General features: G+C 35.6%; 37 protein-coding genes and 1 tRNA gene (1 of these 38 running past the window's edge). 18 read left to right on the forward strand and 20 right to left on the reverse strand.

Translation table 11 applies throughout. The features are described from left to right. The 3 genes from KBJ98_RS10210 to KBJ98_RS10220 form a co-directional block, all read left to right on the forward strand. Nucleotides 1–1,355, forward strand: a 1,355-nt coding sequence (locus tag KBJ98_RS10210) for a gliding motility-associated C-terminal domain-containing protein (protein ID WP_210790353.1), incomplete at its 5' end; no start/stop codon positions are given. A gap of 35 nt (nucleotides 1,356–1,390) precedes the next feature. After that, the gene (locus tag KBJ98_RS10215) at nucleotides 1,391–2,308 is read left to right on the forward strand and encodes a PorP/SprF family type IX secretion system membrane protein (protein ID WP_210790356.1); all 918 of its coding nucleotides are present in this window, start codon (nucleotides 1,391–1,393) and stop codon (nucleotides 2,306–2,308) included. 12 nt (nucleotides 2,309–2,320) lie between these two features. Then, complete coding sequence (locus KBJ98_RS10220; RefSeq protein WP_225899108.1) at nucleotides 2,321–4,279, forward strand: OmpA family protein; 1,959 nt, start codon at nucleotides 2,321–2,323, stop codon at nucleotides 4,277–4,279. 94 nt (nucleotides 4,280–4,373) lie between these two features. Here KBJ98_RS10220 and KBJ98_RS10225 read toward each other — a convergent pair whose 3' ends face one another. Beyond that, the gene (locus KBJ98_RS10225; RefSeq protein ID WP_210790359.1) at nucleotides 4,374–5,021 is read right to left on the reverse strand and encodes a hypothetical protein; all 648 of its coding nucleotides are present in this window, start codon (nucleotides 5,019–5,021) and stop codon (nucleotides 4,374–4,376) included. 569 nt (nucleotides 5,022–5,590) lie between these two features. Between KBJ98_RS10225 and KBJ98_RS10230 the strand changes: the two genes are divergently transcribed. After that, nucleotides 5,591–6,409 (forward strand): GLPGLI family protein, encoded by an 819-nt coding sequence (locus tag KBJ98_RS10230; RefSeq protein WP_210790362.1) that lies wholly within the window; start codon nucleotides 5,591–5,593, stop codon nucleotides 6,407–6,409. Further along, a complete protein-coding gene (locus KBJ98_RS10235; RefSeq protein WP_210790365.1) occupies nucleotides 6,409–9,039 on the forward strand; it encodes a carboxypeptidase-like regulatory domain-containing protein in 2,631 nt (876 codons plus the stop codon). The genes KBJ98_RS10230 and KBJ98_RS10235 overlap by 1 nt, the downstream gene beginning before the upstream one ends. A gap of 122 nt (nucleotides 9,040–9,161) precedes the next feature. Here the strand turns inward: KBJ98_RS10235 and KBJ98_RS10240 are convergent, their stop codons facing one another. From KBJ98_RS10240 to KBJ98_RS10260, 5 genes are all read right to left on the reverse strand, one after another. Continuing rightward, nucleotides 9,162–12,314 (reverse strand): efflux RND transporter permease subunit, encoded by a 3,153-nt coding sequence (locus tag KBJ98_RS10240; RefSeq protein WP_210790368.1) that lies wholly within the window; start codon nucleotides 12,312–12,314, stop codon nucleotides 9,162–9,164. Nucleotides 12,315–12,391: 77 nt separating this feature from the next. Continuing rightward, nucleotides 12,392–13,459 (reverse strand): efflux RND transporter periplasmic adaptor subunit, encoded by a 1,068-nt coding sequence (locus tag KBJ98_RS10245; protein ID WP_210790371.1) that lies wholly within the window; start codon nucleotides 13,457–13,459, stop codon nucleotides 12,392–12,394. Between the two features lie 5 nt (nucleotides 13,460–13,464). Continuing rightward, nucleotides 13,465–14,805 carry a TolC family protein gene (locus tag KBJ98_RS10250; protein WP_210790372.1) on the reverse strand — a complete coding sequence of 447 codons (1,341 nt, stop codon included), beginning with the start codon at nucleotides 14,803–14,805 and terminating at the stop codon, nucleotides 13,465–13,467. Between the two features lie 3 nt (nucleotides 14,806–14,808). Next, a complete protein-coding gene (locus tag KBJ98_RS10255) occupies nucleotides 14,809–15,405 on the reverse strand; it encodes a TetR/AcrR family transcriptional regulator (protein WP_210790374.1) in 597 nt (198 codons plus the stop codon). 149 nt (nucleotides 15,406–15,554) lie between these two features. Further along, on the reverse strand, nucleotides 15,555–16,076 hold the full coding sequence (locus KBJ98_RS10260) for a YceI family protein (RefSeq protein ID WP_210790377.1): 522 nt from the start codon (nucleotides 16,074–16,076) through the stop codon (nucleotides 15,555–15,557). Nucleotides 16,077–16,336: 260 nt separating this feature from the next. Between KBJ98_RS10260 and KBJ98_RS10265 the strand changes: the two genes are divergently transcribed. Both KBJ98_RS10265 and KBJ98_RS10270 read left to right on the forward strand, forming a co-directional pair. After that, nucleotides 16,337–17,311, forward strand: coding sequence for a polyprenyl synthetase family protein (locus tag KBJ98_RS10265; protein ID WP_210790379.1), 975 nt, complete (start codon nucleotides 16,337–16,339; stop codon nucleotides 17,309–17,311). A 138-nt stretch (nucleotides 17,312–17,449) separates the two neighbouring features. Next, nucleotides 17,450–17,803 (forward strand): hypothetical protein, encoded by a 354-nt coding sequence (locus tag KBJ98_RS10270; RefSeq protein WP_210790380.1) that lies wholly within the window; start codon nucleotides 17,450–17,452, stop codon nucleotides 17,801–17,803. A 12-nt stretch (nucleotides 17,804–17,815) separates the two neighbouring features. Here the strand turns inward: KBJ98_RS10270 and KBJ98_RS10275 are convergent, their stop codons facing one another. Further along, entirely contained in the window at nucleotides 17,816–18,358 is a 543-nt protein-coding gene (locus tag KBJ98_RS10275; protein ID WP_210790382.1) for a hypothetical protein, read from the reverse strand. Between the two features lie 120 nt (nucleotides 18,359–18,478). Between KBJ98_RS10275 and KBJ98_RS10280 the strand changes: the two genes are divergently transcribed. From KBJ98_RS10280 to KBJ98_RS10290, 3 genes are all read left to right on the forward strand, one after another. Beyond that, nucleotides 18,479–21,250, forward strand: coding sequence for a 2-oxoglutarate dehydrogenase E1 component (locus KBJ98_RS10280; RefSeq protein ID WP_210790384.1), 2,772 nt, complete (start codon nucleotides 18,479–18,481; stop codon nucleotides 21,248–21,250). Between the two features lie 158 nt (nucleotides 21,251–21,408). Continuing rightward, nucleotides 21,409–22,662, forward strand: coding sequence for a 2-oxoglutarate dehydrogenase complex dihydrolipoyllysine-residue succinyltransferase (gene odhB, locus KBJ98_RS10285; protein ID WP_210790386.1), 1,254 nt, complete (start codon nucleotides 21,409–21,411; stop codon nucleotides 22,660–22,662). A 385-nt stretch (nucleotides 22,663–23,047) separates the two neighbouring features. Further along, nucleotides 23,048–26,458 carry a T9SS type A sorting domain-containing protein gene (locus KBJ98_RS10290; protein ID WP_210790388.1) on the forward strand — a complete coding sequence of 1,137 codons (3,411 nt, stop codon included), beginning with the start codon at nucleotides 23,048–23,050 and terminating at the stop codon, nucleotides 26,456–26,458. Nucleotides 26,459–26,516: 58 nt separating this feature from the next. Here the strand turns inward: KBJ98_RS10290 and KBJ98_RS10295 are convergent, their stop codons facing one another. From KBJ98_RS10295 to KBJ98_RS10320, 6 genes are all read right to left on the reverse strand, one after another. Then, complete coding sequence (locus KBJ98_RS10295) at nucleotides 26,517–26,957, reverse strand: retropepsin-like aspartic protease (protein WP_210790390.1); 441 nt, start codon at nucleotides 26,955–26,957, stop codon at nucleotides 26,517–26,519. A 286-nt stretch (nucleotides 26,958–27,243) separates the two neighbouring features. Next, the gene (locus KBJ98_RS10300; protein WP_210790393.1) at nucleotides 27,244–28,290 is read right to left on the reverse strand and encodes a WD40 repeat domain-containing protein; all 1,047 of its coding nucleotides are present in this window, start codon (nucleotides 28,288–28,290) and stop codon (nucleotides 27,244–27,246) included. Nucleotides 28,291–28,447: 157 nt separating this feature from the next. Beyond that, nucleotides 28,448–29,332 (reverse strand): hypothetical protein, encoded by an 885-nt coding sequence (locus tag KBJ98_RS10305; protein WP_210790396.1) that lies wholly within the window; start codon nucleotides 29,330–29,332, stop codon nucleotides 28,448–28,450. A gap of 1 nt (nucleotide 29,333) precedes the next feature. After that, the gene (locus KBJ98_RS10310) at nucleotides 29,334–31,082 is read right to left on the reverse strand and encodes a hypothetical protein (protein WP_210790399.1); all 1,749 of its coding nucleotides are present in this window, start codon (nucleotides 31,080–31,082) and stop codon (nucleotides 29,334–29,336) included. 114 nt (nucleotides 31,083–31,196) lie between these two features. Continuing rightward, a complete protein-coding gene (locus tag KBJ98_RS10315) occupies nucleotides 31,197–37,289 on the reverse strand; it encodes a serine hydrolase (protein ID WP_210790402.1) in 6,093 nt (2,030 codons plus the stop codon). Between the two features lie 6 nt (nucleotides 37,290–37,295). After that, the gene (locus KBJ98_RS10320; protein WP_210790405.1) at nucleotides 37,296–39,620 is read right to left on the reverse strand and encodes a hypothetical protein; all 2,325 of its coding nucleotides are present in this window, start codon (nucleotides 39,618–39,620) and stop codon (nucleotides 37,296–37,298) included. A 442-nt stretch (nucleotides 39,621–40,062) separates the two neighbouring features. Between KBJ98_RS10320 and KBJ98_RS10325 the strand changes: the two genes are divergently transcribed. The 6 genes from KBJ98_RS10325 (at nucleotide 40,063) to KBJ98_RS10350 (ending at nucleotide 45,498) form a co-directional block, all read left to right on the forward strand. Continuing rightward, the gene (locus KBJ98_RS10325; RefSeq protein ID WP_210790407.1) at nucleotides 40,063–41,391 is read left to right on the forward strand and encodes a sensor histidine kinase; all 1,329 of its coding nucleotides are present in this window, start codon (nucleotides 40,063–40,065) and stop codon (nucleotides 41,389–41,391) included. 1 nt (nucleotide 41,392) lies between these two features. Further along, nucleotides 41,393–42,031, forward strand: coding sequence for a response regulator transcription factor (locus tag KBJ98_RS10330; protein ID WP_210790410.1), 639 nt, complete (start codon nucleotides 41,393–41,395; stop codon nucleotides 42,029–42,031). 155 nt (nucleotides 42,032–42,186) lie between these two features. After that, nucleotides 42,187–42,954: a TatD family hydrolase gene (locus KBJ98_RS10335; protein WP_210790576.1), complete on the forward strand. Its 768-nt coding sequence runs from the start codon at nucleotides 42,187–42,189 to the stop codon at nucleotides 42,952–42,954. A gap of 243 nt (nucleotides 42,955–43,197) precedes the next feature. Further along, complete coding sequence (locus KBJ98_RS10340) at nucleotides 43,198–44,334, forward strand: 1-acyl-sn-glycerol-3-phosphate acyltransferase (protein WP_210790413.1); 1,137 nt, start codon at nucleotides 43,198–43,200, stop codon at nucleotides 44,332–44,334. Next, entirely contained in the window at nucleotides 44,324–45,355 is a 1,032-nt protein-coding gene (locus tag KBJ98_RS10345; protein WP_210790415.1) for an asparaginase, read from the forward strand. Before KBJ98_RS10340 ends, KBJ98_RS10345 begins: the two co-directional genes overlap by 11 nt. 56 nt (nucleotides 45,356–45,411) lie before the next feature. Beyond that, nucleotides 45,412–45,498 (forward strand) — tRNA-Ser (locus KBJ98_RS10350). A 327-nt stretch (nucleotides 45,499–45,825) separates the two neighbouring features. Here KBJ98_RS10350 and KBJ98_RS10355 read toward each other — a convergent pair. The 6 genes from KBJ98_RS10355 to KBJ98_RS10380 form a co-directional block, all read right to left on the reverse strand. Next, nucleotides 45,826–46,413: a hypothetical protein gene (locus tag KBJ98_RS10355; protein WP_210790419.1), complete on the reverse strand. Its 588-nt coding sequence runs from the start codon at nucleotides 46,411–46,413 to the stop codon at nucleotides 45,826–45,828. A gap of 7 nt (nucleotides 46,414–46,420) precedes the next feature. Then, entirely contained in the window at nucleotides 46,421–47,008 is a 588-nt protein-coding gene (locus KBJ98_RS10360) for a hypothetical protein (protein ID WP_210790422.1), read from the reverse strand. A gap of 2 nt (nucleotides 47,009–47,010) precedes the next feature. Further along, the gene (locus KBJ98_RS10365) at nucleotides 47,011–51,372 is read right to left on the reverse strand and encodes a hypothetical protein (RefSeq protein WP_210790425.1); all 4,362 of its coding nucleotides are present in this window, start codon (nucleotides 51,370–51,372) and stop codon (nucleotides 47,011–47,013) included. Nucleotides 51,373–51,410: 38 nt separating this feature from the next. Continuing rightward, complete coding sequence (locus tag KBJ98_RS10370) at nucleotides 51,411–52,193, reverse strand: hypothetical protein (protein WP_210790427.1); 783 nt, start codon at nucleotides 52,191–52,193, stop codon at nucleotides 51,411–51,413. Between the two features lie 314 nt (nucleotides 52,194–52,507). Further along, the gene (locus KBJ98_RS10375; RefSeq protein WP_210790430.1) at nucleotides 52,508–53,152 is read right to left on the reverse strand and encodes a hypothetical protein; all 645 of its coding nucleotides are present in this window, start codon (nucleotides 53,150–53,152) and stop codon (nucleotides 52,508–52,510) included. Between the two features lie 267 nt (nucleotides 53,153–53,419). Beyond that, nucleotides 53,420–54,064 carry a hypothetical protein gene (locus KBJ98_RS10380; RefSeq protein ID WP_210790432.1) on the reverse strand — a complete coding sequence of 215 codons (645 nt, stop codon included), beginning with the start codon at nucleotides 54,062–54,064 and terminating at the stop codon, nucleotides 53,420–53,422. Nucleotides 54,065–54,362: 298 nt separating this feature from the next. Between KBJ98_RS10380 and KBJ98_RS10385 the strand changes: the two genes are divergently transcribed. Then, nucleotides 54,363–55,064 (forward strand): porin family protein, encoded by a 702-nt coding sequence (locus tag KBJ98_RS10385; protein WP_210790435.1) that lies wholly within the window; start codon nucleotides 54,363–54,365, stop codon nucleotides 55,062–55,064. Here KBJ98_RS10385 and KBJ98_RS10390 read toward each other — a convergent pair. Further along, nucleotides 55,059–55,457 (reverse strand): hypothetical protein, encoded by a 399-nt coding sequence (locus KBJ98_RS10390; RefSeq protein ID WP_225899109.1) that lies wholly within the window; start codon nucleotides 55,455–55,457, stop codon nucleotides 55,059–55,061. The genes KBJ98_RS10385 and KBJ98_RS10390 overlap by 6 nt on opposite strands. A gap of 400 nt (nucleotides 55,458–55,857) precedes the next feature. Here KBJ98_RS10390 and KBJ98_RS10395 point away from each other — a divergent pair, with 400 nt between their 5' ends. After that, a protein-coding gene (locus KBJ98_RS10395; RefSeq protein ID WP_210790442.1) for a bifunctional UDP-N-acetylmuramoyl-tripeptide:D-alanyl-D-alanine ligase/alanine racemase crosses the window boundary here: on the forward strand, nucleotides 55,858–57,671 show its 5' portion. 631 nt of this gene lie beyond the right edge of the window; 1,814 of the gene's 2,445 nt are visible here — the first part of the coding sequence; the start codon lies at nucleotides 55,858–55,860; the stop codon falls past the right edge of the window.

The raw sequence follows: 57,671 nt of genomic DNA on the forward strand, positions 1-57,671 counted from the left end.
TGAGTATTGATGCAGACGGAAACGTAACAGTAGCTCCAAACACACCAAGCGGAACGTATACTTTAACGTATGAGATCTGTGAGGCAGGTGCTACCCCAGCGAATTGTACAACAGCTGTTGCAACAGTGGTGATTAATAATCCAACAATTGTTGCAAATAACGATACCTTGCCAAGAACAGGAGGAAACGTATTAGGTAACGATACATTAAATGGTCAGCCAGTTCCTCCGGGAATGATTGCAGTGACACCAGCTACAAATGGTCCATTAAGTATTGATTCAGCAGGTAATGTCACTGTTGCTCCAAATGCTCCTAGTGGTACTTATACAATTGTTTATCAATTATGTGAAGTTGGCGCTGTTCCAGCAAATTGTACTACAGCAATGGTGACCATTGTGATTTTTAATCCAATAGTTGCAGATAACAATGTATTCCCAGCTACTGGAGGTAATGTTACTGATAATGATACGTTAAACGGTCAACGTGTAACAGCAGCTACCACTGATGTGACTCCTGTAACAGATGGTCCGTTGAGTATTGATGCTGAAGGTAATTTAACAGTTGCTCCAAATACAGCTGCAGGTACATATACCATTAGATATCAAATTTGTGAGACTGGTGCTGTACCAGCAAACTGTACCACTGCAACTGCAACAGTTGTAGTTCCAGAATCTCCTAAAATCTCAATCATTAAAACAGCAGTGTTTAATGATGAAAATGGAGATGGTTTTGCTCAAGCAGGAGAAACTATTACTTACAGATTTGAAGTGACAAATTCAGGAAATGTTGTGTTGAATAACGTGGTTGTAACAGATAATCTACCAGGATTAATATTGACTGGTGCTCCAATTGCTGTTCTAAACATTAATGAAACCAATACTACTGCCTACCAAGGAGTATACGCTTTAAAACAAAGTGATATTAATCTTGGTAGTGTCTCTAATCAAGCGCAAGTACGTGGAACTACGCCATTGGGAGTTGTTGTAACGGATCTTTCTGATGATTCAAGTATGGTTGATGATCGTCCTACCGTATTAGGAGTTAATGGCTGTCAAATTGAAGTGTTCAATGCCGTGATTCCAAATGGTGCAGGTGACAACAAAATATTTAGAATCAGAGGATTAGAATGTTATCAAGACAATAGAGTAGAAATATACAACCGTTGGGGTGTACTAGTATTTGAAAGAAACAGTTACAATAATGATGATAGAGCCTTTAGAGGTATTTCAGAAGGAAGAGTAACTGTAAAACAATCTGAAGAACTGCCAGAAGGAACTTATTACTACATCTTGAAATACAAGGATAGTGCTGGTAATAATTTTGAAAAAGCAGGATACTTATACATCAATAGATAATCAACACTAATTTGCTAAGTCTAAAACGATAGAACATGAAAACAAAACTAATAGCTATTTTACTGTTGTTTACTGCCACAATAAGCGCGCAACAGGATGCTCAGTTTACACAATATATGTATAACACTATTAACGTGAATCCTGCTTATGCAGGATCACGTCAATCGATGAGTATTTTTGCATTGTATAGAACGCAATGGGTCGGTCTTGACGGTGCACCAGTAACGAACACGGCATCTATTAATTTTCCCATTAATGAGTCTAAAGTAGGACTTGGAGTATCGGTAATTAATGATAAAATCGGTCCTTCTGATGAGAGTAATTTGGCTGTTGATTTTTCATACTATATCAACACTTCTGAAGATTTTAAGTTGGCTTTTGGTATGAAAGCATCAGCGAACTTGTTATCGGTTAATTTCAGTAAACTCAAACAATATGAAAATGTTCTAGAGGGCAATATTGATAATCGATTTTCTCCTAATATTGGAGTTGGATTGTATTGGTACTCTGACAACACATACGTTGGTTTATCAGCGCCAAATTTGCTAGAAACAAAACATTTTGATCGTACGGCAAGCCAAGGATCTACTTCTTACATCGCTCGCGAAAGAGTTAATTATTATCTTACTGCCGGTCATGTTTTTGATTTGACTTACAATTTAAAGTTTAAGCCTGCTATGATGACTAAGTTGGTTCAAGGCGCCCCATTACAAGTTGATTTGTCAGCCAATTTTATGTTTAATGAAAAATTTACTGCGGGTCTAGCTTACAGATGGAGTGCTGCTTTAAGTGCATTAGTAGGTTTTCAAGTTTCTGATTCTTGGTTTATTGGCTATGGTTATGACCTAGAAACAACTCGTTTAGCTAATTACAACTCTGGTTCGCATGAGATCTTTCTTCGTTATGAGATCTTTAATAAATACAACAGGATTACCTCTCCAAGATTCTTTTAAAAAATGTGTAGTATGAAAACAAATATGCAAAGTTTCCGTTACGCCCTTCTATTTGTATTGGTTTCCATTACTTCTTGGAGTCAAAATAAAGGAGTAATAGTGGCCGATAAAAAATTCGAAAATTATTCGTACGTAGATGCAATTGCAACCTATGAAAAGGTCGCTGCAAAGGGATATAAGGATGAAAAGATGTTCCGTAAACTAGGGGATTCTTATTATTTCATCGCCAATCTAGTGGCTGCAGAAAAATGGTATACTGAGCTTTTTGCAATGAACCAACAGCAGCAACCAGAATACTATTACCGCTATGCGCAAACTTTAAAAGCGGTTGGTCAGTATGACAAAGCCAATGCAATACTCGAAAAATTTACTGCAATAGCAGCTAATGATCAAAGAGCTAAGCTTTTCTCTAATCAAAAGGATTACTTGGAGGATATTAAAGCAAATTCAGGACGTTTTGAAGTTGCAGATGCAGGAATTAATTCACCTTATTCTGATTATGGAAGTTCATTCGTAGATAATTCATTATTGTTCGCTTCAGCAAGAGATACTGGCGGAGTAGCAAAAAAAGTTTTCAAATGGAATAACGAGGCTTTTACCAATTTGTATACCGCAGCAGTTGATACTGATGGTAATGCTAGTAATCCAAAACTATTTAATACAACAATTAACACTAAGTTTCATGAGTCGACTCCTGTTTTTACGAAAGATGGGTCAACGATGTATTTTACCAGAAACAACTATTTAAACGGTAAAAAGCAGAAAGATAAAAGCAGAGTGACTTTGCTTAAGCTTTACAAAGCGATTAAGCAAGATGGTAAATGGGTCAATGTACAAGAGTTGCCATTTAACAGCAATGAATACAGTGTGGCACATCCTACATTGAGTTTGGATGAAAAACTATTATATTTTGCATCTGATATGCCGGGTACAAAAGGATTGTCAGATTTATGGTATGTTACTATTAATTCTGATAATAGTTATGGAACTCCTCAAAACTTAGGCACTTCTATTAACACTGAAGGGCGAGAGACTTTTCCGTTTATCGCTGCCGACAACACATTGTATTTTGCTAGTGATGGTCATCCTGGTTTAGGAGGTTTAGATGTATTTAGTTCTAAAATAAATGCGTCAAATACTGTAGATGGAGTCCAAAATATTGGAGCGCCAATAAACAGTTCCAAAGACGATTTTGCTTTGTTGATGAATGCTACTGCTACCAAAGGATTTTTTAGTTCAAATAGAGAAGGAGGTTTAGGTTCTGATGATATTTATACTTTCTCAGCTTTGCCAGTTCCGGTTTGTGAGCAATTGTTAACCGGTATAATATCTGATCAAGAAAGTGGACAAGTTCTGGCTAATGCCAAAGTGAGTTTGTTTGATAGCTCTTTTAAATTGATTAAAGAAATTACAGTAGGTTTTGATGGCGCTTATTCATTTGCAGTTGACTGTGGAAAGACGTACTATTTACGCGGAGAAAAAGCAGATTACGAAACTAAAGAACAAATGGTAGCTATTGCGAAAACGTCTGGCGAAACCAAACAGCCTTTAGCACTTGAACCGCGTAAAAAACGTGTTGATGTAGGTACTGATTTAGCTAAAACATTAGATATTCCGATTTTGTATTTTGATTTAGACAAATCGTTTATCAGAAAAGATGCAGCCTTTGAATTAGAGAAAGTATTAGCTGTGATGCAGCAATATCCAAAAATGAAAATCGATATTAGATCTCATACCGATTGTAGACAAACGATTGCTTATAACCAAGTACTTTCTGATAGAAGAGCGAAATCAACAAAAGCTTGGTTGATCAAAAACGGCATAGACGCAAATAGATTAACTGCAAAAGGATATGGTGAATCGCAACTTGTGAATGATTGTGGATGTGAACCAACGAATGAATCAAGTTGTACAGAGGAACAGCATCAAGCTAATCGTAGAAGTGAATTTGTTATTATTTCTATGGATTAAAAATATAAGAAACGCTAAGCGTGTTAAAAGCAAAACCCCGTTGATACAATTTCAACGGGGTTTTTTTAACTAATCAATTTTCAAACAAACCAAACTATTTATTTCTATTAAGAACTATTGCTGTATTAGCAGCTACTTTTGCCTCGGTAGCGCTCGTATTGCTGTTACTTCTGTAATAGTACATGTCATCGTTTTTAGACTCGTAGCGGTTATCATAGTCGCCTTTATTGCCATAAACAGAACGACCTCCTTTTACTGAACCTATAAGATCAACAATTTGTCCACGTCTGTTGTAAATGATTTCTAAACCACCTACGCGGTCCAAGGCATAACGGTTGTAAGACATGTATACAGATCCTATTCGCTTTACACGGTCAAAGGCATCATAGTTTATAAATACATTGCCCACTTGGCGTACACGACCCAAATTATCATGGGACACGCGTACTCCATAATCTCCTTTTCGATTACTCACCGGAGCGCCGTACGTTTTGTTAGTAGCGCGGCTTGGGGCTGTTTTATAATACATACCGCCTTTGGCATCTGGTCTTGTGTTAAAATCTATTTGTCCGTCAGGGAACACATAAAATTCGATACCGCGTTCTACAAAAACAATTGGATCTTCATTATTAAAATCGAAAATTGATTTTCCGCTAATGTTAGGAGTTGTTGCTGCAGTGGCCGTAGCGATACTGCCTCCCAAAACAAAGATACTTGCAACTAAAAGAGTAATTTTTTTCATGACATTTCATTTTTTGATTGGTACCTACTCGTTAGCTTTTCGGTTGCCGCTTTAACTTATTTTCTAAGATATATTCAAGTAGCGTGCCAATTTTTATTTTGGGAGATGTTTGAGAAGGAATCAATATTTCAATTTTTATCGTCGCAAGACAATTATTAAAATTAAACGTAAAGGCATTTAATTCCTTTACGTTAAGAAGTATGATTTTTTAAATTATTGTAAAAGAGTAGTATGATTTTTAAATACATGAATAATATTGTTAATTAATCGTTAATATATGTTTTTTATTGTTGATTTTTATTCAGATTTGTTTGGTGTTTTCTGTCGAGGGTTTAAGATTTAAAAAATAATAAACACGTATAGGAATTTCAATCTATGAAGCTTTGGAAAATTTAAAGGACCCAGTGATATAAAATAAATAAGAATAGAATTCGAGTTCTAAAATTATTGCCCATTTGCTAATAACAAAATTTCTTGTGAATAATGCTCAATATTAGAAAAGTCAATCTTAAAAAATGTCTACTTGATATGGCCGAAAATCAGCCATATTTTTATATAAAAATTTTAAAATGAATATTAAAAGACTTTTACTTGCACTTGTTTTCCTGTTTTCAGGAGTTCTAATTTATGCTCAAAATTTTCCAAAAGATACTTTACGGTATGAAATCACTTATGATTATTTATACCAAGTAAATAAAGAGGATACTCTCAGCAAACAGAAAGAGCAAATGGCATTGTATGTTGCAAAAGATTTTTCATATTATATAAGTTTGAATCAAAAGAAATTGCTTGATATGGCGCGCGAATATGAGGTGTCTAAGGTACTTCCTGATAGAAAGGCGCTATCGAGATCAAAAATAAATTATACAATAGTAAAGGAATATAGTACTAGTAAATCAACTCTTATCGATAGGATTGGACAAGGTACTTATACATACAATCAAGATTTAGATAAGTTTGATTGGAAATTACAAGAGGAGCAAAAAGAAATATTGGGGTATGACTGTAAAAAGGCGACTACTCAATTTGCTGGTAGAACTTATGTGGCATGGTATACCACAGAAATTAGTATAGCCGATGGACCATATAAATTTCATGGGTTACCGGGTTTAATTTTATCGATTTATGATACCAATAAACATTATCAATTTACTGTTTCGAGTATAAAAAATAGTTCTATTTTTTGTAATACTGGGGAGCAATTACAAAAACCTACTCAAATAACTTATGAAGAGTATAAAGAACTAAAAAAGAGATACAAGGAAAAACCATCGACCTTGATTAACTCGGGTGGAATGACTTTTCCAAAGGAAATGCTTGATTTAGCCGATCAAAGAGCCAAGGAAAAGATGATGTTTGAAAACAATCCTATTGAACTGACAGATTAATGCGAATAGTTTTTTGGCTGCTGTTATTTTTATGTAATTGCTTGTATTCTCAAACCGTAATTAAAGGGCAAATTTCGGATACACGAGGCAAGGTAATTGTTAGTGCTAGCGTATCCATCTATAAAAAATCATCTTCTGCTATCATTGCTTATTCCATTACAGATAGTAAAGGTCTGTTTGCAATTACCTTTGCCAGTCCTGATCCTGAAGTAGATTTGGAGGTACGCTGCATGGGATATGAAACTGTGGTAAGTGCAATTAATAATTCTACGCAAATTAAAAATTTCATTCTTTCTGAAAAGTCATTTATCTTAAAGGAGGTTTCTGTAAAAGCAGCGCCTATTTTACAAAAAGGTGATACGCTGCGCTATTTGGTAAATTCATTTTCAAAAGAGCAAGACCGAAGCATTGGTGATGTGTTAAAGAGAATGCCAGGAATTGAAGTGCTACCTGATGGTAAAATTTTATATCAAGGTAAAGCAATTAACAAATATTATATTGAAGGTCTAGATTTGTTAGAAGGGAAATACAATTTAGCCAATGACAACTTGCCTTATCAAGAGGTTTCTCAAGTACAAATTCTGGAGAACCATCAGCCTATAAAAACACTGGATAGTTTACAGTTTTCTGATCGAACGGCGCTCAATATCAAACTTAAAAACTCCTATACTTTTACAGGTCAAGCTAGAATTGGCACTGGTTTTAGCCCATTACTTTGGGATGCCAATATTACACCGATGCTTTTCTCTAAAAAAAGACAAATGCTCACTACCTACCAAACGAATAATACGGGAGATAATGTAGCGTCGCAGCTTAAAAAGTTAACGATTGAAGATTTACTGAATCAATTTGAAAACAATTCAGAGAAAATAGATTGGCTTGCAGTACAGCAATTAGCTAATCCGAAATTTTCTGAAAAGAGATGGCTTGATAATTCCATTCACTTATTGTCAAGCAATTATTTGCAAAAGCTACAGAAAGACTATGAATTGCGTGTGAATGTTTCGTATTTAAACGATTATCAACAGCAAAAGGGTTTTACCAATACGCAGTTTTTTACGCCTTCGGGTACAATTGATTTGTTAGAAGAAAAATACAATCAATTTTATTACAATTCTTTGCAAACAAATTTTACGCTTCAAAAAAACACAACTAAAAACTATTTTAAAAACAGTCTGGAGTTTCAGGGCTTTTGGGATAGTCAGCGCGGTAATATCGTTTTGAATAATGAAGGTTTAAAGCAGGAGTTAAGTAATGAATATTTTAGGTTTTCAAATAATTTGAAATCAATTTTTTCATTAGGAAAACAAAAGCTTGTACTTTTTTCATACCTAGGTTTAAACAAAACACCACAAGAACTTCGCGTAAATCCCGGACAGTTTGAAGGTTTACTCAACGAAAATAAACCTTACGACTCCGTTACACAACATACAGATTTACTCACCTATTTCACAAACAATACGTTATCGATGATCAAAGCGGTAAAGTATTTTACATTGGAGTCAAAAGTAGGTTTACAATTAGAAAATCAAAAACTTAATAGTGATATAGTTACATCAACCAATAGCGTTTTAAGTCCTGATTTTTCGAATACTTTAGATTGGTTTCGTTCTAAAGTGTATATTGATTTGCAAACTCAATTTAAAAAAGCGAATTGGCGAATTGAATTGTCAACCCCAATTAATCGGCATTCGTACAGGATCAAAGATTCTCCGCTACAACAGTCTGAAAACGTAAGTCAAACTACTTTCGAACCGAGATTGACGGTTAACTATGATATAAATTCCTATTGGAAAATTAATTCTTCTGCAGGAATTTCGAATCAATTTGGTACTATAAACCAGTTGCATTACGGTTATATTTTACAAAATTACCGAAGCATTAAGAGAATTGATTCTCCCTTACCACAATCTAAAATTCAAAATTATAATGTGGGAGTCTCATTTAGGAATCCTGTGAAGGCACTTTTTTTTAATACCAGCTACAGCAATGTACAAAGTGAGAATAATTTACTGTACCAAAGTGAAGTTTTAGCAAATGGAGCAGTTGCAATTGAGGCGATTGAACAATTAAATACAAGATACAGTCATAATTTTTCAACCCGAATTGGGAAATATGTTTCAGCTATTAAATCAAATCTAACGCTTAATAGCAGTTTTGCTTTGCAGGAATTTCAGCAAAGCATTAATGGTAATTTAGTAGATATAGCAAATCAAAATTTAATTTTTGGAAGTAAAATAGATACCGATTTAACGGATTGGCTTAACTTGGAATACGCAGGAAGTTGGACGTTCTCGAATAACAAATTAGAGGAACTAAAACAACCGCAAGTAAAACAACAAAATCATGTTTTGAATCTGAATTTTAATTTGAAAAACAAACAATATTTAGGTCTAAAGTCAGAGTATGTAAGTACGACCTTGTTCAATAAAAGAAACGAAAATTTGTTTGCAGATTTTATTTATAGATACACGAGTCAGAAGAAAAAAATTGATTTTGAGATGCAAATGAACAATATTTTTGGTACCAATAATTTCAAAACTATCAATGTCAATGATTATAGTTATGTGACAACTAATTTTCTATTAAGACCACGACAACTGTTATTCAAAGTTAGATTTTCTTTATAACTCCTGAATCTGAATTTTGAACATCTAAATTTGATATTTGAATGCATGACATTCAAAAAAAAAACCGACCTGCATCTATCAAGAGCAGGTCGGTTTTGTATAAAATAAGAATGATCTAGTGTTTAGTGTTCACTCACTTCTCTGTGTTCATAATCAGCGATCATTTCAGCTTCGTAATCTACTTTTTCACCTTTAGAAACTCTGTTTATGATTTTCTCCATAATTTGATAAATTACAGGAACCACTACCAGCGTTAAGAATAAAGACGATATTAATCCACCAATAATTACCCAAGCCAGTCCGTTTTTCCATTCGGCTCCAGCTCCTGATGCTAATGCAATAGGGAACATACCAAAAACCATGGCAATTGTAGTCATCAAAATAGGACGTAGTCTAGCATGATTGGCTTGAATTAAAGCCGTTCTTACTGTTTCACCAGCTTTACGTCTTTGATTGGTGTAATCTACCAACATGATCGCATTTTTACAAACCAGACCAATAAGCATTATGATACCCAAAATGGTAAATATGTTCAATGTATTATTGGTCAAAGCCAAAGCCAACATTGCTCCAATAAACGAAAGCGGAATGGCAAACAATACTACAAATGGATGCACAAAACTGTCATATAACGAAACCATTACCAGATAAACCAAAATAATAGCCGCTAATAATGCAATTCCTAACGTTCCAAAACCTTCAGCCTGGTTTTCTTGATCACCACCCCAAATGTAATTTACCCCAACAGGTTTTTTAAGCTTATCAATTTTTTCTTGCCACATTCCTACAATAGTTCCAGAAGCAACTCCTACGTTTTGACCTTTTACCGTTACCGATGCTGATTTGTCTCTACGTTCTAATTGGCTTGGTCCAGAACCTTCGGTTACTGTTGCAAATTGATTCAATTTAATTTGTTGACCCATATCGTTTATGAAGATCAAGTTGCTCACATCGGCAATACTTTTTCTATCAAAAGCGTTGTATTTAATGTTGATATCGTACTCGTATTCACCCGCTCTAAAACGTCCGTCAGTGTTTCCGCTAAAGGCCGTTTGCATTGTAATACCTACTGTTTGCAGGTTCAACCCAAGAGCAGCCATTTTATCACGATCTACTTTTACGTTCACTTCTGGATTACCGTCTTCAACAGATAATTCAATTTCGGTAGCTCCAGGAATTGTACGTAATTCTTTTTCGGCCGCTTTTGCAAAAAGCATAGCGCTAGCTACATCAGGACCTGTTACAATTAAATTCAAAGTAGCATCTTCAGCAGTACCTAAAATACCAACAGGAACTGTTTTTACCTTTGCACCCACTAAAATTTTTTCTAGTTTACGTTTGGTCTTAGCTGCATATACATTTGCAGGTTCATCTCTCTTGTCTAAGCCTACCATTTTCACGTTGATTTCTGCTTTGTAAGCCGTAGCTTGTGAAGCACCTAATCCAGTACTGTTTTGTCCTACAGTTGTAATTTGACTAAAAACATATTCTTCTTTCGACAAGAAATCTTCTGCTTTTTGAGTCATGAAATTGGTTTGTTCCAATGACGCATCTTTTGGCATTTCTATTTGAACCAAGAACTCACCACTATCAGAAGCTGCAAAGAATTCTCCACCAATGAATCCACCACCTAATAAACTAATCATCGATCCAAAGAAGATCACAACTATAATCACTAAGGTTTTTACATAATGATCCAAACACCACTCTAATAATCTAGAGATCCAGTTTGTAAAACGAGTCAAGTAACTTTCAAACCCAAGAATTATTCTTCCAAAAAGGTTTTTACCAGTAATGTGCTCTAATCTACCGTATCTTGAAGACAACCAAGGAATAATAGTAAACGATGCTACTAATGACAATAAGGTTGAGATAATTACTGTTACACAAAATTGCGTGATAATGTTTGATACTAAACCTGTACTCATAGCGATAGGTAAAAATACCACCACAATTACTAAGGTGATCGATACTACGGTCCCGCCAATTTCGGCAGTACCATCATAAGCAGCTCGCACTTTGTTCTTGCCCATTTCCATGTGCCTGTAAATATTCTCGAGTACCACAATGGCATCATCCACCAAGATACCTACCACAAGAGACAATCCTAATAAACTCATTAAGTTTAGGGTATAGCCCATCAAATAAATTCCGATAAACGTTGCAATTAACGAGGCCGGAATAGATACCATTACGATCAATGAGTTTCTGATACTGTGCAAGAAAAACAACATTACAAGTGCCACAAGAAGTACAGCAATAAGTAAATCATGAACTACTGCATCAGCCGCTTCAAGTGTAAAAACAGTACTGTCTTTAGCTACTGCAAGTTTTAGACCTACTGGTTTGTAATCCGATTCAAGTTTAGCAATGGTTTTCACCAATTCCTCACTTACCGCAACCGCATTCGCATCAGATTGTTTGATAATCTGTAAAATGATAGCGCTTTTTCGGTTTACACGTGCTACTTTTTCAGTAATTTTTTGACCATCTTGTACATCAGCAATATCGCTAAGACGTACTTGGATACCATTTCTAGAGGAAACAATTAGGTTTCTTAATTCGTCAACGTTTTTGTACTTTCCGGCTAAACGAATTAATATTTTTTGCTCACGAGTTTGAATGTTTCCGGTAGGGAAATCTAAGTTAGAAGCCAGAATATTCTGTTGTACCTGTGGAATAGAAAGTCCGTAGGCTTGCATTTTTACAGCATCCAGATTCACTTGGATTTCACGTTCTTGTCCACCAATAATATTTACTTGTGCTACACCTTCAACACGTGAAATAACGGGAGCTAATTTTTTGTCAACAAGATCGTAAAAAGCTACCTCGTCTAAATTTCCATTGGCACCAAGAGTCATAATTGGTAAATCACTCAAGGAGAATTTAGTTAAAGAGGGAGTTTCTACATCATCAGGAAGTTCCCCTAAAACGGCATTAATTTTACGTTGCGCATCGTTCATCGAAATATTAACATCGGCTGTTGAAGTCAATGTGATCGATACAGTAGATAAACTTTCGTACGACTTAGAGTCTATTTTTTTTATGTTTTCAAGAGAGGCAATCGCGTCCTCAATTTTTTTAGTAACGGTATTTTCTACCTCACTAGGCGATGCTCCCGGGTAAATGGTAGCAATAGTAATTACGTTCGTTTCAAATTTTGGGATCAATTCATACCCCAAATTACTGTAACTGAACAGTCCACCAAGTGTTAGAATCGTAAACAATACAATCACTAACGACGGACGTTTTATGGATATTTCTGCTAATTTCATATGTTTTAGTTTCAGGTTTCAAGTTTCAGGTTTCAAGTTTTGTAACTTTAAACTTTAAACTTGAAACAAATTTTAATCTATTTAATCACCTCCACTTTGCTACCGTCTTGCAAATTGATTTGTCCCGTTATAATTACTTGTTGTCCTTCGTCAAGACCGTTTAAGATTTCTACTTTATCACCTAGAATTCTACCAGCAGTAACTGTTTTTAATTTAGCAGTTCCGTTTTCAATTACAAATATTTGATTACTGCTTACACTACCTACAAAGGCATTTCTAGGAACAATTTTTAAAGCTTGTTTTTGTTGGTTTGATGCAAATTCTGCCGTACCATACATTCCTGCTTTTAGGTCTTTATTGGCATTGTTTGTGATTTCTATTTCTACTGGGAAGTTCAAAGTTTCATCCGCTTTTGCAGCAATAAATGTAATTTTTCCTGAGAAAGTTTTGTCTGGATACACACTGGCAACAACATTTGTTGTACTTCCTACTTTTAATCCAGCTACTTGACTTTCGTTCACGTTAACTTTCAATTTTAGTTTAGATACGTTTACAATATCAAACAATTGTGTTGCAGGCATTCCGGTAATAATAGATCCTACTTCAATGTGTTTTTTATTGATGAATCCGCTAATTGGTGCTTTAATTCTAGTATCTCCTACGTTGATGTTTGCTTGTGTCAATTGCGATTTAGCATTTACCATTTGTAGTTTGGCTTGGTCTAGTTGTTGCTTGGTCACACCACCTGTTTTGAATGCGTTTTCAAATCGGTTGTAATCAGCCACTGCGTTTTGATAAATAGCATTTGCATTTTGCGCATTTACATTCACCACATCACTACGCACAATAGCAAGAGTTTGTCCTACGCTCACGTAATCGCCTTCTTTGGCTAGTATTTTGGTTATTTTCCCTGATTTCTCCGCTGAAAATTTAAGTTCTTGAACCGGTTCAAAATTTCCATTTGAGGTAAAGTCAAGAGACACTACTTCTATTTTTACCACATCAGTTCGCACCGATATCGTTGCATTTTTCTCAGCAACGATGGCTGTTTTGGCTTCGTTTTCTTTTTTGTTATTGGTTAAAATATATCCAATTACACCTAAACTACCTATGATGATTACAGCGGTTATTATAATTTTTTTCATTTTGATTATTTATTGGTTAATGTTTTTAGTTCTCCTTTTGCTTTGATTAATTGTATTTCGGCTAATTTGTAATCTAATAAGGCCGATGTGTAATTGTTTTGAGCTACAACAAGTTCACTTTCTGCTTCAAGTAAATCAGTAAGTGACGCCAAACCTTGAATGTAGTTGTTGTTCGTATTTGTTAAAACTTCTTGAGCTAGTTTTGCGTTCTCTTTTTGATTATTGATCGATACAATACTATTTTCGATTTGCGTTTTTGCATTACTGTATTCTAAATCCAATGCCAGTTTTGTTTCTTCCAAATCTACTTTTATCGAAGCTAGTTTGTTACTGGCTTGGCTTACTCTTGCTTTTGTTCCAAATCCTGAAAAAATTGGTATGCGTAAATTTAGTCCTACCGAAGCAAAATCAGACCAGTAAACCCCATCTGATGGTTTCTTGAACCAAGGCATCTCTGGGCCTTGACCGATGAAGTTATATCCACCGGTAAGCGATAAACTTGGGTAATAAGCGGCTTCAATAGATTTTTTTTGGTACTCTAGTAATTGTTCGTTCTTTTTAAGTAACAAATATTCCGTTCTTGTTGTTGTATCTGGAGCTAGTGAAAGTGCGCTTGGAGTAATTTCAAATTCTGTCTCTGGAATTGAAATACCCGTATTTACAGCTAAGCCCATAAAAAATTTCAAAGCATTTTCTTGTAGCGTAACAGCGTTCAGGGTTTGTTGACGCAGAGTATTAATGTTGGAGATACGAACTAAGGTTCTATCCAAATCAATCTTTTTAGCCAGTCCGTTATTATATTGTCCTTGAATGATGTCCTTAACTTTAAGAGTGTTTTTAAGGTTGTTATCCAATACAGTTAAGTTTTGACGCGTTACGTAAACTTGGTAGTAAGCATTGGCCACGCGCTCTATCACTTGCTCTTCAGTTAATTGTGCGTTTATTTGGTAAAACTCACGAGTAGATTTTGCCGCCTTCAAACCTATAAATACAGCTTGGTCATATAACGCCTGATTAAGAGAAATCCCTGCTGTTGAGTTCCATTTTTGACCAAACGCAGCTTGAATTGTAGTACCAGGTTGACCAAAACCAGCTCCGTCAATTACAGTAGTTTGCAAAATAGGGTTGTAATTTAAGCTACCATTTGCTGCAATTTGAGGCAAAGCTCTTGAACGTACTTCTTGAATTTCGTACTCTCCTCTTTCAACTTGTAATCTTGCCTTTTTTGCATCGGCTTTGTTTTCAAGTGCGTACGTAATAGCATCTTTTAGGGTGAGACTTTTTATTTCTTGTGCTTGCATGCTCAAGGAAAGCAGCACGGTCATTAGTATGATTGTTTTTCTCATTTTTTATATAATTGGATTTAGTAAATTTCTATTTAGTTCAATAATTCCTTTTTCTGTTGCCATGGCGCGAGTATGATATTCTAAAGCTTGCATTTCAAGAGCAAATGCTTCCCGTTCTGATCTTGTGTTTTCGTTAATTGCAAAAATCAAAGAGTAATAAAAGTTCACATACGCGTCTACATTAATCTCTTTTCTGTAGTAGCCTTGCTCAATTCCTTTTAAAATGTTTCTCCTAAAACAGGCTTGGCACATTTCTATTTGTACCTGATGTACTTTTTGGTACACTTCCGGATAGTGTTTTTTTAATTGATATACTGGCGAAGTATCGGTCGATTTGAACATTTCGTCAAACATGCGTCTGATTTCAAAGTTTTCTTGAATGGCATTAAAATCTTGTGAGGTAACGTTGTTAATCAAATTATTCACATCTGAATGCAATACTTGAACACTTTCTTCTATTAACAATTCTTTATTTGCAAAGTACTTGTAAATAGTTTTTTTTGATATGCACATTTCGCCGGCTATATCATCCATAGTGATACTTTTGAAACCCAGTTTCAAAAACATTTCTTTTGCGGTTGCAATAATTTTTTCTTTCATGATACTTTTTTCTGGCGGTTATTTCAAAAAGTAAATTTTGGTCTTTTGATTAGGCGTGTAAATGTTATGGCAAATATACAGCAGGAAACTTGAAACACTTTAATAGTTTCCTGTTTGTTGATGATTTTTTAACATTGATTTTTTCTTACTTAGATGCAAAACTCCAAATTAGCAATCAACTTAATGTCTTGCCCTAAAGCGAGGCCGCTAGTTTGGTGGTAAGCATTGTAAGTAAGGCCAAAATCTTTACGGTTGATATTGGCTGTGATCTCAAATGCCGCTTTTTTCGTGCCGCTATTTTCAGCAATTCCTAATAATGCTGCATCCAATTCTACAGGTTTAGTAATGTTTTTTATAGTCAGGTTTCCTTTCAAGAAATTGATATTTGGCGTTACCTTTTCAAAAGAAGTGCTTTGAAACTGAATGATAGGATAGTTATCAACATCAAAAAGATCATTCATTTTTAATGAGTTGTCAATGTGCTCCAAAACGTGCTGCTTGTTATTTACATCTAACGAAAAAGCTACTGAGGCATTTTCTAGTTGATCGTTCTGCAAATCTATATGTCCATCAAATTCATTTACAGTTCCTGCCAAATAAGCTATGATAGAATGCCTCATTTTTATTTGCACATCTGATTGTGCTGCATCTAATTTCCAAGTGGTTTTCATAGGTAGAGGATGTGTTTGAATGTATAAATTTTGGTTTAAGAATAGGCAATACGCTTCTCTTGTCGCTCTAATTCGGGTACAAATGTATATTGGAAACTTTGAATACCAAAATAGTTTCCAGTGTATTTTGATTTATTTAACATTTGAGTAACTTTAACATTTTAGCTAGTTTAAAGATTTTTGAGTTTCTTTGTGCAAGCAAAAGCTTCGGTTGCATCAAACCGCATATTTTGCAGTTGTAACCGATAAACAAAACACGAATGCATACCATTTCTCAATACCAAGAGTTTTTAGCCGACTATTTGCAATCGCAATACGAAACCAAAGAGCCAAGAAATTTATATGAACCAATTCATTATATTCTTGATTTGGGAGGTAAACGCATGCGTCCCGTGTTGACTTTAATGAGTGCTGAGATTTTTGGTGCCGATTATAAAAACGCACTTCCGGCAGCATTAGCAGTTGAGGTTTTTCATAATTTTTCGTTGGTACATGACGATATTATGGATGATGCGCCTTTGAGAAGAGGAAACGAAACAGTACATGAAAAATGGAACATCAATACCGGAATTTTATCTGGTGATGCGATGCTTATTTTGGCCTATCAATATTTTGAACAATACGAGCCATTAATTTTTAGAGACTTAGCCAAGTTGTTCAGTAAAACAGCTCTCGAGGTTTGCGAAGGACAACAATGGGATGTTGATTTTGAAGAGCGTACTGATGTAACTCTTGAGGAATACCTCAAAATGATTCAATATAAAACAGCGGTTTTAGTAGCTGCTGCCATGAAAATGGGCGCTATTATAGCCGAAACATCTATTGAAAATGCTAATTTAATTTATGATTTTGGTTTGAATTTAGGCTTGGCTTTTCAGCTTCAAGATGATTATTTAGATGCCTTTGGGAATCCGGAAACTTTCGGAAAACAAGTAGGCGGTGACATCATCGAAAATAAAAAAACCTATTTGTATCTCAAAGCGGTGGCCTTTTCTGCAGAAAAAGAAGCGCAAGAACTACGTGATTTATTCGCTGTTCAATTAGAAGATAATACCGATAAAATTGAGCGTGTAAAAGAATTATTCAATGCTTCAGGAGCATCAAAAGCTACTCAAGATGCCATACAAGACTACACTTTTAAAGCCTTTCAAATGTTAGATCAATTGAATGTTAGTGCCGATAAAAAAGCAATGCTCAAAGCATTTGGTGAAAACCTAATGGGAAGAAAAGTATAGTTCAATTTCAATGACAATTTCAAATTACAATAATCAATAGCAATGTTGATTGTGGAAATTGTTATTTTAAGTTGAACAAGAAGTAAATTGTACCTACATAATATTGAAAATTGCTGCGGCTATTGAAATTTTAAAAATATGTTTATAGTTCCAAAAAATACAGATTTACTTCTTTCCGAGGCTTCGGCTGAGAACTTGTATTTGCAATTGGTTGAACAACTCAATAAAGATTTTAACCTAGCCAATGAAGCGGTTGATTTTCCTAAAAGTATCACTCCAGAAGAGCTGAAAATTCAGTTGCATGAAAAAATTTACCGACTCATCCAATATAAATTTGCCGAATATTTAAACCTGCTTTACATTATTGATGTAGCCGAAGATGAAGTTAAAAAACTAGACGGATCCGATTTGGTGCAGCTCGCTGAGCAAATTTCATTCTTAGTTTTAAAAAGAGAATGGCAAAAAGTTTGGTTCAGAAATAAGTACCGCTAATTGGTTTTAAACTTAAAAGTAAAAACGTACGAAAGGCATAAATGCACTGCCATATAAGTTGTTTTTATCTTCGATAACATTGTATCGAACACCTACAGTAGCATTGCCAGAACGATATCCCGCACCCACAAACAGAGCTGTGTTCCAAAAATTTTCTGATGGAGTAGTATTGCTATCAAAACGAAGGTTTACGCGCAACTGCTCAACCTCTGCCGATAATTGTATTTCAGGAATGGGGTTTAAAAGTCCAATTGCACTTGCGCCATAAAGATGAGAAGTGTAAAAATCTTTTTGTCTCAAAAATTTGTATTGAAGTCCTGCACCCAAAGCGACATACTCATTTACATTATAAATGGCACTCGGTGCAAGGACAATATCGGTAAAGCCAGTTCCAAATCCCAAACCAACAGCACCACCAAATTGTACATGATCCCAAAATTTAGGTTCATTTTGCACAGTGGTAGTGTTTTGTTGTCCAAAAACTGCGTTGCAAGAAAAAACTAAAAAAAGTAAAAAGATAGTATTGAATGTATTCAAAATGCAAGATCTAGTCATGAGTTTCTGGTTTTTTAACAATTATCAATGTAAAAGTATCTTAAAATAAATTATAAATTTATTGTATTATCGTACTTTTGCAAAACTATTTTAACAAAAAAAGTATATTCACTAAATATTATGGATAGGTTTTCATTTTTAAACGCAGCACACACAGAATTTTTCGCCCAGTTATACGATCAATATTTAGAGAATCCAGATAGCGTAGAGCCAAGTTGGAGGAGTTTTTTTCAAGGTTTTGACTTTGGAATGACCACCTATAACGAAGAAAATCCTGCATCACAAATAGCAAACTTTGCCGCAAATAATGCTGATGTAAGTTTAGTTTCAGATAAAATTCACAAAGAATTTAATGTTCTTAAATTAATTGACGGCTACCGTACCCGCGGACATTTGTTTACCAAAACAAACCCGGTACGCGAAAGACGTGTTTCCTCTCCTAATTTAGATTATACTAATTTTGGATTGACAGCATCAGACTTAAATACGGTTTTTGATGCGGCAAAAGTCATCCATATCCAGCCATGTACTTTACAGGAAATCATCAACCATTTGGATGCGATTTACTGTCAGCATATTGGAATCGAGTACATGTATATTCGTAACCCAGAAGTGGTTTCTTGGATCCAGAATAAATTGGGTGTTAATGACAATCAACCAAAATTTTCATTAGACGAAAAGAAAAAAATCCTTAACAAGTTAAATCAAGCAGTTTCTTTCGAAAACTTTTTGCATACAAAATATGTAGGTCAAAAGCGTTTTTCACTAGAAGGTGGTGAATCAATAATTCCTGCACTTGATGCTTTAATCGAAAAAGCAGCCGAAAAAGGAGTGGAGCAGTTCGTTATGGGTATGGCGCACCGCGGGCGTTTGAACGTTTTAGCAAACATCTTCGGCAAATCTACTCAAGATATTTTCAGCGAGTTTGATGGTAAAGATTACGATCAAGAATATTTTGATGGTGACGTAAAATACCACTTAGGTTTAACAGCTGATAAAGAAACAAGCTCAGGTAAAAAAATCAACATTAATTTGGCTCCAAACCCTTCGCATCTTGAAACAGTAGGTGCAGTTATTGAAGGAATCACAAGAGCCAAACAAGATAAATATTTCCCTAATGATTTCTCAAAAGTATTGCCTATTGCAGTACACGGAGATGCCGCTATCGCTGGTCAAGGTATTTTGTACGAAATCGTGCAAATGGCGCAACTTGATGGTTACAAAACCGGAGGAACCATTCATATTGTAATTAACAATCAAGTAGGTTTTACAACCAATTATCTTGATGCAAGATCATCAACTTATTGTACAGATGTGGCCAAAGTTACCCTTTCGCCAGTATTGCACGTAAATGCTGATGATGCAGAGGCAGTGGTGCACGCCATGTCATTTGCTTTAGATTTCAGAATGCAGTTTGGTCGCGACGTATTTATTGATTTATTAGGATATAGAAAATACGGTCACAACGAAGGTGATGAACCTCGTTTTACTCAGCCATTATTGTACAAAATCATTGCTAAACACAAAAATCCAAGAGACCTTTACATGGATAAATTACTTGCTGATGGAGTAATTGATGCCAGTTATGTAAAAGAGTTGGAACAAGAATACAAATCGGATTTAGATCAAAATCTAGAAGCTTCGCGCAAAAAAGATTTGACCATAATCACGCCATTCATGCAAAACGAATGGAGCGGTTTTGAGCAAGTATCCAATGACGTGATGCTTCAAAAATTTGATACAAAAGTCGAGAAAGCTACATTGGATTCTATTATTGAAACCGTATCGAGCTTGCCTAAAGATAAAAAGTTCATCAACAAGATCAATAAAATTGTAACCGACAGAAAAACAGGTTACGATAACAATACCATCGATTGGGGTACTGCAGAAACATTAGCTTACGGTTCTTTATTGACCGAAGGTTTTGATGTTCGTATTTCTGGTCAAGATGTAGAACGTGGTACTTTTTCTCACCGCCATGCAGTGGTAAAAGTTGAGGATTCTGAAGAAGAAGTAGTGCTTTTAGATCATATTGCAAACAAAAAAGGAAATTTCCGTATCTTCAATTCTTTCCTTTCTGAGTACGGAGTTTTAGGTTTTGATTACGGATATGCATTGGCTAACCCGAACGCATTAACCATTTGGGAAGCACAATTTGGAGATTTCTCTAACGGTGCGCAAATTATGATTGACCAATACATTTCTTGTGGAGAAGACAAATGGAACAACCAAAACGGAATTGTATTGCTATTGCCTCACGGTTACGAAGGGCAAGGAGCAGAACACTCGTCAGCAAGAATGGAGCGTTACCTTCAATTGTGCGCGCGTCACAACATGTACGTAGCTGATTGTACAACGCCAGCCAACTTTTTTCACTTGTTAAGACGTCAAATGAAGACTAAATTCCGCAAACCGCTTGTGGTGTTTTCACCAAAAAGTTTGTTGCGTGACCCAAGATGTGTTTCTACCGTTGAGGACCTTGCAAACGGAGAATTCCAAGAAACTATTGATGATAATACAGTTGACAAAGCGGCTGTAAAAACTTTGGTGTTTTGTACCGGTAAATTCTATTATGATATCACCGCTGAGCGCGAAAACAACCAGCGTACTGATGTTGCAGTAGTGCGTATAGAGCAATTGTTTCCGCTACCAGTAGAGCAATTAAAAGCAATTATCGCTCAATATCCTAATGCTCATGATTATGTTTGGGCACAAGAAGAGCCTAAAAACATGGGGGCTTACAGCTATATGTTGATGAATTTTGATTTAGTAAAATGGAGATTGGCTTCATTAAAAGCATATGCAGCACCAGCGGCAGGTAGTTACACCAGAGCAAAACGCCGTCACGCAGATGCCATCAGAATGGTTTTTGATAAAGATTTATTTAGATAATAAGGAGCTATTTCCTGCTCTGCGCTAAATCTTTTCCTAGCTAAAGAAGCTAGAAAAAGGATATCGCTTCGATCAGGGCTAGAAAAAATCCAAGCACGATTCACAAAAGGTGCAATAACAAGAAAAAAATTAAAATTCATAATTTAAAATAATAGAACATGATTTTAGAAATGAAAGTCCCATCGCCAGGGGAATCAATAAAAGAAGTTGAAATTGCAACTTGGTTAGTTAAAGACGGAGATTATGTAGAAAAAGACCAAGCGATTGCTGAGGTTGATTCAGACAAAGCTACATTAGAATTGCCTGCTGAAGCGAGCGGAATCATTACTTTAAAAGCAGAAGAAGGCGATGCAGTAGCAGTTGGCGCTGTTGTTTGCCATATTGATACAGCTGCAGCAAAACCAGACGGTGCTGCACCAGCTCCAGTAGCAGCAGCTCCTGCTGAAGAGACCCGAGGCGCAGCCGAATCGAGCGCAGCTAAAAAAGTGGAGGCTGCGCCTGCACCAGTTGCGGCTCCAGCGGCAACAACATACGCTTCGGGTGCGCCATCTCCAGCAGCAAGAAAAATATTAGACGAAAAAAATATAGCTCCAGAATCCATAACGGGAACAGGTAAAGCAGGAAGAATCACTAAGGAAGATGCTGTAAATGCAGTGCCTTCTATGGGAACGCCTACTGGTGGATCTCGTGGAACAGAGCGTACTAAATTATCAATGTTACGCCGTAAAGTAGCAGAGCGATTAGTAGCTGCTAAAAACGAAACGGCTATGTTGACTACTTTTAACGAAGTAAACATGACGCCAATCAACTTGATTCGTAACGAGTACAAAGATGCTTTTAAAGCAAAACATGGTGGTGTAAGTTTAGGGTATATGTCGTTTTTTACAAAAGCGGTAACTAGAGCATTACAATTGTATCCAGATGTAAACTCTATGATGGATGGCGATTACAAAGTAGCTTACGATTTCTGCGATATTTCTATTGCTGTATCTGGACCAAAAGGTTTAATGGTACCAGTAGTTCGTAACGCTGAAAACTTAACTTTCCGTGGTGTTGAAGCTGAGATTAAGCGTTTGGCTTTAAGAGCACGTGACGGTCAAATTACAGTGGATGATATGACAGGTGGAACATTTACAATCACTAATGGTGGTGTATTCGGTTCTATGTTGTCAACTCCAATCATCAACCCACCGCAATCAGGAATTTTAGGAATGCACAACATTATTGAGCGTCCAATTGCTGTAAATGGTAAAGTTGAAATTCACCCAATGATGTACGTAGCACTTTCTTATGACCACCGTATTATAGATGGTCGTGAGTCTGTAGGTTTCTTAGTTGCTGTTAAAGAAGCTCTAGAAAACCCAATGGAATTATTGATGGATAACAATCCTAAAAAAGCATTAGAACTGTAATATTCTTTACATTATATTTTTTGAATCCCGTTATGTGCAACATGACGGGATTTTTTATGTAATCCTCCTTGTTAAACATTTATGTTTTTGTGTTTATAATTATTAAAAATGTTTTTTATTAATTAAAACTTTATGATTTATGTAAATACTATTGTAAAAAATTTAATTTTTACCATAACATTACCACAACATTCCTTCTTTTTTAAAAACAATTTTAATTTATTTTAAAAAACCAAATTAATGTTAAGCCCTATTGATAGTGCTCCGATTGCCTGGTTTTAGTTTAATTTTTTGATTTTTAAGTTGTATAGTTTTTAGATACTGCTATTTCTGTTACTCGACACAATAGAATTGTAATTTTGGAGTAGACTCAAAACTTAAACTTATGAAGAACTTTACTTTATTTATTTTTCTGCTGATTTTTTCAGTAGGATTTTCACAAAATGCACCTATTACCTTCGAAACGGGAGGCTTTGGTTCTACTTGGTCATTTGCAACTTTTGAAAATGGATCAGGAGCTGGGTACTCGAAAGTTGCTAATCCATTTCCAGGCGGTATAAACAGTTCAGCAACTGTGGGGAAGTTTGCTGCGGGAACAAGTGCATCAGGTGCTCAACCATATGCAGGATTTGAAACGGCTCATGCCTCGGGTGTAAACGGCATTGGAACTTTCACTTTGAGTGCTTCTAATTGCATCGTCAAAATAATGGTCTACAAAACTGTAATTAGTGACGTAGCTATCAAGTTTGCAATTGCAAATGGTGGTGCTCAGCCAGAAATAAAAGTGCCAAACACTAAAATCAATGAATGGGAAGAATTGACTTTTGACTTTTCAGGGAAAATTGGATTAAATGAAACCATCAATATTGATCAAATGATTTTCTTTTTAGATTTCAATGCAAGAACTTCTGAAACGACAAGCTATTTCGATAATGTTACTTTTTCTGCAAAAGCAGCAGCAACTGTTCCAACTGTTGCCGCACCAACGCCCTCCAAACCGGCCGCAGATGTTATTTCGTTGTTTAGCAATGCTTATAGTAACGTAACTGTTGATAGCTGGAGAGCTGATTGGGGACAGTCAGGTAATGTTTTAACAGATATTCAAATTGCTGGAAATGACACTAAAAAATATACGGATTTAAGTTACTTTGGAGTGATTACTGAAGCAAGCAAAATTAATGCATCAGCAATGTTGAACTTTCATATCGATGTTTGGACGCCGGATGTAAATACATTCAAAATTAAAATAGTAGATTTTGGTGCTGACGGTGCTTATCAAGGTGGAGATGATAAAGAATTTGAAGTGACTCGTACATTGGCATTAAGCGGGTGGAACAGCTTAGAAATTCCGTTGTCAGAATTTACAGGTTTGACTACAAAAGCGAATATCGCACAATTTGTATTTTCTGGAACAGCAGGGACAATATATTTAGATAATGTTTATTTTAATAAAACACCAGTAGTTGCTCCTCCTCCTTCAGCTCCATATGCACCTGTAACCTTCGAATCAGGCGAATATGGATCTACATGGGTCTTGACTTCTTTTGATAATCCATCTGGACCTTCAACAGCATCCTTATTAGCGTCAAATCCAAATAAAACAGGAATCAATACCTCTAACACAGCGGTAAAATTTACAGCATTGGTTGCAGGGGCTTGGTATACTGGTTTCGAAACGGCTCATGCTTCTGGTACAAATGGTATTGGAACTTTTACTTTGAATGAGACCAACAGCACTGTAAAAATGATGGTGTATAAGGATGTAATCAGTAAGGTAGGTATCAAGTTTGCTCGACCTGATGGTGGATCAACAGGTGAAATCACTGTTACCAATACTAAAATCAATGAATGGGAAGAATTGACATTCAACTTTGCCGGAAAAATTGGGGAGGGAGTTTCAACTGGCATTGATCAAATTATTGTATTTCCAGATTTTATTCCAGAAGGTACAACAAGATCAGCTGACCACGTTAGTTATGTAGATAATATCACTTTTTCTGCTAAAACAACCGCTCCAGTTGTTGCCACAGAACCTACTGTTGCTGCGCCAACCCCTACAAAACCGGCCTCAGATGTTATATCGCTGTTTAGTAATGCATATACTAATGTTCCAATTACTACTTGGAGAACTGATTGGTCAGCAGGAAGTGCCCTAACGGATATGCAAATTGCCGGAAATGACACGAAAAAATATACAAATTTGAATTACTTTGGAGTTGATGTTTCTGGCACAATTGATGCTACAGCAATGACCTTTATTCATATTGATGTATGGACACCAGATTTAACAGCTTTTAGAATTAAACTGGTTGATTTTGGTCCGAATGGAGTTTATCAAGGAGGTGATGATAAGGAATTTGAAATTACACGTACGCCAACATTATCAGGGTGGAATAGTTTTGATATTCCTTTATCTGAGTTTACAGGTTTGACCACTAGAGGGAATATCGCTCAATTAGTGTTTTCAGGAGCGCCAGCTGGAACTGTTTATATTGACAATGTCTATTTTAATAAAACGGCTGCAGCTACTCCAACAGGACCAATGGTTGCTGCGCCAACTCCTACAAAGCCAGCCTCAGATGTTATATCGCTGTTTAGTAATGCCTATACTAACGTTCCAATTACTACTTGGAGAACAGATTGGTCAGTAGGAAGTACATTAACGGATATGCAAATTGCCGGAAATGACACGAAGAAATATACAAATTTGAATTACTTTGGAGTTGATGTTACTGGTACCATTGATGCTACAGCAATGACTTTTATTCATATTGATGTATGGACACCAGATTTAACAGCTTTTAGAATTAAACTGGTTGATTTTGGTCCAAATGGAGTCTATCAAGGAGGTGATGATAAGGAATTTGAAATTACACGTACGCCAACATTATCAGGATGGAATAGTTTTGATATTCCTTTGTCAGAATTTACAGGCTTGACCACTAGAGGACATATCGCACAGTTAGTTTTTTCTGGAGCACCAGCGGGAACTGTTTATATTGATAATGTTTATTTTAATAAAACTGCAGTAGTTGTTACTCCGACTGTACCAACTGTTGCTGCGCCAACGCCTACAACTGCGGTAGCAGATGTTATTTCGCTATTCAGTAATGCATATACTAATGTGCCAATTACAACTTGGAGAACAGATTGGTCAGCAGGAAGTACATTAACGGATATGCAAATTGCCGGAAATGACACGAAGAAATATACAAATTTGAATTATTTTGGAGTTGATGTGACTGGTACAATAAACGCGACAGCAATGTTGTATTTTCATATTGATGTATGGACATCGGATTTAACAGCTTTCAAAATAAAACTAGTTGATTTTGGTGCAAATGGAGTCTATCAGGGAGGTGATGATAAGGAGTTTGAAATTACACGTACGCCTACATTATCAGGATGGAATAGTTTTGATATTCCTTTATCAGAGTTTACAGGTTTGACAACTAGAGGGAATATTGCTCAATTGGTGTTTTCAGGAGCGCCGGCAGGAACTGTTTATATGGACAATGTTTATTTTAGCAAAACAGCTTCTACCTTAGATGTTCCTGATTTTGAAATTTCAAAAGTGATCATGTATCCAAACCCGACTACTAATTATTTAACAATTGATGCTAATGGTGAAATAAATAATATCAGTATTTATAATGTGTTGGGACAAGAAGTTTTAGTTAGAAGTCCAAAAAGTAATTCCACAACCATTCAAACAAGTCAACTTTCAAAAGGAGTTTATATCGTAAAAACAGTTGTAGAAGGAAAAGCAACCACCACAAAAATGATCAAAGAATAAATGTGTTTGAGTTAATAGTTGAAGTAGAGCGTATTGATTTTCGATACGCTCTTTTCTTTTATTTCAACAAATACAAATAATGGTTGTAATAATCCACAATTGCTTTTCCTTTCATTAAAACATCAGCACCAATGATTCCATGAACTGGTTTTGCTTTGTGTTGTAGTAAAGCTTCATTAACGTGAGACAAATCGAAAATAACAATATCAAAAGCAGTGTCTTTCCAAGAGCCCAGTTGCAGTTGATTTTTTGTGGCAATTTGTGTAAACATTCCGGTTGCGCCAGCACCAGAAGCTTTTGTTTTTGATTTTTTTGCATCTAATGTAAATAAATCCACACTCTCAAATCCTACGCAACTGTTAGATGCTCCTGTATCTAAAATAAAATTCCCTTTCACCCCATTTATAGTAGCTTTTATCAAAAGATGCTGCGTTTTGGTAATCTTAAATTTTACTTTTCGGTAGTTTTCTTTTTTGAGAATAACGTGGAGATTTTTCATTTAAGCTAATTTTTTTTATCGCTAATTTATTTGTTTCAAAGATACGTGGAGTTTTTAAGGAATTGTAAAAATCTATTTTCTTAGTGGTAAACAACTGAAAAAATAGGTATTACGATATGGTATCAATAGCTACCAATATGTTTTTTGGAAATTTCTTTTAAAATAGCGGCATAAAACATGTTATTTCTTGCTTTTTTTTCGAGTGGTAAAATTTTAAAAAATAAAAAAAGTGACAAATAAATCGTCACTTTCTTATTAATTCATAATCTAAGCCTTACACTTTTCTTTAGTTAGTTTTCCAAAGATTTATAGCGCCATTCGTACTGCTAGCGACAACGGTTTGACCGTCTGGACTGAAAGTAACCGACTTCACATAGTTTTTAACTCCTACGAGTATCCATAATAGTTTCCCTGTGGCTAATTCCCATATTTTAACTGTATGGTCGGAATTTCCTGTGGCCAATTTTAGCCCATCTCGGCTTATAGCCAAACAATCTACACTTTGTCCGTCTGCCATTCCCCTCACAAGTCTGCCATGGTTTACATTCCACATTTTGATAATTCCTTGGTAGGGATTTTTGTTAAAACCTGCTGTAATTATCATTTTTCCATCTGTAGTAAAGACCGCATCAGTAGCATATTCTACATCTTTATCATAATTATGAATATCAAAATTTCGTATTTTTGCACCTGTATTAACATCCCAAAGCGAAATTTCTTGATTGTTTGTAACTGCAATAAGGTATTGATTATTAGGGCTAAATTCTACCGAAATCACCTCACTCTTTTCTGGCATTGCAATTTCTAATTGGGTTCCCAAAGGAAGATTACTAATGGTTATTGACCCGTAATTGCCAAATGCTATTAGTACTCCATCGGGGCTGTAAGCAAGCGAATATACACCAGCTCCATTTTGATTGATTCTTTTAATTACTGTTCTAGAAGTAGTATCCCAAAGTTTTGGTAAAAAACCTTTTTGAGCTGATACATAAGTTTTCCCATCAGGACTATAAGCCACTCCTGTTACAGGATAAATAATTCCATCGTTGTTTCTGTCCCCGGTAAAACTTTCGGTTTGCGTAAGCGTAGCAATATCCCAATGGCGTACTTCGCCGTCATCGCCTGAGGAAAGAATCTGTTTTCCATCAGGGCTCACACAAACTGTATTAATAGTGAAAGCGTTATTGGCAGAAAGCTTTGCAAAAGGACTTACTTTGGGTGCCGTTATTATTTTAGAGATAAATGTTCTTTTGACCGTTTTCGTCTTTTTTTTCTGTGCATAAATTTGGGTAATTCCAAATAACAAAAGAAACAGGACAAGTGTTTTTTTCATGGTTTCTTTTTAATATTAGTTAACCCATGGCAGTTGATGAGTCTTATCTAATTGTGCATTTACCCTAGGTATTGTTGTTTTTAGATTTTTCATCGTTTTTTATTTTTTAAATTTAGTAGGCTTATAATAATCGGGTTTGTCATTTGTAAGTTGTAATTCAATTTTTAGCTTTCACGCTTTTGTTTTCTATAAAAAAAGTAAGTGGTTCGCTCACGCCATCACGGTTTAAACTTCCGTCGAGCAAAGGTTGTTCTCCTAGATTATCAAACGTTTGCACAGTCCAGACAAGTTGTTTTTGATGTAAAACTCCATTTTCGTCTGTTGGATTTTCGTTTAAAATTCCCTGTGGTTGCCAAATATATTGAGTGGTGCCGCGCACTTCTTGGTCAAGAACAGGCATATTGCTTCGTAGGGCTTGCAGTGGGGTTTGGCCTTGCAAAACCTCAAAAACTAAAACCTTATAAGTAGTAATACTTGGGGTTACAGGAGTACGAGGAGTCCATCTGAAGGTAATGACAGATTGGGCTTCGACTGCATCTAGCACTTGATCTTTGTATGGTTTTAAAAGCTTTGGTAATATTGGTGCAGCAATAGTGAAGACTTTACATTTGGTTGTAGTAAGGGGTAAATATTCTGTACTATTGACTAATGTTACACAAATTTGATAGGTTTGACTAGGTAGTTTGCCTGATTGGTTTAGTTCTGTCCTGTATTTTCCTGTAAAAATCATATGCTCAAGAGGCAAGACATCATCAGCATAATAAATAGTATTTCCAGGTTGTAAAACATAAATTCTTGACCGAGTCAAATCAGTTTTACCAATAACAGTTCCGTCGCTCAATTGAATTTCGGTTTTTATTTTATATTCACCTTGCATGGCAGCATTTCCATTTACCATATAAACAATAGTTTGTTTTTGGCTTGACCATGATGCAAGTGATGCCGGCGGTGAGCTGCTAACTATAAGATTGGTGTTGATTTGCGCAAAACTATTTGTTACAAACAAAAGCATAGCAATTATGATGAGTTTTAGCTTTTTCATTTTAACTTTTTTTAGTTGAAAATTTATATTGTAATCCTGTTTTGTAATTGGTTTCGATATAATTGGCGCCTACAGGAAGCGATTCATTACCGAATTTATAATAATTGGTCGAAAAATAATTGGTCCAAATTAGCTCTTTGGTAATTTTCCAATCGATGGAGCAACTGGCAACAAGATTGTTGTTTGGCGTAAATACATTGTTTTTTATAAATGTGTACTGCAATTGGGCTTTAAGATTTACTTTTTTGTTAAAAAGTGGTGTTCCTAAACCGGCACTTGCGGTAGCTAAGGTGGTTTTGAACAACGGCATTTGATTTGTAAAATACAATAAACTAAAATCAGGAGTAATATCTTTATCAAAATAGGTTGGCACATAACTCAAAAAAGCGGTATGTGTAAGGTTTGATGTTACAATTCCCGTAAAAACGTCGCGTTCGTCATATTGACTATAATTATAACTTAAACTCAACAAATGTGACATTTTCGTAGTAGTCCAAGTATGTGAGGGATTTACGCCAAAATCATTACTTATATTTTTTGTGGTAAATGGATTTGTGCCAACACTCTGAAAGCCAAAATTATTATAATTTACATTCAAACTCCATTTTTCGTTAAATTGTGTAAAACAATTGATGTTTGCAATGAGCATATTTTCGCGTAATAAAGAATTGCTGTAATTGTTGGTGCGTTTACCAACACTGGCAACAACATTAGTTTTAAATGTTTTGTCTTTATTTTTCCAGGCATTAAAACGCGTATTTACGGTCAAATCTAACCTATCTGATTGTTGAAATGGATAGCCCATTGTAAAAAATCCAGCTCCCAAATAATATGTTTTAAAACCAATATCAAAATTGGTAGATTTTTTACCAAAAGCTGCTGTTCCGCCAAAATCATTCAAGGACGAAGCATCGGCAGTATAGAAAGGTCGAAAAGATTTTACGCCACCAGGAATTGGCGGTCCTAAATTTGTATCTGTCGAGAAAAAAGTTTGGCCTGTCTCTGCTTCTATAAAATAGCCTTGATCTAATTGAACTTTCCCTAATAAGCTTAAAACAAAACCTCTTTGTGGAGTTACCAATAAAGGAGGTGAAGAGACACTATTAAAATGGTCTTTTCCTGAAGCTGCGGTTAGAGCAATTTTGTAAGTTCCTTCTTTCTCTTTCCCCAATTGGGCCATCCAGTTCGTACGTTTGTAAGCACCAATAACAGGAGGAGCAAGTGATTGATTAATGCCTTGTTGTGAACTTCCAGTAAAAAATTTAATCAAATAACCTCCGGGTCTTAGGTCTATTCCTGCTCCAAAAACACCAATATCACCGGTAGTGAGTTCGCTATAGTTTAAATATTGTGTTCCCAATTGCAATTCTGCCCATTTGTATTTTGGATTTATTGAAAAGTTGTTAAGCGGATTGGTTAAATATTGCAAAAAAGTTTGATTTCCAGCAGCGCCTATTCCCGCATAAGGACCCAAAAAATTTGTTGGATTTTGAACAAAGCTAAAATTAAACGGTAATTTTAATTCTCCAATAGTTATTGTGGGTTTAAATTTGAAGCGAACTTGATTCCAAGGTTTTCTGGGGCTGAATCCCGGCCAGCCTGTTGGGTTTTTTGTTAAACCATAATTTTCGTATGTTACACCAACTGTGCCCGATACAACCGCTTTTGGTTTTTTCTTGGCTTTTTTGGTTTGTGCATTGCTAAAGCTGATGCAGCATAGAGCAATTAATGCAAATAGTTTTAGTTTCATATTTTGGTTTTTAGTTGTAGTTCTTTAGTTCTGAATTATAATCAAGTTGTTTTTTTATCGCAGATTCAAGAAAATCCATAATCTGTAAAATCCTGTGGTTGGACAATTCCTTTTTTAAAAATTATCAATTTTCTTGTTCGATAATTGGTAGTCGCCAAACAGATCGCACAATTTTTTTATTTCACTTATATTGCTGTAGTTGTTGTTGCTTACCACAGCAATCATTACAGATTCTTTTGGTAATCGAATGAGAAGGCTTCTGTTTCCTGCCCACCAACCGGTGTGGTATAAAACTTCTTTGCCGCTTGTGGTAATAATTTTTTTCCACCCTAATCCATAATTACTAGCATAGGGAGCAAGTGCGCTAGTTGGTGCATAGGCTAAGTCTAACGTTGTTTTCTTAAACATTTTGCCATCTCGTAAGGCTTTGTCCCATTTTTTTAAATCCTGAACGGTACTGTATACGTTTTTGTCACCGTACACCAAATCTAAATATCGGAGCGAATACACTTTACCATTTCGGTAATACGATTTGGTTGCTTTAGCGTGATTATCTAATCCCATCATATAAGTATCACTCATTTGTAAGGGTTTAAAAAAGGTGTTTGCTAAATAATCTTTATACGGTTGGTTGCTTATTTGCTCGATAATTAATGCGAGCAAAGCATAGTTAGTGTTCGAATAATCGAATATTTTGCCGGGTTTGTTAATGATAACTTTTGATTTATTTTTGACAATAAATTGAAGTAAATCAGCATTGGTTAGGTTTTTCCTCTTATCCCAGTCGGATTCGTCAATGAATTTTAGATAATCTTCTAATCCACTTTTGTGGCTCAACAACATTTTTAAAGTTATTTCTGGAATAGGGAATTCTGGTATATATTGAACAACCGGATCGTCTATTTTGAGCTTTCCGTTCTCCATTAATTTTAAAATAGCCATTGCAGTAAAGGTTTTTGTAATGGATGCAAGGTCAAAAGCGGTGTGACTAGTTACATTATCTTTAAAGCTGTAGTTTTTTTCAAAGAGTGTTTTGTCGTTCTGCGATACTAGAATTTGACCATTGAAATCAGGAGGCAATGTTTGCTTTAAAATTTCTTCAATAGGTTTGTCTAAAGGAGTTGGATTGTTCGGAATATCGGAAACTTCAGTTCCAGTTCCAGTTCCACCGCCGCCAGTTTCAACTACAATTCCAGAATTTACATTTATTCTAAACGAGCAAGTACATTTTTTATCACCACAATTAGCTGTAAGCGTCACGGAGTATATTCCTTTTTCAGGGAATATAATTGTTTCGTACAATGTTGTTGCAACGCGAGTGTATATGATTTCGTTGACTTGGTTGTAAACCGTTATTTCGTTTTTAGTTGATGCACATCCGCTTCCTTTACAATTATAAACTCCCGAGAGTGTATAGGCAAAATCACTCTTAATATCAGTCATTGTGTCGCCACAAATTATTTGCTTGCGGGGTTTTGCGATCCCGGGAGTACTAGGTGTTAAAAATAAGTTTGACCAAGTATTGCCGGTATTACAAGCGCAATTTGGGTCGGTGATGGTGTCTTTTTTACAAATAATAGTTTCGCATTTTTTGCAATCTTCATCAATTAATGTCAAATGGAAACAAGCTTTTTCGAGCACCAAAACGCAGTTTTTAGTTGGCGGTTTTGGCAATGAAAGTTGAAACGTAATAGTATAAGTTCCTGGTTGAAGGGCTGTGCCGCCACTCCAAATTAGTTCTTCAGGACATTTGTTTGATACTGCTCCCGAAATGACATTTGAAGCAGTTGCGCTATCAGCTACTAACGTTCCTAATGCTTGATTTGCGTTTGTAGCAAAAATACAACCGCGTTCTATCATTTGTATTTTGCAATCAGCACAAGCAGGATCTTTCCAATAGTATTTCATATCAGCAAGGCTTATTCGTACTTCTTTTACGGGTTTTAAAATGGTAAAAGTGATGGTTTCGTTCGTGATTTGTGCTGTACTCGAATTGACGAAATTAGTTTCCGATTCGGCTTTGCTGGTTGAAAGTAAATCTTTGCAAGAATCACATTCAGGCAAAAGGGTACAATCTTTTATGTTTAAATCTAAAACAGCTGTTGTCGCTACGCAACCACCGCCTACAGAAACCGTTGCGTACAAATGGTGAATACCTGGTTGTAAGGTTGATAAGGCTAATGAAAGTCCTGTTCCTACATTGGCGACAGCCGTACCATCATTATCGTACCAAGTCACCGTATAAGCGCCTGTAGCTGGTTTTGGCAACGGAAAATTAATCGTGTCTGTCCAACAAGCGGTTTGACAGCCTTTAGGAAAAAGACTTACATCTGGCAAGCTTTCTATGGTTCCAGCAAAAGCGGTTGCTGTACAACCAGCTGCATTTATAATTGTTGCGGTATAACTTCCGGCAACGCCTGTAGTCATTGTATTGCCAATCATGCCATTGCTCCATTTAATAGTATAATCATTCGGATTTGTATTCGATGCTGCGACTGCCGTAAAGGTGTGACTTTTGCCTTCGCATAATTGTCCGGTGGGTGCTGTAATGGTAATTGTTGGGCTTTGAACAAGAGTGACGCAAATAGCATCTTTGGCAATACAACCGTCTGCACTAGTTACAGTTAATTCAAAATTATATTCGCCAGGAACAGTTGCAGTCGCCGTTGGATAAGCTGAATTTGCCAATGTCAACGGTGCTGGACCAGTAACAGACCAAGTGTAGGTTGCACCGGTTTGTGATGTCGAATTGTAAATTTGAATCGGTGAATCGGAGATACATTGTGTTTTTTTGGCAATAATTTTGGCAATTGGCAATGGATTAAAACTAATTGTCGACTTGTTTGAGAATGCGGTACATCCTCCGCCGGTTCCGTTGCCAACGAGAACATAATAACTCCCTTCTTGTGTGGCATTGTAAGTTGCCGAAGTTGCACCCGCGATTGGACTTCCGTCTTTGTACCATTGATAGGTAGTAAAAGAGGTTGTTGTACTTAAGGTAATACTGCCTCCAGGACATACTTTTTTATCACCACCAATTGATGCCGTAATGGCTGGTAACACCGTAATGTTTTGGGTTAAAATAGTGCTACAACCGTTTTTATGAGTTACGGTTAACATAACGGTTTGAGGCCCTGATGCGGCATAGGTGTGATTTGTAGTTTGCAAATTGGATATAAATCCATCACCAAAATTCCAACTGTAGCTTAAATCCGGATCACTACCTGGAGTAGAAAACGGTACAATAGAATTGGCACAAATAGAACTTGGCAGATTCATTGATGCCGGGATGGCGGTTGTTTTAAAAGTCTCTGAATATTCTACTTTGCAACCGTCACTCCCTGTGATCTTTAAAGTTGCTGTGTGTGAACCGCCAGTTGCATAAGTTATTACACCCGGATTTACTGCTGAGCTTGTTGCCGGACTTCCGCCAGGGAATGACCAACTGTACGATGTAATAGTGCTAGGTGATTGGACTTGAGATAAGTTGGTAAAGGTAACTTTATTACAATTTACTGCTGCGGTAAAATTGGCTGCAAGATTTACAGTAACAGTTTTACAAATGTCTTTTTGACAATAAGTGCCATTGCCGAATCTAGCACAAACCGAATAGGTGCCAATGCCTTTATATTGATGCGTCACATTGCTTCCTGAAGTTTCAACGCCATCCCCAAAATACCAGTATGCACTTCCGCCACTGTACGGTACATTGGTGGTGGAGAATGAAAAGGGATTGCAATTTGTGTTTATTGTAAAATCGGGATTATAGTTAGGATTGCAACTGCCACCCGTACTACAATTTTCTTTTCGAATAGAAATCCTATCGGTAATTACTTTACAAGAGGTATTACAAATGCTCACTTCGCACCAATAATATCCTACCGATGTTGCAGTATAATTTGGAGAATTTGTTCCAACCGGAGTTCCAATACCTGAAACCCCTCCTTGAAACCACTTGTAGCAATAACTTCCGGCAGGCATTGGAGTGGCTACTAAATTTGTGTTTACAGTTTCGGTACATAGCCAATAGGTTTTGTTGGTAGCTCCAATATTCGCTGTAAAACCAGTGTTTTCTTTTGGAATAACAATCGATCCTTTTGAAACACAACCACTAGTTCCGGTAATACTAACGGTATAAGTACCTGGATCTGTAATTGTAACGTTTTGAGTATTCAATGTTGGTTTTACTACATTGTCGAGTTCCCAAACGTAACTCGTTCCTGTAATTGATGATGAAAGAGTAATGCCGCTTGTAGAGCACAACGTTCCTGTTTTTGAAATTACCACCGGAGGAGCAGTAATTATAGTTACTGTAATTTGGTCTGTTCCGCCACAGGTTTCTAACTTTAGGATACAAGTATTTGGCGGATTTAATGATCCGTGCCACGCAATTTGAACGGTATTTGTACCCTGACCCGAAACAATTGTGCCTAGTGCGTTGCTCAAACTCCAAGTATAATCTCCAGCTGGCGCAAGGGTTGAGGTGGTGTATGTTAATGTATTGTCCATACACGAGGTCAAGCTTCCTGTGATTGTAGGTTTTGCAAATGCGTTTACATTTAGTATTTGATTATTTGCTGCGCTACACGAAGCTACCGTTTGATTTACTGCTAGTGAATAGGGTCCGGTTGCATTCCAAGTTACGGTTGCTGAGTTATTGTTACTGCCAGATGTTGTATAAGTCCCACCATTTACGGTCCAATTAAATGTTCCTCCGGGTCTGTTTGATGTAATGTTATACACATACGGTTTGCCCGGACAAATAGTTGTAGGTCCTGTAATGGCACCAAGAATAGGAATTGGCAAAACGGTAACGACCATTGCGTCTGGATAATTACAAAAATTTGTAGGAGTCACTGGCGTTGCGTTTATAGTGTAACTTCCTGCGGTTGTCCAAGTTCCAGAAATGCTAGTTACATTAGAAAATGTAGATGGTGACGTTCCTGAACTTGGTGTAATTGTCCAATTTGCAGGGCCATTTGCCGTATATGAAAAAGCAGTTTTTTCGCAACCATTAGCATTTCCTGATATTTTGAAGCGAGGTAAAACCTGCACTTTTATAGTTGCTGTACCATTACATTTAGTTATGGAATTACTGTAGTTACAGGTAATCGTATAATCGCCAACAGCGTTGCCCCAATCGACATTGATAACGCTTGTATCGGCATTATTTCCTGAAATGAAGCCACCACCTGAGATTGTCCAAGTGTAATTTGTTCCTGGCATACTGGGTAAGCTATAGGTTGAAAAACCAGAGGGGCAAACAATTACATCTCCTTGAATTGGCATTGTTGGGTACAAAACAGGAACGCTTAAAGTGCTTGAATTACCGCATTTACCTATACAAGTTCCTGTCATATTAACAGTTGCTGGATAAGTTCCATCCCAAATTACATTTACCGTTTCGCTCGTAGAGGAACCCTCTATATGTCCGCCAGTTACGCTCCAGCTGTAATTGCTACAGGGTGAAGCTGTTGAATACGATGCTTTGTCTCCTTTACATAACATTTGTTTGCAATCTGGAATAATTTGTATGCCAGCTGCGCCAACGGTAATGGTTTTTGTTATGGTATCTGTACATCCACAAGGTCTATCACTGCCTTGATTAGACGATACAACAAGATTTGAAACCGTTAGTGTAATAGTATAGGTTCCAGGTGTGGTATAACTGTGTGTAGGATTTACTTGAGTTGATGAGGTTCCGTCGCCAAAATCCCAGTTCCACGATTTTGCATCGGTTGAAGTATCGGTAAATTGAACGACTTGATTAGCACAAACGGGACTATTTGGGTTAAAAGAAAAATTAGCAATTGGCGCATCTATCAAACACACTTTTTCGGTTATAGTTTGAGTACAAGTACCGTTTTGGTTTGAAATAACAACGGTAATTGTTCCTAAATTGCCATTTCCCCAAGTGATATCTTTTACATTTCCTGTTCCAGAAGCAATTGTCCCTCCGGTAACGGTCCAAGTGTAATTGTAGCCTACTTTTTTAGGGAAAATTCCAAAGGTTTCCTTGGTATGTTTGCAACCCGAAATTCTACTTTGACAATAATCACCGTTTGTTCCGCCTACAGGGTGCGATGGTTTGTTATAACATTCGCCCATTGGAGAAACCAGTTTAAAATCTGGACAACAAACTTTTTGTGCAGAGATACTATTTACTGTTAAAATAAAAAGTGAGAATATGTAAAATATCTTTTTCATTGCTAATTAATTTGAAGTGTAATTATAGTAGATGATTTTTTCACAGGTAATACAATCTACATCTGTAAAACTGTATCTAATACCTACTTTCCCTTTTCGTGTGCATCCTGTCTCAGCGCCCGGCAATGCAATTTTGAAATTGAGATTTAAATTGCCTTGTTTGTTACAATTCCATTCTACCATTTTTGCAGGATAATAGCCATCACTATTTACTGGCGAAGCATTCATTGGTGTTCCAGAATTCCAAGATTCAGTATTTGTACCAATAAAATTGCCAACCCAATTTTCTTTTGCAACACATTTCATGCACGAAGTAGCAACAGGATCTTCTTCGAATGAAATGATTTCAGCGGTTATTTTTTTGATGTTTTTTGGGCTGATTGTAAAATTTTGCGCAATTGTCATTATGTTTAACGGAGTAGTCAAAACAGTTTTTGATCTAACTTTTATGTCACTGCTTTTTGGATCTAAACAATAATCGCAAACAATACATTCTGGAAGTTTATCAATTTTTATTTCGAAATTTTTATCGCAAACTAAATCTTTAGAGATTAATGATCCCTCGATATTAAAGGCAATCGACGATCCAACAACTTGACTAAGCTCGAACGAAATAGTAATTTCTTGGCCTGTACTTATTGGGTTAGATGCTGCTGGAGAAATGTTTTTTATAGTAAATGAACCAGTTGGGCTTGCACTAACATAGTTGGTTCCCGAAGTGTTTGCAGTAAGTCCCGTTTTAGCCTTTTTCTTGCTGGTGTTTTTTAATTTAATGTTGCTAACTTTATAAATGGTTTTTCCGTCTTTGTCAACGCCATTGCAAACTATTGTCATTTGGGATTTATCTATAACCAAACAGCCGTCTTGGCTTGTTTCATCGCAACACGTTTCTGTTGGAGGATTAGTTTTATCATCACATGACCAACAAAAATTATCAAAATTAACTTGTTCTGATGGTGATCCGTTATAATCTGTGCCAAGACTAAAACCGGTTACATTCTGAATCAGAAAATCCCAGGCGGTTACTGCCGCTGCCCCAGTTTGAATGACCCCATCTTTTACAACTTGCCATTGTCCAAAGGCATTAGAAGGTAATTCTCCCTTGGAACTTAATGCAATTGGTAAACAAAATTTTCGCCATTCAGTATCAACAATTGTGGGCATTGATGGATTTGGAATTATCCAAGCACGATAAAAGGATGTCCCAAACGACACTCCTGTACCTGCAGTTGTAATAGGAATTCCGTGATATAAAAAGAATGCTGGAGAACGTGTTACCTTATCTGCTTTTCCTTCCCAATCCACCATGTAATCAAAGCACAAACAACCATTTTTGCCTTTTTCGAGCCAATTGCCTGCAAAATCCTTATAGTTTATAGCAAATGAGGGTCCTTGATCATCAACAAGTTGCAGGTGGTTTTTGTGAGGGACATCGGTTTTGATACTTATTGGGTCTACATAAAAACCTTTCCAATTATTGATGTTGTATTGACCTTCAAAATCGATACAATTCGAAGTTTCCTCAGTAACTTTTATCTCAAAATTGGTGGGTTCACTTTGTGCATTTTTACAAATAGGGTTTCCTTCGGCGTCTAATGCAAGAACACGCCAAACGTATTTTGCAGTTCTTTTTTCGATAATTCCAGGTTTAGAAGTATATCGAGTTTGTCCCTTTATATCTTCTTGAATAATAGTTTGATTATTGTAAATGGCTTGTGCATTAGTTTCGCCTTCTTCAACTTCCCAAACAAATAAGCGGTACGTAACAATACCTCGATATGACGAAACGATGGGCGACCAATTGAAAGTGGTTAGGGATAGCAAGTCTTTTTCTTCGAGAACTTTATTTTTTATTGGATTTGCGTTTATAGGTGGCGAACACAATTCTTGTTCTTTACTGGCAATGATAAAAGGCATGCATTTTTCTAATAATAATTTACCTGATGCTGCTCCATTTCTACTTTCGTAAAACTGAACACAAATTTCATAACTACCTGGATTTAAAATACATTCTTGACCTATTAAGGCTTGTGCCGAAGTTCCTACCCAAGATTTTGGTGCTGATGTTGCAATATTACTGGGTTGCGCTGATGCTGCATTTGGTCCACCACATTTTACACCACCATTACTTTTAATATTTACAAGAATATTACTTTCAAAAAGCATATTCATATTAGCACCAGCAACAAGAATATTAAAAATATTATTTCCTGTTCCCCATTGTGAAGTATCTGGATTTGGATTTGGCGGCAAATTAATTGTGATTGTCGGAGCTTGCCCCAATATGGTATGACACCAAAGAATAATAAATACAAGTAGATATTTTTTCATATTGTAAAAGAGTTGTTTCAAAAGTTAAGATTGCTAGTGTGCATTATTGTAATGATTGTTGTTCATTATTGTCATCTTAAATTTTTGAATGTTTCATTATCGGGTAATCAATGCCCATATTTTGTACACTATCCGAATGCTTGTTTTTTTAAATTTCATCATCGTTTCAATTATTTAGTTCATTAATAAAGGACTACTTGATGGTGTGGTTAAAGTGTTATAATAATTTGATTATTTTAATAAAAATGTTAATGATTTAATTAATGTTTAATACTATTCAAAAATAATTGAGATTTATTAGATTTAAGTGGGTTTTAAAACCCATTTTTGTAACTTTATTTACCGTTAAATAACGGTAGTAAATATGGTTGAAAACGGGAGGAAGAATTCTCAGTAATGTTATAATTTGCTATTCATTTAAACGCTAACACTACTTTTATTTATGACATTTAATGACAACGCATTTCAGGCACTTTGTTTTTTCTCCTTAGGATTTTTATGTCTAGTAAGTTGTGTTGGTTTGTACTTAGGGATCCTCTTTAAATCAAAAATCTATTATTATTACTGTGGTTATGTTGTGACTAATATCATTTTCATCATAGCTGTATACTGTAAGGCAAATGGGTATGTACTGGCACATTCATTTCAGTTCAATGTTTTGGAGCTTTTAATAGATGTTGTACAGATGATTGGGAGTTTTATGTTTGGAGCCTTTATTTATTATGCATTGTTACAAGAGGATGAAAAATTCATTAAATTAAAATTGGTGTTTCAGTTCTATGCTGTGTTTACTTTGTTTTATGTAATTGTGGTGGTTTTATTTCCGTATTTTGTTCTGGAATGCATTCCATACTTTATAGTTTCTAGAGTGATTGTTGTTTTGCTTTCCTTTTTGTTTTATTACCACATTATGTTAGAGCTAAAAAAAATATATTTTAGATATTTATTTTTAGCCATTAGTTTTTTGCTGATTAGTGGTTTTCTAGCATTTTGGGATTCCCTTACCAATTATTATTCGGATTTATACTTAGGGTTTGTTTTTATGTGTTTGGGTTATGTCTTGGAGAACACTTGTTTTGTATGTGCTTTTATCTACAAATATTTTTTTACTAATCAACAAAAAATTAAAGCCGAAATATTGCATCAAGAGCAATTGAACATCGTTCAAATCGAGATACAACGACAAACGATGGAACAAATAGGTAGAGAAATTCACGATAATATTGGGCAGAAACTCACATTGGCCAGTTTGTATACGCAGCAATTGGCTTATGAGAACAAAGCGCCCTTGATTAACAATTGTATCGAAAACATAAGCTCCATCATCAATCAATCTTTAAGCGAACTTAGAGGATTGTCAAAATCATTAACTGATAATACAATAAAAGCCAATACCATAAACCAGCTGTTGCAACGAGAGTGTGACGGTTTTAATGAATTGAAAAAATGCAATGTAATTTTTAGTTCAAACGCTAATTATTTAGAGTTGTCTGAACAGTCAAAAATTGTATTGCTACGAATTGCTCAAGAATTTATTCAAAACAGTATCAAACATTCTGATTGTAAAAACATAAATGTGACTCTAATTCACACAAATAACCTATTGCAACTTTGTCTTCAAGATGACGGAAAAGGCTTTGATGTCAAGAACGAAAAAGGGTTGGGTATAGGCCTAAGTAATATTAAGAAAAGAATACAATTAATTGGAGGTACTCATAAATTAGAGAGTAACGAGAATGGCACGAAATTAATCATAGAAATATCTCTGTAAAATGAAAAAAACAATAGTAATTGTAGACGATCATATTCTTATTGCAAAGGCATTGCAAAGTATTATTTCTAATTTTAATTCATTCGAAGTGCTCTATGAATGTGAAAATGGAAAGGAGTTACAAGCAAAATTCAAAGTCAAATCGAATATACCAGATATTGTATTACTTGATATTAGTATGCCAATAATGAATGGCTTTGAAACAGCAGAATGGATAAAGGCAAATCATCCTAATGTTTTAATAATGGCTTTAAGCATGCAAGATGATGAGCAAAGCGTGATAAAAATGATTAAAAATGGAGCCAAAGCATATCTGCTAAAAAACAGTCATCCGGTAGAGTTAGAAACCACACTTAACACATTGGTAAAAAACGGCTTTTATTATCCAGATTGGGTTACAAGTACACTCTGCGATAATCTAGTAAAAAACCAAATAGAGAAATCTAAAATTAACTTTAGCCCAAGAGAAATAGAGTTTTTGAAATATACGGTTACGGAGTTAACCTATAAAGAAATTGCAGATAAAATGTGCTGTAGTCCCAGAACTATTGAAGGCTACAGGGATCATTTGTTTGAAAAACTAGAACTCAAAACTAGAGTTGGACTGGCTGTTTTTGCCATAAAAAATGAATATACATAAAAACATCCATTAGCTCTTCTTCTTCAAGTTAAAAAGAGTTCTTCTGTCAAGTTAGCTCGAAGTTTTCCTTGCTTTATATCATTTAAACTAAATTGTGTCTTCTTTATGTAATAGTTGTAATTTTGCACACTTAAACTTTACACTTGGAAGCAACTATAATGATTACCGATACACATACCCATTTATATTCAGAAGAATTTGAGCAAGATAGAAACGAAATGATTCAACGCGCTATTGATGCTGGTGTTTCGCGTTTTTTTATCCCCGCAATCGATTCTACTTGTACAGAAGCAATGTATGAGTTGGAGAAAAACTATCCAGAAAATGTTTTCTTGATGATGGGTTTGCATCCTACTTATGTTAAAGACAATTACGAAGACGAATTGCAGCATGTGGTCCAAGAATTGACAAAACGAAAGTTCTGCGCTATTGGAGAAATAGGGATCGATTTATACTGGGATAAAACCCATTTGCCACAGCAGCAAGACGCTTTTAGAAGACAGATTAAGTTAGCCAAACAATATAAATTACCAATAGTGATTCATTGTAGAGAGGCTTTTGACGAGATTTTTGAAATATTAGAAGAAGAAAAATCAGCTGATTTATTTGGTATTTTTCATTGCTTTTCAGGCACTTATGAGCAAGCTTTACAAGCCATTTCGTACAATATGAAGCTGGGTATTGGTGGTGTGGTTACTTTTAAAAACGGAAAAATTGATCAGTTTTTAAATCAAATCGACCTAGAACATATTGTTTTAGAGACGGATGCGCCCTATTTGGCTCCCGTTCCATACCGAGGAAAAAGAAACGAGAGCAGTTATATTATTAGTGTTGCAGAGAAATTGGCTCAAATTTATGGCCTGACTGTGGCTGAAATTGCAGCACAAACTACCGCAAATTCTAAAGCTGTATTTGGAGTATAAAAGCGGTGTTTCATATTCTCAGAAGTTTTAGAGATAAAAAATGATGGCTATCTAAAATCAACATAATTAGCTGCGGCAACGAGCATTTATTGCTCAGTGGATAAAAATAGAAATAAAATAAAATAATGGGTGTTTTGTAATAATTATGCAAAAATTAGGGGCTGACTTTGGGATTTAAACTAGAATTGACCTTAATTTCATATTTTTTTTGTTCATTTGCCCACACAAAAATTGAGAACCAAAATGCAGAAATTTGACGCTATTCGTCCTTTTTATGACTCCGAAATAAACGAAGCACTTCATAATGTGGCTAATCATCCGATGATGAAAGCTTTGATGAATTTTACCTTTCCTGATGTGGAAGATTCCGTTTGGAAAGAGCAACTTCGTAAAACGCACTCTATTCGTGATTTTCAATGCAATTTTATATACCAATCGGTACAAAAGGTTTTAGAAAAAAGTTCTGAAGGAATTACTACTTCTGGATTTGAAAATTTAGAACCCAACACTTCCTATTTATTCATTTCGAATCACCGCGATATTTTGTTGGATACTACTTTACTCAATACAGCATTGTTTGAGCATGGTTTGGTGATGACCGCATCGGCGATTGGAGATAATTTAGTTAAAAAAGCATTTTTAAACACACTTGCCAAACTCAATAGAAACTTTTTGGTTCAACGCGGTTTAACACCTCGCGAGATGCTACAAAGTTCTAAATTACTTTCAGAATACATTGGTAATTTATTGGTTCATGAAAACCGTTCGGTGTGGATCGCGCAACGTGAAGGACGTACCAAAGACGGTAATGATGAGACCAATCCAGGAGTTTTAAAAATGCTTGGTATGGCATCTGATGAAAAAGAACCAATGGATTATTTTAAGAAATTAAAAATAGTTCCAGTGGCTATTTCTTATGAATACGATCCTACGGATGCACTAAAAATGCCGCAGCTCATGGCTGAAGCCAACAATGAAGTATACGTAAAGGATAAAAACGAAGACTTCATGACCATTTTGAGTGGTGCTTTGGGACAGAAAAAAAGAATTCACATTCACGTAGGAACGGTTATCGATACTGAAATTGATGCCATTAAAGCAGCCAATGATAGTGCCAACAAGCAAGTGGTAGCGCTTGCTCAGGTGATCGATGATGCTATTTTGAGTAATTACAAGTTGTGGCCAACCAATTTTATTGCTCATGATTTGGTGCATAAAAGCAATGAATATGCACATAAGTATACTGAAAACGAAAAATCATTATTCGAACGCAGACTAGAAATGAGAATTGATCATGACAATCAAGTGGCCCTTGATGGATTTTTAGCCATGTATGCTAATCCGGTTACCAATCAATTAAAATACCACGATGTCGTATAAAGCTAAAATATTATTACTCTATACGGGCGGTACCATTGGTATGAGTAAGGATTTTGAGACGGGTGCGCTCAAAGCTTTTAATTTTAATAAATTATTGCAACGCATACCGGAATTGAAACAATTAGATTGTGAAATTGAAACTATTTCGTTCGAAAATCCAATCGATTCTAGTAATATGAACCCACAAGAATGGGCCAAAATTGCTACTGTTATTGCAGATAATTACGAGTTGTTTGACGGTTTTGTGGTTTTACACGGATCGGATACTATGTCGTACTCCGCCTCGGCATTGAGTTTTATGCTCGAAAATTTGGCTAAGCCTGTAATTTTCACTGGTTCGCAATTGCCAATAGGTGATTTGCGTACCGATGCGAAAGAAAATTTAATTACTGCCATACAAATTGCCTCCTTACGTACCGAAAATGGTCCCGTGATTAGTGAAGTAGGCTTGTATTTTGAATATAAACTCTATCGTGGCAACCGTACTACCAAAATAAACGCAGAGCATTTTCGTGCTTTTACTTCGCCAAATTATCCACAGTTGGTAGAGTCAGGAGTACATTTAAAATGGAGTGAAGAGTTGTTTTGGACAAGTCCGCAACCTGCTGCGCCACTTTTGGTTCATAAAAACCTTGATAACAACGTAGCAATAGTAAAGATGTTTCCGGGCATGAGTGAAGCTGTGCTCAAAGCAATATTGAATATTCCCAATTTAAAAGGAATTGTACTTGAAACCTACGGAGCAGGAAATGCTTCTACCGAAGATTGGTTTTTAGCCTTATTGCAAAAAGCTATTAGCAGCGGTTTGCATATTGTGAATGTAACCCAATGCTCAGGCGGAAGTGTGAATATGGGGCAGTACGAAACCAGTACCAACATGAAAGAAATAGGCGTGATTTCAGGAAAAGACATCACTACTGAGGCTGCCATTACTAAGTTGATGTACCTTTTGGGACAAAGCATTCCGGCTAAGGATTTTAAAGAAATTTTTGAAACTTCTTTGCGCGGAGAGATGATATAATCTGTGGTTTTGCTTTTGTAAGTCATATTTTTTTATGTTATTTGCAAACCAATTTTAGAGAGGTGTCCGAGTGGTTGAAGGAGCTAGCCTGGAAAGCTAGTATATGGGTAACTGTATCGAGGGTTCGAATCCCTTCCTCTCTGCAAAAAAATAATGCTTTCCGCAAGGAGAGCATTTTTTGTTTTAAAGCGTGGCAAACTTTTTAGTTTGTCTAAGCTTTAAAACAAAAAAGGATCAGGCATGCCATGCCGAGCATTAATTTTATTGTGAGACACCCTTTCTGGGATCAACGGAGTTAATCTCTAGCTATGTTGTGGCAAACTTTTTAGTTTGTCTAAGCTATAAACCAAAAAAGGATCAGGCATGCAATGCCAAGCATTAATTTTTTTGTGAGACACCCTTTTCGGGATCGACGGATTTAATTCTTTCCGCTCTTCAGAAATAGAAATACTTCCTCAAATGGAGTTTTTTTATAATGTTAAACTTGCTACTACAGTATATTTGATTTCGATATTATAGGTGCCTGCTGGACATAAAGAGCTTGGTTTAATCCTAAATTGAATCGGTATATCTTTTCTACAGCCTATGAATTCCATAATTTTTACAGCTTGGGTAGCGTTGTTAGGGACTACAATGTAATTTCCGCCATTAGATGGCATTAAGTTTCTTTGACCTAAAGGTTTGATTAATAAAGTATCATAAATACTCACTGTTGGGAAACGTTGTCCGCTGTTTACAGTTGTTTTTGCTTCAATAGTTATGTTTGCTGGTGCATTAACTGAATTGATATAGACTTTATATCGATATACATTCTGTTCACAGAGAAGAGACGACGAGAGTAATAATATTGGATCTAGTACAAAACCAATTTTAGTGGCGTCAAAATTACTTTCGAATCCTACTGAAGCGTCATCAACACCTGCCTCTACCACAACTGCATTAACTGATTGCGTAAAACTCGGCATTCCTGTAACATTCAAAGTTCCTGCCAAAATTTGGGCTTGTGAATAGCTAAACGATAGCAAGAACGATACTGTTATGATAAATAAATTTTTCATTTTGGTTTTATTTAATTTCATAAATAATTTCAAATCCACTTGGTAATGATAGTCCACTTTGATTCTCTACAGTAATACGAAGATTGTAACCAGTGCCTAATCCATTTCCGGTGTAGCCGCTTGCAAAACTGTTAATCAAGATTTGTTCTGCAGAGCTTAAGGTAATTGGGCTGCTATTTTGATTAGGGATATATGACCCACCAATACTTGTTGCAGCAATGACTTGAATTTTTATCACAATCCCAGCAGGAACTATTTGGTTTGTGCGCACATAAATTTTAGCATTAGCAAAATTCACACCTCGATAGGTATAATTTAACCAAATGTTTTCATTTGTTGCAATTCCGCCAACACCAGTTGCGGGTAAACCTGCTTCTAAGGTAGTGCTGTTAAGACCAAAGCTAATAGTGTTGCTAGGGTCTGGCTCTGCATCAAGAATAGCAATGGGTTGAAGGCTCAAAGTCGCAAAGTTAGATTGTTGTCCACCTCCAAAAATGAAATTACTACTAATTGTAACATTCAATATTTCCTGAGCCCCGCAAACTGCGAAGCATAAGGTAAAAAGAGCCGCTAGTATATAGTCTGTATTTTTCATAATTACCCTCCTATTGTAAAGTTTTTACTTTTAAATTGTACTTTGCGTTCTTTGCCTTTTACAGGTACATTTATTGTAGTTTTTTCTCCTTCTTTTACAGTGATTTGAGTTTCTTTTTCAATTTCAAAAAACTCTTTTCCTTTGTAGCGCATAAGTTTTAATTTGTATGTTCCTGGAACGATATTTTGAAATTTGAAAACTCCTTGCGCATTCGACTCTACGTTGTACGTGAAGTTCTCATTTTCAATTCTTAAATATCCTTCTAGATTATTACCGTTGGGTCTTGACAATTCCGGAAAAACAAGAGTTCCTATTATTGATGATGCACGTACAATTGTTATGTTTAATTCTGCTTTTTTATCCTTTTCTATAGTAACCTGAAATGGCGTTTTTGTAGCGGGAATTATTCCAAATGGAAGGGTAGACTCATCCATTAAAATGTAATTCTTTCCAAGAGGTAAGTTGTTTAACTCAAAAACTCCTTTAGCATTGGTTACAATACTTTTTCCAGCAGCTATGATTTTTATTCCTTTTACATCTATGCTTTTATCATTTACTTGAATTAAGCCATTTACTCCACCTTGCTCTAAAATTCTTTTTATTGGAACTCCAAACGAATAGGTGTAGGTTCCAAAAGCTAATAGTTCCTTTCTATTGGTTACTCCGGGATTTTCAAAATAATTAGCACGGATTTCAAATAAATGATTTTTAGCTAGATTAATCATTAACATTGCATTTATGAAATCACGTCTTAAGTAGAAGTCTTCTGGGCTGAAACCACTATTGTATGTAGCATTGAATCTAAAGTTTCTGTTGAAATTATAGTCAATCCCAACATTGTAAGTATAGAAGTTTTCATTTGCATTAATCTCATTATATCGATTGCTATAATTGTGATTAAGACCGCTTCGAAGTGAAAAATGACTTGAAAACCGATAAGATGCATCTACAGTATGAGCATAAGTAGTTCTGTATTGCAGATCGTTACTTAATAAATTTTGTGTTTCGGCTATTCTTCCGGTAAAGCCAAAAGCAAATGCTTTACCAGTGAAAATATATCTGTAGTCGATTCCAGATTCATTATAAAAATAACTTTTGGGCTCAAGTTGATCCTCTCTTGTTCTCTTATCTACACGAATATCAAAATAGCTTTTAGGACTAAAACGGTATCCTATTCTTCCGTAATAGTTTTCAAAATAGGGTTCAGCAGCAAAAAACAACGGGTTTAAACGCTTATTTACTTTAGATACGGTTTGTCCGATAACAAAATCGAATTTTCTAAATTTATAGAATAAGCTATTGTTGTACTCAATACTATTTCTGATGATTCCAAAGTAATTTTTACCTGAAAATGTAAAGCTCCCACTATAAGTCAAACCGTTCATTTTTTGGACGAGGTTAAAGAAATGAGCCTGATCAACATGTTTGTTAGTAACGCTGAGTGAAGACTCTGCGTTGATAAACGTGTTTTTTGATCTTAGCTCAAAATTAGCAGTACCAATTTGACCTTTTTCGTCCAAGTTAGCTTCTATGTTTCTGTTGGCTCCCATAACAGTTCCTTTAGAGCTTTCTACTGCAAATCCTAATAGGGCGTTCTTATTAAAACGATAAACAGATTTAAAGCCAAATAGTGCTTCTGAATTAAAGCTGTACAATCTCGGTTTAGTAAAGAAAGCAGATAGTGTCCAATCATTTATATTTTGATCAACTCTAAATCCCATTCCAAAGCGGCTATCAAAACCTAAGCGATTGATATAATAGGCGTGATCTCCTAAATACACAGTCGTGTTATTATTGTATTTATAGATTAAACTATATTGATCTGTAATGCCGAAATTGATTAGATTTTTTTGTTGAGGTGCTCTAATGATTAAATTCAAGTAATTTTTTCTTTTCAAATCTAAAAACCCATCACCTAATAATTCCCCTGAAAGTGCTGAAAAATTCCTGTCTTGAAATGTATTACTAATATAGTTTACACTAAAGCGTACTGGATATCTAAAAAACGGATCTGCTTGTTTAAGTTTTGTAGGAAACACTTTTGTGCTGCCGTATGCTTTATATGACTTGCCAGAGGTTACACTCAGCGCATTTAAAGAGGTTGTGATCGTAGTGAAATCATAATACTTTGCATCAGTTTTTTGTGTTATTTCAACTGTTGCCGTCATATTTGGACCTAGTTTAATCAATTTCGCTCCTTTAATGGTGTTTGTTGAGGATATCGAGATTTCTTGTTCTACATTACCTCTATTTTTAATTTCATATTTGGCCTCTATTATTTCTCCCGCTTGTACTTTGCCAGAAGTGAACAAGTTGTACACCTCTAGGTCTAAGTTTGGTTCAATGTTAAAAACAACTTCTTTTGAGCCAATTTTACTTCCATTTAAATTTTTAACGATAAAAGTCGCAACAGTGTTTCCTGATGGATTGTCTACTGGTATATTGAAACTGATTAACACCATTTTCTTTTCATTAGCCTCCAAGACGCCAATATCACTTATTGAAATTAAGCTCCAATTGCGAGGTAATTCGGCTATAAGTTTTAAATTAGAGGTGCTGTTTTCGCCGTTTTCAATTTCGATAATTAACGTATGGCTTTTATTTGTTGGATAACTTTCTTTAAGGTTTACGACACGAATTTTAATTTGTTCTATTCCTGAAGCATTTTGTTTTTTTTCTTTTGTTTCTACAATTGTGGCAGTTGAAACTTTGATATTATCGGATGCGGATACACTTTTTTTATTGGTTTCAGAAGTTCCTTTAGCTAAATCTTCCTTTGAATTAGTAGTAGGAACAACTTTTTGTTTGTCTACGGTTTTAGTGCTATTAGTGTTTCCTATTTCTGGAACTATAGTGTTTTTAGTGTTTTGTTTTGTACTTGATTTATCATTCGCGATACTGTTGTTTTTTACAGTGTTTTGTTTTGATAAGCTTGATTTCAATCCGTTTGAAGTAGCAAGTTTTGCATTAACCGCTTTCGCTGGTGCTTTTATTGATGAACTTGTAGCAGTATTTTTTACGGTATTTAATGCTAATTTTTTATTGTTTTGTTGTGACTGTGCCTCTTTTACAGCTGCAACTCCACCAGCATTAGTGGTGGTTTTTGCTACTGCCACAAGAGGAGTTTCATTTGAATTAGAGTTTGCTTGAGTTTTATCTTTTGCGAAAGCACGTTGCATTGCTTGCATCTCATTTTTTGTAAACGATTTCACATCATTTTGTTTTTTGTTATCCGCAATAGGATTTTTAGTCCTGTTTGTTTCAGTAGCATTACTATTCGTTTTTGCTACTGCCACAGGAACAGTTTCATTTGAATCAGGGTTTGTTTGAGTTTTTTCTTTTGCGAAAGCACGTTGCATTACTTTTATTTCTTCTTTAGTAAACGATTTTAAATCATTTTGTTTTTTGTTATAAGCAATAGTATTTTTAGTCCTGTTTGTTTCAGTAGCATTAGTGTTCGTTTTTGCTATTCCCATCGAGGTTGTTTCATTAGTACCTGAGTTTGTTTGAGTTTTTTCTTTTGAAAAAGCACGTTGCATTACTTGCATCTCATTTTTTGTAAACGATTTTACATCATTTTGTTTTTTGTTATCCGCAATAGTATTTTTAGTCCTGTTTGTTTCGGTAGCATTAGTATTCGTTTTTGCTACTGCCACAGGAACAGTTTCATTTGAATCAGGGTTTGTTTGAGTTTTTTCTTTTGAGAAAGCACGTTGCATTTCTTGCATCTCATTTTTTGTAAACGATTTTACATCATTTTGTTTTTTGTTATCCGCAATAGTATTTTTAGTCCTGTTTGTTTCAGTAGCATTAGTGTTCGTTTTTGCTACTGCCACAGGAACAGTTTCAATTGAATCAGAGTTTGTTTGAGTTTTATCTTTTGAGAAAGTACGTTGCATTACTTGCATCTCATTTTTTGTAAACGATTTTACATTAGTTTGTTTTTTGTTAAGCGCTGTAGCATTTTTAGTTGTGTTTGTTTCAGTAGTAGTAGTGTTCGTTTTTGCCAATTCAATAGCTTCGTTATCATTATCATCAGCGCTCTCTTGAGTTTTGACTTTTGAGAAAGCACGTTGCATTGCTTTTATTTCTTCTTCAGTAAACTTTTTTACATCGTTTTGGTGAGAAGCAGCAGCATTAGGTTCTTTTTCTATGATTTTTGATGTTAGTTCTGCATTTGATCTTTCACTTGCTTGTTTCTTATAGTAATTTGATGAGTCATTATCCTCATTTTGAATTGGTGTAGTTGTAGGTGTTGAAGTAGTACTCACACTTACTGTATCCAAATCTTCAGACTGCACTCCCATCCCACATCCTATGTAGAGAGGTAGAAGTAGATAGATAAGTTTATATACAGTTTTCATAGTAGTAGATTATAATTAATGAAGTGTGACCCTAAACGTTAGTCTATAGCAAGACTAACGTTAGTTCCTATAAATTTTTCTCTCGAATCAGCGACCAAAAGACAGGTGTAATTTCCTTTAGGAAGTTCGGAAATGTTGATGGTGTAATCTTTGCAAAAGCCAGGGAATACTAAGCCTCTGATTGTTGTTTTTTGAAAGATGTTTTTTCCTTCTGAATCATAAATCTCTAAAGACAATTTTACGCCTTCGATAAATGAATTTTGATTAGCAATTTTAATTACTAAGTTTTTGCTATCTGTAGTTTTGTCAATGTCAACTTTTTGAAAATCTAAGCTTACTTCATCAAGGCTATTTACATTTGTTATTAAGGCAATAGCATATCTCATTTTTGTATTCAGACCTATGTTGTGCTCAAGTTTTTCTTTTTTAATAGGTTTTTCTATGTCAATCATTAACATGTTCCAGAAGGTGCCTCTTAATGCTTGGTCTTTTGGGATGTTGATTGTGAATCTGTAACTATATTGTTCTTTTGGATTCAGTACCTTGTCCATTAAACTTCCATCAAACCAGTTTAAAGACGATTTTAAGTGGGATTGTGTAGTTGAAAAAGTACGGTCTCCTGTGCAAGAAAAAATGGCTTCGTGTAAACTAAAGGAAACTGTTTGCTGTTCATCTGAACTATTGAGTAGAATAACTTCGCCCTGGATTTGAGTGCCCGAGATTCCAGAATATATATGTGTTAATCCGTTAGTTACAACAACGCTTGAGTAGGTCAAATTCACGAATAAAAATAATGCGATAATTAAGTATATTTTTTTCATTTTTACGTTTATTAGGGAAATAATTGGGATCAGGGTTTTTTACTATACAATAAAGTTACTATCTAAGTAGGGAAATTGATAGTGATTTTCGATGGCTAGCTCGTTACTGCAGTTAAATGGTGTTATTTAGTCTTTGAACTATTTTGATAATTCAGTACGGTATTGATGTGGTCTATTTTTGATTAACGATGTCATATAAATAAGATTGCTAAGTTGCTGCTAAACGTGTTTTTAGAATCAATCCTAAAAAAGAAAGGTTCTATACACTGTGTAAAGAACCTTTCTTGGTAGATGGTAAAAATAAATGTAGTGCATTAAATATCAGTCAAAGTATATTTAAGAGTTGCACTGTAATCTCCAGCACGGTACAATGCGAAGTTTCCGTTTTGTTCTAATGTGTAGGTTAGTCTTACACCTCTAGCCAAATCGCCAGTGTACACACTTTCAATGCTTGTTACTAATAGCGCATCTACACCAATTGCATTGGTTACTCCTAAACGTACTCCTGCAGCAGTTACTGTTCCAGCAGAATCGGTTGTACCTCCATTAGCAATAATTGAGGGAGCTACAGGTGTTATTCTTAAATCTAAGCTTGCTGGAAATGTACTACCAGCTTCTAACTGAACATTGATTTGACGGGTTAAGTCGTATCCGCTTCCATTTGCTGCTGTAGCTACAACACTAGTGTAATTCAAGTACAAATTGGTGTAACTCAGGGCTGAAAACGCATACAATCCTGCTTCACGGTTGACACCAGATTGTGTAGCATTCGCCATGTTGAATACAACGGTTGCAGCTTCTGTTCCGGTATTACTGTCATAAATGTCTATCAGTGCAATTTCTGGTACGCTGACATTTAAGAGGTGTGTAGCAGTGTTTACATCAGTGTTGTCTTGAGCATTTGCGTTGCTAGCAAATAGAGCGGCAACGGCTACGAATAGTAGGTTAACATTTTTCATATTTTGGGTTTTTAGATTATTAATATATTTCAAAACTACGACCTAAGATCGTTGCAGAGTTTGGTTTTTCGTTAGACTGCATTGAAGTATAGACCAATAAAAGCTTTTAAAAGTCTTTCTGTAAATGATGCTGCCTTGTTTTGCTGGTAAAAATTAATATTTCTTCTTACATCTGTGACTGCTAAGTCAGCATGTTTATAACCCAAAAAGGTTCTATACAGTGTGTAAAGAACCTTTCTTGGTAATGGCAAAATTAAATGTAGTGCATTAAATATCAGTCAAAGTATATTTGATAGTTGCACTGTAATCTCCAGCACGGTACAATGCGAAGTTTCCATTTTGTTCTAATGTGTATGTTAATCTTACACCTCTAGCCATATCTCCAGTGTACACACTTTCAATACTTGTTACTAATAGCGCATCAACACCAATTGCATTGGTCACTCCTAGAGCTACACCTGCAGCAGTTACTGTTCCAGCAGAATCGGTTGTACCCCCATTAGCAATAATTGAAGGAGCAACAGGTGTTATTCTTAAATCTAAACTCGCTGGAAATGTACTACCTGCTTCTAACTGAACATTGATCTGACGGGTTAAGTCGTATCCGCTTCCATTTGTTGCTGTAGCTACAACACTTGTGTAATTCAAGTACAAATTGGTGTAACTCAAGGCTGAAAACGCATACAAACCTGCTTCACGGTTAACACCAGATTGTGTAGCATTCGCCATGTTGAATACAACGGTTGCAGCTTCTGTTCCGGTATTATTGTCATAAATGTCTATCAGTGCAATTTCTGGTACGCTCACATTTAAGAGGTGTGTAGCAACGTTTACATCAGTGTTGTCTTGAGCATTTACTTGTGTTGCAAATAATCCAGCAACACTTAATAATAGTAGATTAAAATTTTTCATGGTAATAGGTTTTTTGGGTTTATTGGGTCAAAGTTAATTTGATGTTCCATAAAATATTTTGTTATTCGTTGAATAGCAGTTTGCTATAGTTGAGTTTGTTAAAAGTGGTGATGAGCTGGCTGCGTGATCAAGATTTTTATTTGCAAACAAATATCTAGCGATTGGTGAAGGATTCGGATTTTTATTTGTTTGCCATAAAAGACATTTTTAGGAATCTAGTGCTATCTTTGTTCTGCACTAGTTTTAAACGGAATTAATCCAACCTGTTATTCTATTTTCACTTCAAATTAATTACAATATGCGTTTCACTATCCTTGGTTTTTTGCTTTTGTCGTTTTGTAAACTGTATTCGCAGGCTGATGTCGTGGCAGCAGATAGTCTCGTTGTTAAAGTAGATTCTTTATACCGTGAGGATCAATTTTATTTTAGCTTGACTTATAATACGCTTTCTAAAAAACCAAATGGGGTGAGTCAAAGTAAATTTTCATCTGGAATTTCTTTTGGTTTTTTGCGTGATATGCCCATTTCAAAAAAAAGACAAATAGCTGTTGCGACAGGTTTGGGTTTTACTTATAACAATTACAATCAAAATTTAGCCATATCAGGCAGTGCACAAAATCCATCTTATGAAGTTATTGGTGCAAACACAGCTTTTGATAAAAATAAAATTTCGACTTTAACCATTGATGTGCCTTTAGAGTTCAGATGGCGTACTTCAACGTACGAAAGTCATAAGTTTTGGCGCATTTACAGCGGATTAAAATTTAGTTATTTACTGCTGGATAACGCTATTTTTAATGGAGCTACGGGTGATACTAAAATTTCTGGTAATAAAGATTTTAACAAACTACAGTACGGAGCGTACTTAAGCGCCGGTTACAATACGATCAACTTGTACGTTTATTATGGTTTGAATCCTTTGTTGGAGGCGCAAACCACAACAGCAGAATCTTTTGCATTACAGGCTCTCAATTTTGGAGTCATTTTTTATATTTTATAGCCATAAGTTCAATAGTAGTAGCTGCGGAATTGACCCTATAAAAAATCCAATCACCAATTCTTTATATGTATGCGCATTCATTTCTAAGCGAGAGGAGGCTACCAAGCCATTCGTGACAATAAGTAATGCAATCAAAAAAGTGTATGGTATTTGAAAATGCATGCTGCATCCGATTATAAAAACGGTCAATGAACTAATTCCTATCAGATGTAAACTAGCTTTTACTCGTATAAAAAGTAAAAGTAATGCGATTAAACTACTCAAAAGACCACCCAATAAAAAAAAGTGAAACTCAGGATATTCAACAATGGTAATGTTTTTTTTGATTAACAACAGCAGTAAAAAACAATGTAATACGAGTGGAATTTTTCGTTCTCCGATGTTTTTTGCCATTATAGATTTTATCTGCCCGCTGGCTCGCAGCAAAAAGTAGGCAACTATGGGTAGTAATACCGTAGTTACAAGGACTTGTCCAAAAACAAATAGTTTTTGAGTTGTAGAAAAATCAAGATCAGTCCCGAAGAAATAGAACAACGCAGCCATTGCCGGTATAAATATCGGGTGAAAAAGATAGGAAAATAGCGGAAGTATTTTTTTTAAAGTCATTTTGGTCAAAAAACAAATATAACGAAAGTCAAATGATTGGCAGTCCAACTCGAATCAGTTTAACAATTGGTAAACTATTTTTTTTAAAGGTACTGATTCATTTAATCCTAAAAAGAATGGTATTTTTGACTATATTTTGATTGGCTTTTTCGCCTTTTAACTTAGATTTTTATAATCCTTGCTACTCATGAATTCAAATTCGTTACCGATCGCTTTTCAAATAACCAAAAAAGGTATTGTAACCGCTGATGGCTTGCTGTTAGATCATATTTCAATCGATAGTAGATCACTTCAAAATGGTAAGCAAACACTGTTTTTTGCATTGACAGGAAGTAATAATGATGCGCATCAATACATACCTGATTTGATCCAACAAGGGGTACAGCATTTTGTGGTTCAGCATATCTCGCCTGAGTATAAAAATTCAGCTCACTTTTATGTCGTGCAGGACACGCGAAAGGCTTTGCAAGAAGTGGCAGCGCAGTATCGTGCACTTTTTCATTTTCCTGTAATTGGTATCACGGGAAGCAACGGAAAAACAATCGTAAAAGAATGGCTGAATTTTTTATTGAGCCCTGATTTTAATGTTATTCGAAGCCCAAAGAGTTATAACTCGCAAATTGGAGTGCCATTATCGGTATTAGGAATTAACGAAAAACACAATCTAGGAATTTTTGAAGCCGGAATTTCTACCATAAATGAAATGCAACAATTGCAGCAAATTGTGCAACCTACGATTGGCGTTCTCACGAATATTGGCTCGGCTCATGACGAAGGATTTACAAGTCGTGAACAAAAAATTATCGAAAAACTACAACTTTTTAAAAATGCTGAGGTACTTATTTACAACAAAAACTCAGTTGTTGATTTGTATCTTCCAAAAAATATAAAAGCACTTTCATGGAGTTTTGAAGATGCTGCTGCAAATGTGTTTTTGTCAAAAAAAACAATGCAAGCGGGAACACAACTTAGCGTGAGTCAGGGAGTAATTCAGTTTGAAGTGGATATCCCTTTTCAAGATGAGGCTTCCATCGAAAATGCAGTTTCAGCCTTGATGGTTTTATTGCATTTAAATTATGATGCAGCAACTATACGACAACGAATGGCCTTGCTGTACCCGGTTGAAATGCGTTTGAAAGTTAAAAACGGTATCAACAATTGCAGCTTAATTGACGATAGTTACAGTTCTGATTACCAATCGTTGAAAATTGCGTTGGATTTTTTAGAAAGTCAAAAGCAATACCAAAAGAAAACCATCATTTTATCAGATATTTTCCAGAGCGGATTGTCGCAAGAGGAGCTGTATGAAAAAGTGGCCAAGTTAATTGTGGCGCATAAAATAGATCGTGTAATTGGTATTGGAACAACTATTTCAGCGTTTCAAAATCAGTTTAGTCAAGCCACTGTTTATCCCGATACATCTTCGTTTATTGCCGATTTTGAGCAGCTTGATTTTTCGAACGAAACTATTTTGATAAAAGGAGCGCGCTCTTTTGCCTTTGAAGAAATTGTGCATTTGCTCGAGGAGAAAACCCATGAAACCGTACTCGAAATTAATCTAAATGCCATAACACACAATTTGAATTTTTTTAAATCAAAGTTACAAGCTGATGTTAAAGTAATGGTGATGGTCAAAGCTTTTGGCTACGGAAACGGAGGTCTTGAAATTGCCAAATTATTAGAATTCAATAAGGTGAATTACCTTGGTGTAGCTTTTGCCGATGAGGGAATAGCGCTTAAAAATGGCGGAATTAAAGTGCCAATTATGGTCTTAAATCCAGAGAGTACTAGCTTTTCAGCGATTATTCAGCATGGTATTGAGCCTGAGATTTATTCTTTAAAAGGGCTACAGGCATTTTTAAAATTAGCCAAACAAAAAGACTTAAGTCATTTTCCAATTCACATCAAGATCGATACTGGAATGCACCGCTTGGGTTTTGAGAAAGACACAATACCTGATTTAATAGCTGCTTTGCGCGATAACGAACACGTGACCGTAAA

The sequence above is a fragment of the Flavobacterium erciyesense genome, from assembly GCF_018069925.1.
Classification (GTDB): Bacteria; Bacteroidota; Bacteroidia; order Flavobacteriales; family Flavobacteriaceae; genus Flavobacterium; species Flavobacterium erciyesense.

Excerpts from the sequence above, each read along its gene's own strand:
- KBJ98_RS10215 (WP_210790356.1), top strand. The coding sequence starts at position 1,391 with ATGAAAACAAAACTAATAGCTATTTTACTGTTGTTTACTGCCACAATA.
- KBJ98_RS10220 (WP_225899108.1), top strand. The coding sequence starts at position 2,321 with ATGAAAACAAATATGCAAAGTTTCCGTTACGCCCTTCTATTTGTATTG.
- KBJ98_RS10225 (WP_210790359.1), bottom strand. The coding sequence starts at position 5,021 with ATGAAAAAAATTACTCTTTTAGTTGCAAGTATCTTTGTTTTGGGAGGC.
- KBJ98_RS10230 (WP_210790362.1), top strand. The coding sequence starts at position 5,591 with ATGAATATTAAAAGACTTTTACTTGCACTTGTTTTCCTGTTTTCAGGA.
- KBJ98_RS10235 (WP_210790365.1), top strand. The coding sequence starts at position 6,409 with ATGCGAATAGTTTTTTGGCTGCTGTTATTTTTATGTAATTGCTTGTAT.
- KBJ98_RS10240 (WP_210790368.1), bottom strand. The coding sequence starts at position 12,314 with ATGAAATTAGCAGAAATATCCATAAAACGTCCGTCGTTAGTGATTGTA.
- KBJ98_RS10245 (WP_210790371.1), bottom strand. The coding sequence starts at position 13,459 with ATGAAAAAAATTATAATAACCGCTGTAATCATCATAGGTAGTTTAGGT.
- KBJ98_RS10250 (WP_210790372.1), bottom strand. The coding sequence starts at position 14,805 with ATGAGAAAAACAATCATACTAATGACCGTGCTGCTTTCCTTGAGCATG.
- KBJ98_RS10255 (WP_210790374.1), bottom strand. The coding sequence starts at position 15,405 with ATGAAAGAAAAAATTATTGCAACCGCAAAAGAAATGTTTTTGAAACTG.
- KBJ98_RS10260 (WP_210790377.1), bottom strand. The coding sequence starts at position 16,076 with ATGAAAACCACTTGGAAATTAGATGCAGCACAATCAGATGTGCAAATA.
- KBJ98_RS10265 (WP_210790379.1), top strand. The coding sequence starts at position 16,337 with ATGCATACCATTTCTCAATACCAAGAGTTTTTAGCCGACTATTTGCAA.
- KBJ98_RS10270 (WP_210790380.1), top strand. The coding sequence starts at position 17,450 with ATGTTTATAGTTCCAAAAAATACAGATTTACTTCTTTCCGAGGCTTCG.
- KBJ98_RS10275 (WP_210790382.1), bottom strand. The coding sequence starts at position 18,358 with ATGACTAGATCTTGCATTTTGAATACATTCAATACTATCTTTTTACTT.
- KBJ98_RS10280 (WP_210790384.1), top strand. The coding sequence starts at position 18,479 with ATGGATAGGTTTTCATTTTTAAACGCAGCACACACAGAATTTTTCGCC.
- odhB (WP_210790386.1), top strand. The coding sequence starts at position 21,409 with ATGATTTTAGAAATGAAAGTCCCATCGCCAGGGGAATCAATAAAAGAA.
- KBJ98_RS10290 (WP_210790388.1), top strand. The coding sequence starts at position 23,048 with ATGAAGAACTTTACTTTATTTATTTTTCTGCTGATTTTTTCAGTAGGA.
- KBJ98_RS10295 (WP_210790390.1), bottom strand. The coding sequence starts at position 26,957 with ATGAAAAATCTCCACGTTATTCTCAAAAAAGAAAACTACCGAAAAGTA.
- KBJ98_RS10300 (WP_210790393.1), bottom strand. The coding sequence starts at position 28,290 with ATGAAAAAAACACTTGTCCTGTTTCTTTTGTTATTTGGAATTACCCAA.
- KBJ98_RS10305 (WP_210790396.1), bottom strand. The coding sequence starts at position 29,332 with ATGAAAAAGCTAAAACTCATCATAATTGCTATGCTTTTGTTTGTAACA.
- KBJ98_RS10310 (WP_210790399.1), bottom strand. The coding sequence starts at position 31,082 with ATGAAACTAAAACTATTTGCATTAATTGCTCTATGCTGCATCAGCTTT.
- KBJ98_RS10315 (WP_210790402.1), bottom strand. The coding sequence starts at position 37,289 with ATGAAAAAGATATTTTACATATTCTCACTTTTTATTTTAACAGTAAAT.
- KBJ98_RS10320 (WP_210790405.1), bottom strand. The coding sequence starts at position 39,620 with ATGAAAAAATATCTACTTGTATTTATTATTCTTTGGTGTCATACCATA.
- KBJ98_RS10325 (WP_210790407.1), top strand. The coding sequence starts at position 40,063 with ATGACATTTAATGACAACGCATTTCAGGCACTTTGTTTTTTCTCCTTA.
- KBJ98_RS10330 (WP_210790410.1), top strand. The coding sequence starts at position 41,393 with ATGAAAAAAACAATAGTAATTGTAGACGATCATATTCTTATTGCAAAG.
- KBJ98_RS10340 (WP_210790413.1), top strand. The coding sequence starts at position 43,198 with ATGCAGAAATTTGACGCTATTCGTCCTTTTTATGACTCCGAAATAAAC.
- KBJ98_RS10345 (WP_210790415.1), top strand. The coding sequence starts at position 44,324 with ATGTCGTATAAAGCTAAAATATTATTACTCTATACGGGCGGTACCATT.
- KBJ98_RS10355 (WP_210790419.1), bottom strand. The coding sequence starts at position 46,413 with ATGAAAAATTTATTTATCATAACAGTATCGTTCTTGCTATCGTTTAGC.
- KBJ98_RS10360 (WP_210790422.1), bottom strand. The coding sequence starts at position 47,008 with ATGAAAAATACAGACTATATACTAGCGGCTCTTTTTACCTTATGCTTC.
- KBJ98_RS10365 (WP_210790425.1), bottom strand. The coding sequence starts at position 51,372 with ATGAAAACTGTATATAAACTTATCTATCTACTTCTACCTCTCTACATA.
- KBJ98_RS10370 (WP_210790427.1), bottom strand. The coding sequence starts at position 52,193 with ATGAAAAAAATATACTTAATTATCGCATTATTTTTATTCGTGAATTTG.
- KBJ98_RS10375 (WP_210790430.1), bottom strand. The coding sequence starts at position 53,152 with ATGAAAAATGTTAACCTACTATTCGTAGCCGTTGCCGCTCTATTTGCT.
- KBJ98_RS10380 (WP_210790432.1), bottom strand. The coding sequence starts at position 54,064 with ATGAAAAATTTTAATCTACTATTATTAAGTGTTGCTGGATTATTTGCA.
- KBJ98_RS10385 (WP_210790435.1), top strand. The coding sequence starts at position 54,363 with ATGCGTTTCACTATCCTTGGTTTTTTGCTTTTGTCGTTTTGTAAACTG.
- KBJ98_RS10390 (WP_225899109.1), bottom strand. The coding sequence starts at position 55,457 with ATGGCAAAAAACATCGGAGAACGAAAAATTCCACTCGTATTACATTGT.